Annotated in this window: 54 protein-coding genes, 4 tRNA genes and 6 pseudogenes (2 of these 64 only partly in view); 26 read left to right on the top strand and 38 right to left on the bottom strand. The window is 35.8% G+C overall.

Annotated elements, in window-relative coordinates; all coding sequences use genetic code 11:
* Both ACQH3L_RS06575 and ACQH3L_RS06570 read right to left on the bottom strand, forming a co-directional pair.
* Positions 1 to 438, bottom strand: partial view of a hypothetical protein gene (locus ACQH3L_RS06575; protein ID WP_010962975.1) — the 5' portion only. It extends 60 nt beyond the left edge of the window; 438 of the gene's 498 nt are visible here — the first part of the coding sequence; it begins with the start codon at positions 436 to 438; its stop codon lies off the left edge, out of view.
* 70 nt (positions 439 to 508) lie between these two features.
* Positions 509 to 593: transfer RNA gene (locus tag ACQH3L_RS06570), tRNA-Leu, on the bottom strand.
* Between the two features lie 62 nt (positions 594 to 655).
* On the opposite strand from ACQH3L_RS06570, the gene tldD reads away from it, so the two are divergent.
* From tldD to ACQH3L_RS06555, 3 genes are all read left to right on the top strand, one after another.
* Positions 656 to 2,074 carry a metalloprotease TldD gene (gene tldD / locus ACQH3L_RS06565; protein WP_425384801.1) on the top strand — a complete coding sequence of 473 codons (1,419 nt, stop codon included), beginning with the start codon at positions 656 to 658 and terminating at the stop codon, positions 2,072 to 2,074.
* 55 nt (positions 2,075 to 2,129) lie between these two features.
* Positions 2,130 to 2,270: a hypothetical protein gene (locus ACQH3L_RS06560; RefSeq protein ID WP_153296798.1), complete on the top strand. Its 141-nt coding sequence runs from the start codon at positions 2,130 to 2,132 to the stop codon at positions 2,268 to 2,270.
* A 90-nt stretch (positions 2,271 to 2,360) separates the two neighbouring features.
* Positions 2,361 to 3,608, top strand: a complete 1,248-nt coding sequence (locus tag ACQH3L_RS06555) for an IscS subfamily cysteine desulfurase (protein WP_425384800.1) — start codon at positions 2,361 to 2,363, stop codon at positions 3,606 to 3,608.
* A gap of 34 nt (positions 3,609 to 3,642) precedes the next feature.
* On the opposite strand, the gene ACQH3L_RS06550 is transcribed toward ACQH3L_RS06555, so the two are convergent.
* From ACQH3L_RS06550 to ACQH3L_RS06505, 10 genes and pseudogenes are all read right to left on the bottom strand, one after another.
* Positions 3,643 to 4,443, bottom strand: coding sequence for an Rpn family recombination-promoting nuclease/putative transposase (locus ACQH3L_RS06550; protein WP_182282699.1), 801 nt, complete (start codon positions 4,441 to 4,443; stop codon positions 3,643 to 3,645).
* A complete protein-coding gene (gene ltrA / locus ACQH3L_RS06545) occupies positions 4,440 to 5,987 on the bottom strand; it encodes a group II intron reverse transcriptase/maturase (protein ID WP_006280223.1) in 1,548 nt (515 codons plus the stop codon). The genes ACQH3L_RS06550 and ltrA overlap by 4 nt, the downstream gene beginning before the upstream one ends.
* A 37-nt stretch (positions 5,988 to 6,024) precedes the next feature.
* On the bottom strand, positions 6,025 to 6,168 hold the full coding sequence (locus ACQH3L_RS06540; RefSeq protein WP_173862902.1) for a hypothetical protein: 144 nt from the start codon (positions 6,166 to 6,168) through the stop codon (positions 6,025 to 6,027).
* A gap of 438 nt (positions 6,169 to 6,606) precedes the next feature.
* Positions 6,607 to 6,852 (bottom strand): annotated as a pseudogene (locus tag ACQH3L_RS06535) (PD-(D/E)XK nuclease family transposase); the annotation flags it as partial.
* An 87-nt stretch (positions 6,853 to 6,939) separates the two neighbouring features.
* Positions 6,940 to 8,604: a recombinase family protein gene (locus ACQH3L_RS06530; RefSeq protein WP_425384799.1), complete on the bottom strand. Its 1,665-nt coding sequence runs from the start codon at positions 8,602 to 8,604 to the stop codon at positions 6,940 to 6,942.
* Positions 8,598 to 8,774 carry a hypothetical protein gene (locus ACQH3L_RS06525; RefSeq protein ID WP_182319925.1) on the bottom strand — a complete coding sequence of 59 codons (177 nt, stop codon included), beginning with the start codon at positions 8,772 to 8,774 and terminating at the stop codon, positions 8,598 to 8,600. The genes ACQH3L_RS06530 and ACQH3L_RS06525 overlap by 7 nt, the downstream gene beginning before the upstream one ends.
* Positions 8,775 to 9,104: 330 nt before the next feature.
* Positions 9,105 to 10,268 (bottom strand): 1-deoxy-D-xylulose-5-phosphate reductoisomerase, encoded by a 1,164-nt coding sequence (gene dxr, locus ACQH3L_RS06520; RefSeq protein WP_070356952.1) that lies wholly within the window; start codon positions 10,266 to 10,268, stop codon positions 9,105 to 9,107.
* 72 nt (positions 10,269 to 10,340) lie between these two features.
* On the bottom strand, positions 10,341 to 10,838 hold the full coding sequence (locus ACQH3L_RS06515; RefSeq protein ID WP_010082318.1) for a hypothetical protein: 498 nt from the start codon (positions 10,836 to 10,838) through the stop codon (positions 10,341 to 10,343).
* Between the two features lie 320 nt (positions 10,839 to 11,158).
* Positions 11,159 to 11,860, bottom strand: a complete 702-nt coding sequence (locus ACQH3L_RS06510) for an ABC transporter ATP-binding protein (RefSeq protein ID WP_425384798.1) — start codon at positions 11,858 to 11,860, stop codon at positions 11,159 to 11,161.
* Positions 11,853 to 12,635 (bottom strand): MlaE family ABC transporter permease, encoded by a 783-nt coding sequence (locus ACQH3L_RS06505; protein WP_038199265.1) that lies wholly within the window; start codon positions 12,633 to 12,635, stop codon positions 11,853 to 11,855. The genes ACQH3L_RS06510 and ACQH3L_RS06505 overlap by 8 nt, the downstream gene beginning before the upstream one ends.
* A gap of 910 nt (positions 12,636 to 13,545) precedes the next feature.
* Between ACQH3L_RS06505 and rpmF the strand changes: the two genes are divergently transcribed.
* The 4 genes from rpmF (at position 13,546) to ACQH3L_RS06485 (ending at position 16,007) form a co-directional block, all read left to right on the top strand.
* Positions 13,546 to 13,728, top strand: a complete 183-nt coding sequence (gene rpmF, locus ACQH3L_RS06500) for a 50S ribosomal protein L32 (RefSeq protein WP_010962967.1) — start codon at positions 13,546 to 13,548, stop codon at positions 13,726 to 13,728.
* 10 nt (positions 13,729 to 13,738) lie between these two features.
* Entirely contained in the window at positions 13,739 to 14,776 is a 1,038-nt protein-coding gene (gene plsX, locus ACQH3L_RS06495) for a phosphate acyltransferase PlsX (protein WP_038199264.1), read from the top strand.
* A complete protein-coding gene (locus ACQH3L_RS06490; RefSeq protein ID WP_010962965.1) occupies positions 14,769 to 15,725 on the top strand; it encodes a beta-ketoacyl-ACP synthase III in 957 nt (318 codons plus the stop codon). The genes plsX and ACQH3L_RS06490 overlap by 8 nt, the downstream gene beginning before the upstream one ends.
* 111 nt (positions 15,726 to 15,836) lie before the next feature.
* A complete protein-coding gene (locus ACQH3L_RS06485; protein WP_010082311.1) occupies positions 15,837 to 16,007 on the top strand; it encodes a hypothetical protein in 171 nt (56 codons plus the stop codon).
* Positions 16,008 to 16,567: 560 nt separating this feature from the next.
* Here ACQH3L_RS06485 and ACQH3L_RS06480 read toward each other — a convergent pair.
* The 3 genes from ACQH3L_RS06480 to mnmE form a co-directional block, all read right to left on the bottom strand.
* Complete coding sequence (locus ACQH3L_RS06480) at positions 16,568 to 17,584, bottom strand: NAD(P)/FAD-dependent oxidoreductase (RefSeq protein ID WP_425384797.1); 1,017 nt, start codon at positions 17,582 to 17,584, stop codon at positions 16,568 to 16,570.
* Positions 17,585 to 17,752: 168 nt separating this feature from the next.
* Positions 17,753 to 17,840 (bottom strand) — tRNA-Ser (locus tag ACQH3L_RS06475).
* Between the two features lie 47 nt (positions 17,841 to 17,887).
* Complete coding sequence (mnmE, locus tag ACQH3L_RS06470) at positions 17,888 to 19,414, bottom strand: tRNA uridine-5-carboxymethylaminomethyl(34) synthesis GTPase MnmE (protein WP_425384796.1); 1,527 nt, start codon at positions 19,412 to 19,414, stop codon at positions 17,888 to 17,890.
* A gap of 131 nt (positions 19,415 to 19,545) precedes the next feature.
* Here mnmE and nuoI point away from each other — a divergent pair, with 131 nt between their 5' ends.
* The 4 genes from nuoI to infC all read left to right on the top strand — a co-directional run bounded on the left by nuoI (position 19,546) and on the right by infC (position 22,856).
* The gene (gene nuoI, locus ACQH3L_RS06465) at positions 19,546 to 20,028 is read left to right on the top strand and encodes an NADH-quinone oxidoreductase subunit NuoI (RefSeq protein ID WP_038199316.1); all 483 of its coding nucleotides are present in this window, start codon (positions 19,546 to 19,548) and stop codon (positions 20,026 to 20,028) included.
* Positions 20,029 to 20,143: 115 nt separating this feature from the next.
* Positions 20,144 to 20,431, top strand: a complete 288-nt coding sequence (locus ACQH3L_RS06460; protein ID WP_010962961.1) for a hypothetical protein — start codon at positions 20,144 to 20,146, stop codon at positions 20,429 to 20,431.
* A complete protein-coding gene (gene thrS / locus ACQH3L_RS06455; RefSeq protein ID WP_010962960.1) occupies positions 20,424 to 22,325 on the top strand; it encodes a threonine--tRNA ligase in 1,902 nt (633 codons plus the stop codon). The genes ACQH3L_RS06460 and thrS overlap by 8 nt, the downstream gene beginning before the upstream one ends.
* A gap of 12 nt (positions 22,326 to 22,337) precedes the next feature.
* Complete coding sequence (gene infC / locus ACQH3L_RS06450) at positions 22,338 to 22,856, top strand: translation initiation factor IF-3 (RefSeq protein ID WP_006279610.1); 519 nt, start codon at positions 22,338 to 22,340, stop codon at positions 22,854 to 22,856.
* A 28-nt stretch (positions 22,857 to 22,884) separates the two neighbouring features.
* Here infC and nuoF read toward each other — a convergent pair whose 3' ends face one another.
* A complete protein-coding gene (nuoF, locus tag ACQH3L_RS06445; RefSeq protein ID WP_010962959.1) occupies positions 22,885 to 24,138 on the bottom strand; it encodes an NADH-quinone oxidoreductase subunit NuoF in 1,254 nt (417 codons plus the stop codon).
* Between the two features lie 19 nt (positions 24,139 to 24,157).
* Positions 24,158 to 24,230, bottom strand: a tRNA-Lys gene (locus ACQH3L_RS06440).
* 341 nt (positions 24,231 to 24,571) lie between these two features.
* On the opposite strand from ACQH3L_RS06440, the gene ACQH3L_RS06435 reads away from it, so the two are divergent.
* The 4 genes from ACQH3L_RS06435 to ACQH3L_RS06420 all read left to right on the top strand — a co-directional run bounded on the left by ACQH3L_RS06435 (position 24,572) and on the right by ACQH3L_RS06420 (position 27,334).
* Positions 24,572 to 24,647 (top strand) — tRNA-Ala (locus ACQH3L_RS06435).
* Positions 24,648 to 24,859: 212 nt separating this feature from the next.
* Positions 24,860 to 26,335: a magnesium transporter MgtE N-terminal domain-containing protein gene (locus tag ACQH3L_RS06430; protein ID WP_038199255.1), complete on the top strand. Its 1,476-nt coding sequence runs from the start codon at positions 24,860 to 24,862 to the stop codon at positions 26,333 to 26,335.
* Positions 26,336 to 26,376: 41 nt separating this feature from the next.
* Positions 26,377 to 26,862: a hypothetical protein gene (locus ACQH3L_RS06425; RefSeq protein WP_425384795.1), complete on the top strand. Its 486-nt coding sequence runs from the start codon at positions 26,377 to 26,379 to the stop codon at positions 26,860 to 26,862.
* 97 nt (positions 26,863 to 26,959) lie between these two features.
* Positions 26,960 to 27,334: a hypothetical protein gene (locus tag ACQH3L_RS06420; protein ID WP_010082372.1), complete on the top strand. Its 375-nt coding sequence runs from the start codon at positions 26,960 to 26,962 to the stop codon at positions 27,332 to 27,334.
* Positions 27,335 to 27,406: 72 nt separating this feature from the next.
* On the opposite strand, the gene ccmE is transcribed toward ACQH3L_RS06420, so the two are convergent.
* Genes ccmE through ACQH3L_RS06380 form a run of 8 tightly spaced genes read right to left on the bottom strand, consistent with a single transcriptional unit; the run spans position 27,407 to position 34,523 of the window.
* Complete coding sequence (ccmE, locus tag ACQH3L_RS06415) at positions 27,407 to 27,799, bottom strand: cytochrome c maturation protein CcmE (protein WP_010082373.1); 393 nt, start codon at positions 27,797 to 27,799, stop codon at positions 27,407 to 27,409.
* Entirely contained in the window at positions 27,783 to 27,920 is a 138-nt protein-coding gene (locus ACQH3L_RS06410; protein WP_010962957.1) for a CcmD-like small membrane protein, read from the bottom strand. Before ACQH3L_RS06410 ends, ccmE begins: the two co-directional genes overlap by 17 nt.
* Positions 27,917 to 28,960: a biotin--[acetyl-CoA-carboxylase] ligase gene (locus ACQH3L_RS06405; protein WP_010082374.1), complete on the bottom strand. Its 1,044-nt coding sequence runs from the start codon at positions 28,958 to 28,960 to the stop codon at positions 27,917 to 27,919. Before ACQH3L_RS06405 ends, ACQH3L_RS06410 begins: the two co-directional genes overlap by 4 nt.
* A gap of 17 nt (positions 28,961 to 28,977) precedes the next feature.
* Positions 28,978 to 30,342 carry an NADH-quinone oxidoreductase subunit N gene (locus ACQH3L_RS06400; RefSeq protein WP_095742783.1) on the bottom strand — a complete coding sequence of 455 codons (1,365 nt, stop codon included), beginning with the start codon at positions 30,340 to 30,342 and terminating at the stop codon, positions 28,978 to 28,980.
* Positions 30,339 to 31,781, bottom strand: coding sequence for a complex I subunit 4 family protein (locus tag ACQH3L_RS06395; RefSeq protein ID WP_425384794.1), 1,443 nt, complete (start codon positions 31,779 to 31,781; stop codon positions 30,339 to 30,341). Before ACQH3L_RS06395 ends, ACQH3L_RS06400 begins: the two co-directional genes overlap by 4 nt.
* A gap of 3 nt (positions 31,782 to 31,784) precedes the next feature.
* Positions 31,785 to 33,632, bottom strand: coding sequence for an NADH-quinone oxidoreductase subunit L (gene nuoL, locus ACQH3L_RS06390; RefSeq protein WP_022626390.1), 1,848 nt, complete (start codon positions 33,630 to 33,632; stop codon positions 31,785 to 31,787).
* Positions 33,633 to 33,636: 4 nt separating this feature from the next.
* A complete protein-coding gene (gene nuoK, locus ACQH3L_RS06385) occupies positions 33,637 to 33,945 on the bottom strand; it encodes an NADH-quinone oxidoreductase subunit NuoK (RefSeq protein WP_425384793.1) in 309 nt (102 codons plus the stop codon).
* Positions 33,936 to 34,523, bottom strand: a complete 588-nt coding sequence (locus ACQH3L_RS06380; RefSeq protein ID WP_010962952.1) for an NADH-quinone oxidoreductase subunit J — start codon at positions 34,521 to 34,523, stop codon at positions 33,936 to 33,938. The genes nuoK and ACQH3L_RS06380 overlap by 10 nt, the downstream gene beginning before the upstream one ends.
* A gap of 212 nt (positions 34,524 to 34,735) precedes the next feature.
* Here ACQH3L_RS06380 and ACQH3L_RS06375 point away from each other — a divergent pair, with 212 nt between their 5' ends.
* The gene (locus tag ACQH3L_RS06375; RefSeq protein WP_010082321.1) at positions 34,736 to 35,164 is read left to right on the top strand and encodes a WD_0964 family protein; all 429 of its coding nucleotides are present in this window, start codon (positions 34,736 to 34,738) and stop codon (positions 35,162 to 35,164) included.
* Positions 35,165 to 35,291: 127 nt separating this feature from the next.
* Positions 35,292 to 37,208: an ATP-dependent helicase gene (locus ACQH3L_RS06370; RefSeq protein WP_425384792.1), complete on the top strand. Its 1,917-nt coding sequence runs from the start codon at positions 35,292 to 35,294 to the stop codon at positions 37,206 to 37,208.
* A gap of 223 nt (positions 37,209 to 37,431) precedes the next feature.
* On the opposite strand, the gene ACQH3L_RS06365 is transcribed toward ACQH3L_RS06370, so the two are convergent.
* From ACQH3L_RS06365 to ACQH3L_RS06340, 6 genes are all read right to left on the bottom strand, one after another.
* A complete protein-coding gene (locus ACQH3L_RS06365; protein WP_022626389.1) occupies positions 37,432 to 37,575 on the bottom strand; it encodes a Putative reverse transcriptase in 144 nt (47 codons plus the stop codon).
* 162 nt (positions 37,576 to 37,737) lie between these two features.
* The gene (locus tag ACQH3L_RS06360; protein WP_425384791.1) at positions 37,738 to 37,959 is read right to left on the bottom strand and encodes a hypothetical protein; all 222 of its coding nucleotides are present in this window, start codon (positions 37,957 to 37,959) and stop codon (positions 37,738 to 37,740) included.
* 25 nt (positions 37,960 to 37,984) lie between these two features.
* Complete coding sequence (locus ACQH3L_RS06355; RefSeq protein WP_255324781.1) at positions 37,985 to 38,119, bottom strand: hypothetical protein; 135 nt, start codon at positions 38,117 to 38,119, stop codon at positions 37,985 to 37,987.
* 33 nt (positions 38,120 to 38,152) lie between these two features.
* Positions 38,153 to 38,356, bottom strand: a complete 204-nt coding sequence (locus ACQH3L_RS06350; RefSeq protein ID WP_007549940.1) for an IS5 family transposase — start codon at positions 38,354 to 38,356, stop codon at positions 38,153 to 38,155.
* A 52-nt stretch (positions 38,357 to 38,408) separates the two neighbouring features.
* Positions 38,409 to 39,602, bottom strand: a complete 1,194-nt coding sequence (locus ACQH3L_RS06345; RefSeq protein WP_425384790.1) for an aspartate kinase — start codon at positions 39,600 to 39,602, stop codon at positions 38,409 to 38,411.
* 307 nt (positions 39,603 to 39,909) lie between these two features.
* Complete coding sequence (locus tag ACQH3L_RS06340; protein ID WP_425384789.1) at positions 39,910 to 41,376, bottom strand: hypothetical protein; 1,467 nt, start codon at positions 41,374 to 41,376, stop codon at positions 39,910 to 39,912.
* A 135-nt stretch (positions 41,377 to 41,511) separates the two neighbouring features.
* Here ACQH3L_RS06340 and ACQH3L_RS06335 point away from each other — a divergent pair, with 135 nt between their 5' ends.
* Positions 41,512 to 42,786 carry an APC family permease gene (locus tag ACQH3L_RS06335; RefSeq protein ID WP_425384788.1) on the top strand — a complete coding sequence of 425 codons (1,275 nt, stop codon included), beginning with the start codon at positions 41,512 to 41,514 and terminating at the stop codon, positions 42,784 to 42,786.
* Between the two features lie 409 nt (positions 42,787 to 43,195).
* Here the strand turns inward: ACQH3L_RS06335 and ACQH3L_RS06330 are convergent, their stop codons facing one another.
* From ACQH3L_RS06330 to ACQH3L_RS06320, 3 genes and pseudogenes are all read right to left on the bottom strand, one after another.
* A complete protein-coding gene (locus ACQH3L_RS06330; RefSeq protein WP_425384612.1) occupies positions 43,196 to 44,143 on the bottom strand; it encodes an IS110 family transposase in 948 nt (315 codons plus the stop codon).
* 239 nt (positions 44,144 to 44,382) lie between these two features.
* Positions 44,383 to 45,343, bottom strand: a pseudogene (locus ACQH3L_RS06325) (IS110 family transposase).
* A gap of 320 nt (positions 45,344 to 45,663) precedes the next feature.
* Complete coding sequence (locus ACQH3L_RS06320) at positions 45,664 to 46,116, bottom strand: hypothetical protein (protein WP_425384787.1); 453 nt, start codon at positions 46,114 to 46,116, stop codon at positions 45,664 to 45,666.
* 140 nt (positions 46,117 to 46,256) lie between these two features.
* Here ACQH3L_RS06320 and ACQH3L_RS06315 point away from each other — a divergent pair, with 140 nt between their 5' ends.
* A complete protein-coding gene (locus ACQH3L_RS06315) occupies positions 46,257 to 47,291 on the top strand; it encodes an aspartate-semialdehyde dehydrogenase (RefSeq protein ID WP_010962945.1) in 1,035 nt (344 codons plus the stop codon).
* A gap of 882 nt (positions 47,292 to 48,173) precedes the next feature.
* Here the strand turns inward: ACQH3L_RS06315 and ACQH3L_RS06310 are convergent.
* Positions 48,174 to 48,674, bottom strand: a complete 501-nt coding sequence (locus tag ACQH3L_RS06310) for a Smr/MutS family protein (RefSeq protein WP_010082340.1) — start codon at positions 48,672 to 48,674, stop codon at positions 48,174 to 48,176.
* 92 nt (positions 48,675 to 48,766) lie between these two features.
* On the opposite strand from ACQH3L_RS06310, the gene rlmB reads away from it, so the two are divergent.
* From rlmB to ACQH3L_RS06290, 4 genes are all read left to right on the top strand, one after another.
* The gene (gene rlmB, locus ACQH3L_RS06305) at positions 48,767 to 49,531 is read left to right on the top strand and encodes a 23S rRNA (guanosine(2251)-2'-O)-methyltransferase RlmB (protein ID WP_038199241.1); all 765 of its coding nucleotides are present in this window, start codon (positions 48,767 to 48,769) and stop codon (positions 49,529 to 49,531) included.
* 79 nt (positions 49,532 to 49,610) lie between these two features.
* A complete protein-coding gene (locus ACQH3L_RS06300; protein ID WP_010962942.1) occupies positions 49,611 to 50,333 on the top strand; it encodes a Bax inhibitor-1/YccA family protein in 723 nt (240 codons plus the stop codon).
* Complete coding sequence (locus ACQH3L_RS06295) at positions 50,334 to 50,870, top strand: cytochrome c oxidase assembly protein (protein WP_010082343.1); 537 nt, start codon at positions 50,334 to 50,336, stop codon at positions 50,868 to 50,870. It abuts the gene before it with no gap.
* A gap of 170 nt (positions 50,871 to 51,040) precedes the next feature.
* Complete coding sequence (locus ACQH3L_RS06290; protein ID WP_425384786.1) at positions 51,041 to 52,018, top strand: quinone oxidoreductase family protein; 978 nt, start codon at positions 51,041 to 51,043, stop codon at positions 52,016 to 52,018.
* Between the two features lie 349 nt (positions 52,019 to 52,367).
* On the opposite strand, the pseudogene ACQH3L_RS06285 reads toward ACQH3L_RS06290, so the two are convergent.
* Positions 52,368 to 53,284: pseudogene (locus ACQH3L_RS06285) on the bottom strand (IS5 family transposase).
* Positions 53,259 to 53,405 carry a hypothetical protein gene (locus ACQH3L_RS06280; protein WP_425384775.1) on the bottom strand — a complete coding sequence of 49 codons (147 nt, stop codon included), beginning with the start codon at positions 53,403 to 53,405 and terminating at the stop codon, positions 53,259 to 53,261. The pseudogene ACQH3L_RS06285 and the gene ACQH3L_RS06280 overlap by 26 nt, the downstream one beginning before the upstream one ends.
* 122 nt (positions 53,406 to 53,527) lie before the next feature.
* On the opposite strand from ACQH3L_RS06280, the pseudogene ACQH3L_RS06275 reads away from it, so the two are divergent.
* A pseudogene (locus ACQH3L_RS06275) lies at positions 53,528 to 54,510 on the top strand (IS4 family transposase); the annotation flags it as partial.
* A gap of 193 nt (positions 54,511 to 54,703) precedes the next feature.
* Here the strand turns inward: ACQH3L_RS06275 and ACQH3L_RS06270 are convergent.
* A pseudogene (locus tag ACQH3L_RS06270) lies at positions 54,704 to 55,635 on the bottom strand (IS110 family transposase).
* A gap of 216 nt (positions 55,636 to 55,851) precedes the next feature.
* Here ACQH3L_RS06270 and ACQH3L_RS06265 point away from each other — a divergent pair.
* Together ACQH3L_RS06265 and ACQH3L_RS06260 are read left to right on the top strand one after the other, a co-directional pair.
* Positions 55,852 to 56,259 (top strand): annotated as a pseudogene (locus tag ACQH3L_RS06265) (IS4 family transposase); the annotation flags it as partial.
* Between the two features lie 157 nt (positions 56,260 to 56,416).
* Positions 56,417 to 57,671 carry the 5' portion of a hypothetical protein gene (locus ACQH3L_RS06260; RefSeq protein WP_425384785.1) on the top strand. The gene runs 359 nt beyond the window's last position, so 1,255 of the gene's 1,614 nt are visible here — the first part of the coding sequence; the start codon lies at positions 56,417 to 56,419; its stop codon lies beyond the right edge, outside the window.

Raw genomic sequence — 57,671 nt, 5'->3', positions numbered from 1 at the left:
TTCACTAATCATAGTTTGAACGATATTAGCTGCCATAATAACACAGCCTAGAATAAAAAAAGGCGTAGAAACAAAATAAATAACAGAAGACTCAAAAAGCGACATAGATGCAATACCTCCTATTAGAAATGAAGCACTGGATGCTATATCAAGATAGATCTTTGTTAACTTTTTTTGTCCTGGAGTGTTTTTTATGCCAGATTTCTTATTAAGATTCTGTTGTCGGGAATGATCATTTAGTGACCATATATTTAAAGCAAACGAAAGTGCACTGAATATAGTGCCGGCAATACTAAAATACAGACTTAAGACAGGAATATTCAAGACCAATGCCGCTATGTATCCAATGAAAGAGATAGTAGATAGTGTAGTAACTAAGCGTTTCGAGTAAGTTCGTACCTTCTTTCTGTAGGCTAACTTATCTTTTTCACCATACATAGCATAAATATTACCTAATATGTTATATTATAACATTAATTAATTCAATAAGCAATATGGAAGCTAAGAGTGCCCGAGAGAAGACTTGAACTTCCACAACTTAAAAAGTTACTAGCACCTGAAGCTAGCGCGTCTACCAATTCCGCCACCCGGGCTTTTTATAGTTTACTATGTTAAAGTTAAATAATATACTTAAACAATTTTTAGTTCAAAGGTAATGCCAAATCTAGATCAAATATTTTTTGCTCAAAACAATGTTAATATTAATAACGTATATAAAATAGTCAATAACGCTTTGAGCAATAGCGATGGTGGTGAGCTGTTTCTAGAATTTTGCCAGTCGGAGTCCCTGGTTTTTGAGGATAACATATTAAAACACATGGACTTGAATACTAGAAGGGGATTTGGTTTTAGGTCTTTTTGTGAAGATAGTACATCTTTCGTTTGTTCTTCTGAGATCAGCGAAAAAGAAATTAGTAATGCTGCTTCTATGGTAAAAAGCTCAGTGTCTTTAAACAAGACAAATTCAATAAATTTAAACGAAGAGACAAAAAGCCTATATTCGAGGATTAACCCTATAAATGAAATGGATCTGAATTCAAAGATTAAGCTACTCAATGAGGTTAATGAGTATGTAAGGTCCAAAAATAACTGCGTGAAGCAAGTAAAAATAACTCTAAGTGGAGAATGGCAAGTTGTACAAATAATAAAGGGTGATCACAGATTAAGCGATATCAGGCCTCTGGTACGTTTTAATGTGCTAGTCATTGTAGAAAAAGATGGCCGTACCGAAAGAGGTTCTGCAGGGCATGGTGGAAGGGACTCTTATAGTAAGTTTATTTCTGAGAAAAAGTGGAAAGAAGTTGCAAACCAAGCGTTAGAACAAGCACTGGTAAATCTTGAAGCAATTCCAACTCCAGCCGGAGAAATGACAGTCGTTTTAGGTCCAGGCTGGCCAGGAATATTGTTACACGAAGCCGTGGGTCATGGACTTGAGAGCGACTTCAATCGCAAAAAAGTCTCAGCATTTTCAAATTCTGTGGGTAAACAAGTAGCAGCTAGTGACATCACAGTAGTTGATGACGGAACTCTGCCCAATTTGCGCGGCTCTATCAGCGTAGACGATGAAGGCACTCCACCCAGTTATAATATATTGATAGAGGATGGGATCCTAAAAGGATACATGCAGGATCATATGAACGCTAAACTCATGGGTGTAAGCCCAACTGGTAATGGTAGAAGAGAAAGTTATAAAGAAGTTATTATGCCGCGCATGACAAACACCTATATGTTGCCCGGAAAGTATACACCGAAGGAAATAATATCTAGCGTAAAGAAAGGTCTATATGCAGTAAATTTCGGTGGTGGGCAGGTTGATATAACGTCAGGAAAATTTGTTTTTTCATCTTCGGAAGCTTACCTAATAGAAAATGGCAAAATTACACAGCCAGTAAAAGGAGCAACACTAATTGGTGACGGTCCAACAGTGTTGAAAAAAGTATCTATGGTTGGTAATGACTTAAAGTTAGATCCTGGTGTTGGCACATGCTCGAAAGATGGACAAAATGTGCCCGTTGGAGTTGGTCAGCCGACACTCAAAGTCGACGCAATAACTGTTGGTGGAACTGAGATATAGATAAGGGCTAAAACGGATTCCAGCGCACGGCGCACAGCTGTACAAACATTATGATTTGGAAGCAATTGCCACCAATAGGGTGTCATCCCAGTGTCTGGGCACTGCCTTTGTGTTTGAGGCAAAACTGGCTATAACATTTAACACACTGCTTTCGCAAATAAATGTTCGTACAGTTATGTGTCAGCTACTTGGATGACACTTTTGTACTTGATGCAAGATTATATCTTGAAAAAATTAAGTTTTAATGCTATAAAATAATTGTAAATTTTGTCTCCGTGGTAGCTTTATGAATGTTGAAAGTAAAAAAATACACGATGCTAAAATAAAATTACCAATATTTCTTGATTATCAATCTACTACTAAAGTAGATCCCCGTGTTTTAGAGGTGATGATACCTTACTTTGGTGAGTTCAGCAATGCACACTCTCGCAGCCATTCATTTGGTTGGACTGCTGAAGAAGCAGTGGAAAAAGCAAGGAAACACATCGCTGATCTGGTGAACGCAGATAGCAAAGAAATTATCTTTACCTCAGGTGCAACTGAGTCAAATAATACGGCAATCAAGGGCGTTGCTCACTTTTATAAAAATAAAGGAAATCATATAATCACTGTCTGCACGGAGCATAAGTGTGTTCTGGATTCTTGTCGGCATCTGGAAAATGAAGGCTTTAAAGTTACATATTTGCCTGTTAAGCAAAACGGAATTATAGATTTATCAAAGCTTGAGGAAGCAATTACTGATAAAACAATTTTGATTTCAGTAATGATGGCAAATAATGAAATCGGAGTAATTCAGCCTGTAAAGGAGATTGGTAAAATATGCAGAAAGCATAATATATTTTTCCATACAGATGCAGCTCAAAGCTTTGGAAAAGTTCCAATTGATGTTAATGAGATGTGCATTGATCTTATGAGTCTCTCTAGCCACAAAATTTATGGACCTATGGGAATAGGCGCATTATATGTACGTAGAAAGAATCCTCGTGTTAGGCTGATACCACTAATTAGTGGTGGTGGACAGGAAAGAGGCATGCGTTCTGGAACAGTTCCAACACCTCTTGCAGTTGGTTTTGGTGAAGCGGCACGTATTGCTAGAGAAGAAATGAAAAAAGAAACAACTAGAGTGGAAGAATTAAGGGATATTTTGTATAACAAGATAAAAGAAGCGTTTCCTGATATCGTTTTAAATGGTGATTATGAAAATAGAATTCCTGGCAACCTAAACTTGAGCTTTCCCTATGTTGAGGGTGAGTCTCTCATCATGGCAATCAAGGATTTAGCAGTAAGTTCTGGTTCTGCGTGCACGTCTGCGTCTCTTGAGCCTTCCTATGTAGTACGGTCGCTAAATAATGGCCATGACCTTGAGCATTCATCAATTAGATTTGGCCTAGGCCGATTTACAACTAGAGAAGAAGTTTTGTATGCAGCAGATCTTGTTGCTAAAAATGTTGGCCGACTGAGAGAAATGAGCCCACTTTGGGAGATGGTACAAGAAGGAGTAGATTTGAACACCGTGAAATGGGACTCTCATTAAATGTATCCGTTCCAACTGCAAATGCACTTTGAAATTACTCTGTACCGTTCACACTTAATTCTTCAATCTCACTAATAGAAAGGCCAGTAAATTTGACAATAGTGTTGACATCAACATTGTTAGCCAGCATTGCTTTTGCGACTTCGATTTTTCCTTCAATTTTCCCTTCCTCTTTACCGATTTTGATGCCTCTTTCTTCGCCAATTTGGATGCCTTTTTCAGTAGCAAGATCAAGTCTGTATTCAAGAATGGCTTCTTCTTTGCGCAGATCCATTATTCTTTCTTCATAAGTTATTAGATCTTTTTCATTCCAGTGAAACTTATCTAATTCATCATATGCTAGCTTTATTATTGGTGATTTTTCCGCAATTTTTCTGAGATCTTCGTCCGTTGTTTCATCTGCATATTTGAAAAAAAATAGCCAACGGTCTACTACACTTTCTAGTTGTTCTTCTCTACTCTTAGGAAATTTTGGCAGCTCTATGAAGATAAATTGAAAATCTTTTAAGTCATGCTCATTGGTTTTTTCATCTCTTATGGTATGGCTAGATATATAGTCAAGCTTATCAGGGAATAAGGTACAATTTGAAATCGCGATAAAGAAAATCTTCTTTAAATCAACGTATTTACCAGATTTATCAGCTTGTCTTGAGTAAGCCTTAGCAGCATAAAGTTGTGCGCGTTTTTCAAAGCCTTTAGTTTTGGCAACTTGGTTAGGTAAGGAAGTAGTATTGCTACTACTCCCTCCCTTAGAAACGCAGCATGCAGGTTTCCCCACACTACGCTTGAGCCCCTTATCTAAGTCCTTCTTTTCTCGAACCGGCTTGTCCTTCATGATTCCTCAGAAAACATCATTCTTAATGGTGACACCAACAGTAGAGAACCTTCTCTTGAGAAAGAGCTTGCTAACATTTTTGTTTGTTTCACTCTTTCATCAAAATACTTTTTCCATTTTAAGTCAAGTGGATTTGCATCCGCCCTGATTTTAACATGTCGTCTGATAGGTATATCAATCAACCTAAGCAGTCTTAAATACCTTATCTCTTTCGGTTTGTTCTTGCATATGGGTGCAGCAAAGACCCATTGGCGTTGTTTCATTACCTTGAAGTAACGATTCTTTATCCAACGTAATCCTTTACGAGGATGTCTTTTCTTTGCCCATTTCCATAGAGCACACATAATTTCATGGTCTATTTTGTTAAAAGCTCTTTTCGCACACACATGGCTGTAGTAATTTCCCCATCCCCTTAATAGGGAATTGAGCAACTTGATTAGTACGGCCTGAGTGTTCGCTATGTTTGCCTTTATCAATGTACGTGCTTTATTAAGAAGTTTCTTAATACTTTCTTTTGAAGGTTTTATAATTAACTTCTTATTATACCTGCGTACATTACAACCAAGAAAGTCAAACCCTGTTGTAATAGATGTAATTTTTGTTTTCTCTTCGGAAAGGATAAGACCTCTCTCCTGAAGAAAGGACGATACTAGAGGTTTTACTTCATTTTCCAGTACTTCACGTGTGATTCCTGAAATGATAAAGTCATCTGCGTACCTGATTACATTTACTCCACTTCTGATTTTGCTTCTTCTTTTACTGCCAAGTTTACCAAATTGACTTTCCAATGATTTTTCAAGTCCATTTAGGGCTAGATTTGCTAGTATTGGAGAGATGATACTACCTTGTGGGGTACCTGCAGTTGTGGAATACAGAGTTTTTGATTCTAGGAAGCCAGCTTTTAACCAGCTATGAAGAATTTTCTTCTCCATAGGAATATGCTTCATGAGCCATTCATGGTTAATGTTATCAAAACACCCTTTAATATCACCTTCGAGTATCCATTGTAGTTGGTTACGGCTTGCCAGTAACAAGTGACAAGCCACAGTAGCGTCTGCGCAGGATCTTTTTGGTCTAAAACCATAAGAGTGACGATCACTGATCGTTTCAGCTATCGGTTCCAAAGCAAACAAGTATAATGCTTGCATGGCTCTATCTTTTATCGTAGGGATTCCAAGAGGTCTTCTTTTGCCATTAGACTTACTGATGTATATCCGTTTTAGCGGAGAAGGTTTGTATCCTCTTTGTTTTAATAGCTTTATTCCTTGAAATTTTGTGTTGCAAGTTGACCATATTTGACGATCTACACCTGCTGTGTTTTTTCCTTGGTTTTCAGTTACTCTCTTAACCGCCAAAGCTTTGCCGCTAAAAGAGCGTGTGAGAAGGTGTTGTAAAGTTTTCACCTTACCCCATCTGCCTTGTTGGACAGCCTTAACAATACGCCTCTGTAGCCTCATAACAACTTTTTGGCATTTCTTCCAGGGTAACTGGTTCCATGCTTCGGAGTTATTGGTAGGTGCACTTACAGTTGTACTTGTAATCATCTGCTTTCCTACCTTAAGTGGTTAACAAAGTTTCTTGTCATGAGGGACCAAATGGAAGTCTGCTCGTTTTCACGCGAATTAATGTTACAAATTCTATCCATTTCGTTACAAAATGGCATTCGCTTTCTCCATTATCCTTTACCTGCACATCCATCAGCATTCCTTGCGGGTTGCCTGCCATATAGGCGAAAATACAGGCTTATCCTGTTCCTTTTGTCATACAATAGTGGGTTAGGTGGCTTCTCTATACCGGTGATTTGCGTACATCCAGAAATGAAAAATGTCACATTACCTTTTGGTCGGAGCTTATCAGCATCTTTAGCTCTTTAATCGTTACGATACTTATGAAGCTTCACTTACGTTCACCATACCACTAAGCCTAGCCCTCCAACCACATGATGCTTGTAGTTTATGCTTTCTCTCACGATTGAGCATCTTCTTTATCAAGAGGAGGTTCATTGTCCGCGTCGCTCGGCACCAACTGGTTACCCAATTCGCACTGATGCGTAGACTCAGATGGCAAAACATCTGGTTCAATAAGCTTTAGAATCCTTTCAGTTTCTTTCTGAATGAATTCCTCTCCTTTTAAACAATATGACCGAAGGCTTTCAGGTCGCACCATCTCAATTATATACCTGTTCCCACTAGAGTCCCTGCAAAGAACATCAACTATACTTTGCTTATCAGAGGCAATTTCAGGATCCATTATAGTACTGAGGAATTCCACTTCTTGTATAGTATTTATCTCGGTAAACCCTAAAATATCATTCAAAAAATGTACGAGAATATTCTTATTTTTTTCAGTGCCAAATATTTTTTTGAAGGTTAAATCCAGCTTAGGGTCGAGAAACTTAGATAAAGCCATAGCCAAAGTGCTTAAAAATATTAATAATTATACACTATTATTAACAATTATTCAACCATATTTTTGAAGATAGCTATAGCTAACACGTCATAACCGCCACGAACCGTCATACCTACCCCTACAACAACATTGCAAGCATTGATTTTTCTCCATATGAAAAGAGTCTGGAAGCTCTTTTACTCTAAACACGATGTTTACATCCTCAAAATTAATCTCAATTCGCTTAACTAACGTTCTAATAATATCACGTTTAGTTAGCCAGTCTGCATTATTAAGACTTGAGTTAATACTAGAGGAAAACCCCTCTAAATTTGTTACTACTAGAGTTAACTCTTGTGTGAGTTTTTTCTGATCAAATATCTTTTTCTTTTGTTCTTCAACCATTTTTAAGTTTTGTTTCATTGCTTTAATTCTTGGCTCAAATTCTTCTTGATCAATATATTCTTGAGCATAACTATCAATTAACCTTGCAATACCTCGTTTTAATTTATCTTCTTGTGTTTCAAGCAAAGCACTTTTTTGATCTAGTGGTGATTTTTTAAGTTCTGAAAGTCTACGTTTATACTCCTCTAATATTCTATTTGGATTTTTTAATAGATGTTTTACCTCTTCCCACACAGCCATGTCTAATGTATCTGTACGAATTAATTTGTTGTTACACATTTTATTACCGCCAAAACGGTATGAATCCGTGCCAACACAACGATAATATACCTGATTATTAGTTTTTTCCCCCTCCTTATTCCTTGCAGTGCTAGTACCATAATATGCATAATTGCAAAGCTTACATACTACTAAACCTTGCAATAAATGTCTTGCTCCTCTTTGTCTTGTTCTTGCTATTTTTCTATTCTCAGCTAATTGTTCTTGAACGATTTCAAATAAATCTTCGCTTACTATACTAGGTACTTTAATATAAATCCAATCCTCTTTTGGAACAGGATAAGTAGAATAATTATCTTTTGGATGCTCGCAGGAGTTTTTTTTCGGTCTTATATGTTTTAGTTTGACACCAAACCTTGTTTTACCAAAAGCTGCTTGTCCTTTATAAGCAGAGTTTTTTAACATACTCAAAACTACAGCCCTATCCCAATACTCTTTTCCAGTTCTCGTCATAATGGACATAGCACTTAGCCTACGACATACTTCTCCTATACTGGCTCTTTCTCTTCCTACCCAAGAAAATACTTTACGAACAACTTCAGCTTCTTCTTCATAAATCTCAAATAAGGCCTGTCCTGTTTCTGTATTTTTGTTTATATAACGATAGCCATAAGGAGCAGCACTCATTACACTTATACAACCCTTATTTGCTGCATAAATCTTTCCTCGACGACTTCGTTCCATGATTTTTGCACGTTCGTATTCTGCTATCATACCTTGCATTTGTAATAGTAATTGAGATTCTGGATTATCGCTAATTTGATGATTTAAAAAAATGACTTCCACTCCTAATTTCTTAAACTCTTCAAGTAATATCATCTGATATGCATACTTACGAGATAAACGATCAGGAGAATGAATATAAACCTTATCAATGTTACCTTCTGCTATTTTATCACGTAATTTTTCCAAACCAGGACGGATTATGTTAGAACCACTATAACCATTATCAATAAATTTATATTCATTTAATAATTTATGTCCATCCATACTAATTTGATTCTCTATAGCAGCAATTTGGCTTGCTATTGTATCTTCTTGTGCTTGCTTCCCTGAAGAAACTCTTGCATATAAACTAACTGTTACCATTTTACCGTCCTCAAATCTACTTTCTTATATTCAGAGTTTTCTTCCTTTTTGCTCGCTTTTATTGGTTTACTTAACACTAATTTTTCATACGCATCTAATAGATACAACTCTGCTAATCGATTTACTTCATAACTACAACTAATACGAACTATTAATTTCTTGTTGCCCATGAGCTCTACCATATATTATCCATCGAGACATATGGTTATTTGATCATTAGCTCTATAAATAAATTCAACTCTCCGTTCTTTTTGTAGAAGCTTTCGGGAAATAGTCTTCTCAAGTTTCAGGTTTATTGCAATATTGTTGGCGGAGTCCCGCCGCGGTATCTTAGCATAGATCCCGCTAACAAGTAGCGGGATGACGAGCTTATCGTCATGCCGCCGCGAACCGTCATACCGCCGCGGTATCTTAGCATAGATCCCGCTAACAAGTAGCGGGATGACGATTGTGTATCGTGCTTTGCTAAAAATCACAGAATGCAGTCTGGTTACATTACTCTAGCTATACGCAACAACTTTACTTTCAACAATTTTGTGAGCAATAATACGACTTTCATAATCAATATTTATTATATCAGATAGTGAATTAATATCAGTATAACTACCAAAACTTTCCATTGTTGATTCCACTACCTCTACTATTTTTAAAAAGCCGATTCGTGACTTCAAAAATTCATTAACAGCTATTTCATTTGCAGCATTGAGCACAATACTGTTTGTTTGTGGAGCAGAAGAGTTTAACACTGCCATGCTAAGCTTTAGCGCAGGAAAACGCTTATGGTCTGGTTCTTGAAAGGTCAATTTTCCTTGCTTTGTTAAATCTAATTTACGATTTAAAGCTGATCTTTCCGGCCAAGATAGAGCATATGAAATAGGAATTGCCATGTCAGTTTCTGCAAGCACAGCAAAGTTGAACCCATCCTTATAAGTTACAATTCCATGTACTATTGACTCAGGATGCACTATTGCTTCAATTTTATCCGGGCTGATATTAAACAAGTTATGTGCTTCTATTATCTCTAGTGCCTTATTCATCATTGTTGCGCTATCAACCGAGATTTTCTTTCCCATATTCCAAGTGGGGTGACTAAGCGCCTTATCTACCATAACATTTCTTAATTGCTCAAGGCTATAATTTAAGAATGGTCCACCAGAAGCAGTAAGTATGATCTTTTCTACGCATTTGTCGTCATTTTGCAAAATTTGAAAAATTGCATTGTGCTCAGAGTCAATAGGGATTATTTGTACATTTTTTTCTTTAGCTTTTTTGAGTAATAACTTTCCACCGCAAACAATGCTTTCTTTGTTTGCCAATGCAATGACTTTGGTACCGCTTTCTATAACTTCCATAACTGGCCCAAGGCCTGCAATGCCAACTATTGCAACAACTGAGAGATCAACAGGTATGGTAGCAATATTTGTAGCACCAATTGCTATTTTTACATCTGTACCAAGTAAACTTTCTTTCAAATCTTTGTAAAGCCTTTCATCGGAGATAGCAACATATTTTGCATTTAGCAGTTTTGCTTGGTGTGCCAGTAGAGCAAAGTTCGAATGGGCACTTAGTGCTTCCACTTGGTATTCTTCTTTTCTCTTTGAGAGCAAATCTACAGTCTTTTTTCCAACACTTCCTGTTGATCCCAAAACTGAAACCTTTTTCACTAAGACAAACTCATAACAACAGCAACTTTTCTTATTAGGCCTTCTTCCAACTATTCAATAGTTTTTAAGTGTTTAACCAAGTTCATGTCCGTGGTCATCGCCAACAGATGGTGAAGGACCAGGTGAAAAAGATTGACCATGGTGATCACCTGCATCATGCATGTCTTGCAAACCATCAGCATTATGAGCTATTTCGTTATTGGCATGAGGGTAATCATCTGAGTGATGTCCATCATCACCATGAGCCATATCCATTTCTTCTGATGGCATATCTTCCCCACCTCCACCTGAAAAATATTCTGCAAGGCCTTCAAGAAGTTTTATGCCAAACATATTACCTGACTTTCCAAACAATGTTACTAGACTACTGCCACTCACCAAACCTTCAAACACGTTACTATAAGCAGCAATTGCTCCTTCATGAAAGTTGAACAACCATTTCATTCCATCGACAACTGTTGAAACAGAGTCACTATGACCAAGACCAAAACCACTTTTCTCACCAGCAGCCTCTTGGTGTTGCTGCTGCGCTTGCCATTCTGCAATGTTTGGACCTTGAGCTTCACTCATAAATTTTTACTCTCAACCTTAAGCTATTATTTTATCACAAATATTGCAAAATATCAATAGAGCTTTTGAATATAGCTAATACAAACAATTTCTGTCATCCTATATATAGCTAAACTGACTTACGACAATTTGAAAAACGACAAATTCGTCATTCCGCTACTAGTTAGCGGAATCTATGCCGAGATACCGCGAATGAATCGTGGTATGACGTGTTAGCTATAGGATCCAGTTTGAAAAAAATCTGAATTCCAATGTTCACTACCTTTTACAAAGTTAAAACTTAAAAATATGACTGTTAGCAATAGTGTATATATCTTTAGCTATATATAATGAATGAATTTTTTTATATATTCGTTATTAGTATTTTGTATTTCCTGAACAGTTCCATGGGAAATGATCTCCCCTTCATATAATACTGCTATTTTATCAGCTATTTTAAATGCGCTATGAATATCATGTGTAATCGTGATAATTGTAGGGTTAAGATCTCTAGATAATTTTATTATTATCTCGTTTACTATATCTGACATAATTGGGTCCAATCCTGAAGTTGGTTCATCCAAAATAATGATTTCTGGATTGTGTGCAATCGCCCTTGCAAGTGCCACTCTTTTTTTCATTCCACCTGATAGCTCTATTGGAAACATATCTGCTATGCTTTCCTCCAGTCCAACATCACTTAACTTCTCGATTGCTAGCTGTTTTGCCTCTTTTTTGCTGATATTAAAGCGCTTTTTATAATTAAAAGATATATTTTCCCACACTGTAACGTAGTCAAATAAAGCGGAATTTTGAAATAAACCCCCAAATTTATTTTTGCTTTTACTATTTATTTTAACAGACCCTGAGTCTGGAGCAAGCAAGCCGATAATTGTTTTTGTTAATACAGATTTGCCGCTTCCTGAGCCACCAAGTATGACTAATGATTCCCCTTTTAATATATCAAAATTTAGATCTTTTAGTACTGTCCTATCATCAAAAGATAAGCTTAAGTTCAATATTGATATTATGGGGTTACGCATGTATCAAAGTAATCATGTAGTTTGCTAAAATGATCAGTATGGACGATAAAACAACAGTTGATGTTGTAGCAACACCTACTCCTCGTGCACCTTCTTTGCAATGGTAACCGTAATAGCAGCTTGAGACAGAAATTATGGCGCCAAATGCAGTTGCTTTTATTAGCCCAGTTATAAAATCATACGTATTAAAGAACTGAGCTGTGTGTTTAATGTATATATTTAAATTGTGGTTAAATTCGAAGACTGCAGTGATGCATCCTCCAAATATTCCTATTAAATCTGCACATACTGTAAGTATGGGAAATACTATGATTGACGCTAAAATCCTTGGTGCAATTAAATATTTGAAAGGGTTGATGTTCAAAGTTGTAAGGGCATCTATTTGCTCGGTGATGCGCATCGTACCAATTTCTGCTGCAACTGATGATCCAACCTTTCCTACCATTATTAAGCTGATCAAAACTGGTCCTAACTCTTTAATGATAGTGATCGTAACAAGTTTGGGTATTATCTGTTCTTGGTTAATTAATGGGTCACTCAAGCTACTTTGTAAAACTATCGCCGCTCCTATAAAAACTCCAGTGAGCCCAACAATTGGCAGAGAGAAAAAGCCTATCTCTATAATTTGTCTTGCTATGTTGCTAAAATAATATGGTGGCACAAGGCAGTGGTATAGAGATTGAATAAAAAATATGAATGCACTACCAAGCCTTAACAAAAAATTGATAAAGTACCTACCAATTATTCTAACACTATTTATATCAAAAAAGCTCACTTTGTATTCATTTTAGCTAGAGGTTAGTCTTACTGATTTTATTAAAATTTTTATTAACTTTATCGCAAAGTATAGCTGAGATATGTTTTAAGTTCAATATACTTGATGTTTTAATTTAAAGCTTAACCCAAGAAAGGTTTCCCTACGTCATACCGCCACGGTATCCACAACTGTACGAACGTTGTAGTTTGGGAGCAATTCCCACCAGTGGGCCAGTGCCCAGACACTGGGATGGCTTTGTTGCATCGCTACTTATGAAAGGCTAACTATAATTAGGATTATAAGCAACTTATTGAAAATCTTGTTTTTTTGCAATCAATCTGATCAAATTTAAGAATAGTAATTTGTTATTTATATTAATAAATTTAATTCTATTAAAAATAGCTAAAGCATTGAAATTCTTGAATTTTAGCCAGATTAGTGAGTGGTAGTGAAATTTCTTTTACTCAAATTTAGGTATTCACTGATCGTTCTTGTTATAAATACCAGAATAATAAGCTACTGATATTCGCTATCTTTTTTATCTTTAATCCATCATAGCTAGCGATGCAACAAAGCCCACTGGGATCCAGCTTCTATGCAACTTAATTAAAAACGTTTGTTTTAGCATAAGACAACTACCTTTAGCTCATCAGCTCAGTTATAAGCAAAATTTCTGGATTCCAGACTGGAATGACATCATCTGTTGTGCAATTTACCTTCAAAAATGAATGTTCGTACAGCTATGGATTCATTCGCGGTATAGATTCCGCTAACGAGTAGCGGAATGACGGTTTTTCAAATTGTAGAGCCACTTTAGCTATAGAACTCAATTACATAAGCAAACCTTACTTATTTTACTATCCCTGTTTACTTCCTGTAAAAAACATGTTACTAATGAATTGAATTTTGTAGTAGAATGGAGGAAGTTTTGGCAGTTCCAAAAAGAAAAAAGTCAAAGTCAAGGCGTAATATGCATCGTTCTCATCATGCTATTGAGCCTAAGAATGTTGTGGTATGTTCAACAACTGGGGAATTCATGTTGCCTCATAACGTAGCAGTTGATGGCAGTTACAAAGGAAAACGGGTTTTCATCAAGCAACAGGCAGAGTGACTATTATGATATGTTATCTACGGTCAATAATAATATAGTTATTGCACTTGACGCTATGGGGGGCGATTTTGCGCCTCTTTCCGTAATTCATGGTGCTGGTTTTTTTTTAGACAACCTTGTTGACCCAGGCATTAAAGTTTTTTTTCATATTTATGGAGATAAGGAAGAAGTATCTCCTTTGCTTTTGAAATATAAAAAAGTAAGTAACAATTCTGAATTTACTCATTGTTCTGACAATGTCCTTGCAAATGATAAGCCATCTTTTGCGCTGAGACATCGTAAAGACTCAAGTATGAAAGCTGCAATTGTTGCAGTGAAAGAAGGTAAAGCTTTCGGAGTGGTATCTTCAGGCAACACCGGAGCGTTGATGGCAATTTCCAGATTTATTTTAGGAACATTACCAAACATTTATCGTCCTGCTATTGCCTCTATCTGTCCAACTAAGACAAAAAGCTTCGCTTTGCTTGACCTTGGTGCAAATGTTGATTGTAATGCCGACTCATTATTTCAATTTGCGTTAATGGGTAGTATATTTGCAAAAATAGCATTAAAAATTGACAATCCTGAAGTTGCTTTGCTAAATATCGGCACAGAAGAAGTTAAAGGTAATGACTCAGTGCGCGGCGCTTTTGAGTTGCTTAAAAACGCTCCAGGCATTAATTTCAAAGGGTATATAGAGGCAAGTGAATTTTTAGAGGGTAATATAGATGTGATTGTTGCTGATGGTTTTGTTGGCAATGTAATGCTCAAAACGGCTGAGGCAACCGCTAGTACCTTTATCAATCTAATAAAGCAGGAAGTATTCAATTCGTGGATAGCGAAAATGCTTGTTGGTATATTGTTAAAATCCAAACTAAATAAAGCTTTAACGCGTTTTAATCCCAAAATTAGAAGTGGAGCTATGTTTTTAGGGCTGAATGGTATCATCATTAAAAGTCATGGAAATTCTGATGCTATTTCTTTTGCCCATGCCATAAAATTTGCAGTAAATGCAATTAGTGAAAATTTAAATCAAAAGATAATTAACGGGGTAAGTCATATTGAATAAAAGTTTCATATTAAGCACTGGATCTTACCTACCAAGAAAAATGTTGAGTAACAACGAAATTGCATCGATAGTTGAGACGAGCGATGAATGGATAAGGCAGAGAACAGGAATAGTTCAAAGGCATATAGCAGATGAAGGAGAACTAACGTCAGATCTAGCTGTAAATGCAGCAAAAAGTGCTATAGAAAAAGCTAAAATTTCAGTAGATGAAATTGACTTGATTATAGTTGCTACAACAACTCCTGATAAAACTTTTCCTAGCTGTGCAACGATTGTACAAAGTAAGTTAAAATGTAAAAACGCATTTGCTTTTGATGTACAAGCAGCATGCTCTGGTTTTATATATGCAGTTACAGTTGCTGATTCGCTCATAAAATCTAACAATAGAATTAAATATGCATTGGTTATAGGTGCTGAAATAATGTCTAGGATTGTTGATTGGGAAGATAGGTCAACTTGTGTACTCTTTGGTGATGGTGCTGGTGCAGTGGTGATGAAATCAGAAATGGGTAGAAGCGGCATCATATCAACAAACTTATACTCTGACGGCAATGTGGACATACTATGTACGAACGGAGGGATATCCTCAACTGGTGATTCTGGAAAAATATGCATGAATGGAAGAGAAGTGTTTAAACATGCAGTGGATAAGTTAACAGCCTCAGTAGAGGAAACTCTGAAATGCAATAATTTGAAAATCACTGATATTGACTGGTTAATTCCCCATCAAGCAAACATTCGTATTATTGAAGCAGTAGTAAAGAAATTAGATTTTCCTATAGAGAAAGTGATTAATACCGTTGATAAGCATGCAAACACCTCAGCGGCATCAATTCCACTGGCCTTAGACTATGCAATACAAGAATCAAAAATAAAATCAGGAAATCTGGTACTGCTGATTTCAATAGGTGCAGGCCTGACCTGGGGTTCCGTGTTGCTGCACTATTAGACTTCCTGCATTACCTCCTGTCATCCAAGTACCCTCTTTGTCATTCCAGTGCCTCTTTCTCCTGTCATCCCAGTGCCCTGACTACTTGGATCCAGAAAAAAGAATGGTGTCATGAAAGTAGCTGATACTGGTTTTCATCCAAGAGGGTGTCATCTCAGTGCCCTGACTACTTGGATCCAGGAAAGTTTGCTTGTAAGCAAGCAAACTAGCACAGAAAGTGGTTACAACATTTTCGATGAGATTATATGGAAAACTAGATCCCAGTGTCAAGCACTGGGATGACAAAAAAAGGAGCACTGGGATGACAGCAGTCCTACGTCATACCGCGATTCATTCGCGGTATCTCTAGATCCCGCTAACAAGCAGCGGGATGACGGTTGTCGTTTAGCCATAAATATTTAAGAAATTTACCAAATGAAAAAAAAGGCAAAAGAAGCCCTGGGGTTATTATCCGCTTTAAAATATTGGCGTTTTTTATGTTTTAAACGCTTGACAAGCGAGATTAAGCTGCTTTTAATTGCAACTAACTTACGCTGCAAACGTTTAAGAAATTTACTAAGCAGAAAAAAAGACAAAGAATCCCCGAGTTAGCTAGTCTTTTACTATCTCTGTCGAGTATTGGCATTTTTTGATGTCTTGTAACGCTTTGTAAGCGCGTTCAGCTTATTTAGATAAAAATCTAGATGTAGATGAAGTTTTGTAAAGACATACAGTATCTATATACTGCAAAAAATTGAACATAAGACGCCGATACATTAAGTAATCCTTACCTTTTAATCTGCAGATTGGCGAAAGCAAATACAATAGCTTCAGTTTCATGATAAGGGAGCTGGCGAGGTTTGTCAAGGAAGTTTTTCTTTTCCGTGAATTACCTTTGAGGTTGAATATTGAAAATTAACCGGAGAGTTGTGGATTACTTTGTATATGTCATAACAAGCCATGGCGCTCTCAGCAAAACCATTTAGTATTAATTTTAGTTTGCCTGAATAAATAGCTATATCTCCGATTGCATATATCCTATCTCTACTGGTTTTAAGTGTAGCTGGGTCGACAACTATGCGGCTATGTTCTAACTGTATACCCCAATTGTTTATTGGACCAAGATTCATTGACAATCCAAAAAATGGCAGCAAAAAATCAGCGGATATTTCTTTTTCTTCCTTAGAGGCAATGTTTTTTACTATCACTGCGCTCAACTGCCCATTACCTCCTGCTAGTTCGTGTAATTGATATGGCACTACCAGTTCTATTTTTCCATCAATTTCAAGTGATTCTAATTTATTTCTAGTTTCAGGAGTGCAGCGAAATTCCTTTCTCCTATGTATCACATAAATTTTCTTCGCAACTTTAGAAAGTTCTACAGTCCAATCAGCCGCAGAATCACCCCCACCTGCAATGACTATAGTTTTGTCCTGAAAATCAGAAATTTTATTTACACTGTAAAATACAGATTTATTTTCATATTCTAATATACCACTTAAGGGTGGACGGTTAGGTTCAAACATTCCGTTACCTGCAGCAACAATAACGGCTTTGCATTTTACCTCTGTACCTATGTTCGTTATGACAGTAAAGCTTTCACCTTCGTTATTTGAAATCTTTTCCACTTTTTGACTTAAATGGTAAACAGGCTTAAATAGCGAAGATTGCTCCATTAGTTGCTCAATTAATTTTTGGGCAGTGATTACAGGATAACCAGGTATATCATATATTGGCTTTTCTGGGTAAAGAGCTGTGCATTGTCCTCCTGCTTGATCCAAAACATCTATTATATGACATCTCATATCAAGCATTCCCGCTTGAAAAGCAGTGAATATTCCAACAGGTCCTGCACCTATTATTACTATATCGGTTTTCATATTCAGATGGTGATCTATTTATAGATATTAGCTTTCTTTGCTAACAAGGTCAATTTACAAAGGGATGTATTTTTAAAAGATGTGGCTAGATTAGACAAGATTTCCAGCGTTATGAACCACATAGTCCAAATAAGCTCTAGAAATCAGCTAGCATAGCGAGATGCTGTGCGGACGGAATGGGATTCGAACCCATGGTACGCTCATCACGTACGTCAGTTTTCAAGACTGGTGCCTTAAACCGCTCGGCCATCCGTCCATTTCTTTTCTATCACAACATTTGATTTTAAGCAATCTATAAAAGCTTTACTTGCCCACGCAAAAGTTGCTAAACACACTACTCAATATTTCCTCAACATCAATAATTCCAATCACCGCACCAAGTTCAAATGCAGCAAGCCTCAAATCTTCAGATATCAACTCAATTGGATTATCGATATTAAAACGTTGTAAATGTTCCAGTGCTTTCTTCATGTGATTCCTATGTCTTTGCCGAGTGATTACAGGAGTGTCTCTATCATGCCCAAATTTTTCCTCTGCCTTCTCTTTTATGAGAGAGATCAATTTGTTTGTACCTATTTCCTTTAGAATAGAAATGGGTAAAAGATCTATGCCATTAATTTTTATATTGTGATTATTGATAACATCGTCAGCTTTGCTCAATACATAAATGGTGTCATTTTGGTCTGATGTCATGCAAGTAGCTGACACTGGAATCCAGCTATGAACATTGTTTTCAGCACATGTTTCTAGAATCCATTGTCTATTGCATAATTTGCAAGTATTTTTATATCTGGATCCCAGTGTCAAGCACTGGGATGACACCGTTTGTTGATTACAATATTTGCATAGTTGTGTGTCAACGACAGATGGTATATTGCCTGTGGCTTGATAATTGACATCGTGTCGTTGTTCAAAAGGAAATAGCTCTATTCTTAAATCAGCTTCAAAAGACCTCTTTTTCGCTCGACTTATACCTTCTAATTCTATTGGATCTGAACTTTCACGAATTCCAGCAGTATCAGAGAGAATGATTGGGTATCCGCCAATGTCAATATGAGCTTCAAGTATATCTCTTGTTGTGCCTGCATATTCAGAAACAATAGCAATATCACGCTTGGCTAAGAAATTAAACAGAGTTGATTTACCGACATTTGGTTCACCAGTTATTACAATATGTAAACCCTCACGCAACCTTTCGCCCCGTCTATTATCATTTAAATGCTCTTGTATCAACTGCACGAGAGATTGCACTTCATTATTAATTTTTTCCAATTCACTTTTTTCTGCCCAAATGTCCTCTGGAAAGTCTATATATGCTTCGATTTTGGATTGTATCGTTATTAATCTTTGCCTCCAATTGCTGTATAGTCTCTCCAATTCTCCTGATATCTGCTTAATCGCTTGTTTAGCTTGCATTCTCGTCTCAGCATCAATTAAGTCTGCAATCCCTTCTATTTGCGTTAAGTCAAATTTACCATTTAGAAAAGCCCTAAGTGAGAATTCTCCAGGCTTGGCCATAACGAAAACTTTTGATAATTCCTCCAAGATGATTTTTATAACTGCCTTGCTTCCATGCACTTGTAACTCTATAACGTCCTCGCCAGTGAAACTGTTTGGAGCAGGGAAATAGATGATTATTCCATTATCTATCAATTGACTGGAATCATCATATAGATCAACTAAAGTAGCAAATCTTGGTTTAATTTCTTTCTTAATATGAAAATGATTTAAAGCTTTAAGCGCGTAGTTGCCTGAAATTCTGATTACTGCAACTCCTGACTTACCAAATACGGTCGATAAAGCGAAAATAGTTTCATTTGTGTTTGTCATTATTTATATAAACTACTTAGCAATATTACACTTAAGAAACCAAAATACCTAAAAAGTCACCCAGGTGAAAATATTTATTTTGAAAACTGATAATATGATTTATAATGACTGACACAAGTTTTAAATATTTTATGCTCAAGAAATTAGCTTGGTACTGGTCTTTTGTAGAGTTAATTAAAGGGTTTGTTATTACATTAAAATATATGTTTAAGCCAAAGGTTACTTTGAGGTATCCTATGGAGAAGGGCCCTTTAAGTCCAAGGTTTCGTGGTGAGCATGCGTTGCGTAGGTATCCAAACGGTGAAGAACGATGCATAGCTTGTAAATTATGTGAAGTTATCTGCCCTGCTCAAGCAATAGTTATTGAAGCAGAGGAAAGAGAAGACGGTAGTCGCCGCACCACGCGCTATGATATTGATATGACAAAATGCATATACTGCGGACTTTGCCAAGAGGCATGTCCAGTTGATGCAATTGTTGAAGGTCCTAACTTTGAATTTGCTACTGAAACAAGAGAGGAGCTAATGTACAATAAAGAAAAGTTATTGCGTAATGGTGAAGTTTGGGAAGACGCAATTGCACTCAGGTTAAAAAAGAATAGGCCTTATTATTAATGTTCAGAGCTTATAACCCTGTTATCCATTATGATTTAGGGGCAGTGCCCACTAGGGGTGGTGTCATCCCAGTAGCTGATACACAACTGTACGAACATTTGTTTGCGAGGGCAGTATGTTAAATGTTATAGCCTGTTTTGCCTCAAACACAAAGGTGTCATCCCAGTGCTTGACACTGGGATCCAGTAAAATTGATTGTGAACAAGCACACTATGCAACATTTTCAATGAAATTACAAAAAAGCTGGATTCCAGTGTCAAGCACTGGGATGACACCATTTGCTGTGCAATTTACCTTCGAAAATGAATGTTCGTATGGCTATGTGCGTGACACTGGGATGACACCGTTGGAAGAAGCAAACCGCCTTCAAGCTACATGTCCGTATAGGTTTATTTATGGTTAGGGTTACTTTTTCAACCGAACAAAAAGTAAAAGAATACAGTGGTAAAGTCACTGGCTTTGATATATTACAACCGGATGCTTTGAAAGAAGTAGTTGCATTGAAAGTAAATGGTGAGCTATATGACCTCTCACGTGAAATTGAAGCTGATGCAGAGATAGAGGTGATACAACTGAGTGACGAAGTGGGTTTAGATATAATAAGGCATGATGCTGCTCATATAATGGCGCAGGCAGTGAAAGAGCTATTTCCTAATACTCAGATTACTATCGGCCCAACAATTCAGGACGGTTTTTACTATGATTTTGCTACAGATCGTACCTTCACTACGGACGATCTTACCGCAATAGAAAAGAAAATGAAAGAGATTGTAAAAAGTAACCACAGATTTGTTCGAGAAGTTTGGACTCGCAAGCAGTCAGTTGATTTCTTTAGTGGTATAGGCGAAAAATATAAGGTTGATATTATCTCATCCATACCAGAGGGTGAAAACCTAACTGTTTATAGGCAAGGTGATTTTGTTGACCTATGCCGTGGTCCGCACTCACCATCAACCGGTAGAGTTAAAGCGTTTAAACTTATGAAAGTAGCGGGTGCATACTGGCGTGGTGATTCTAAGGGCCCAATGTTGCAGCGAATATATGGCACAGCATGGGGAAATAAGGATGAATTAAACGCTTACCTTGAGTGCCTCAAAGAAGCAGAAAAACGTGATCACCGCAAAATTGCTAAGGATATGGATTTATTTCACATTCAAGAGGAAGCTGTTGGGCAGGTTTTTTGGCATGAACAAGGATATATTCTATATAATGTTCTTGAGTCTTACATCAGAAAGAAGCTAATAAATAATGGCTATTTTGAGGTAAAAACTCCTATTTTAGTAAGTAAAGAGCTGTGGGAAAGATCTGGACATTGGGATAAGTTTCGTGAAAATATGTTTATTGTTGACGAATCTGAGAATAAAAAGTTAGCAATAAAACCCATGAATTGTCCTTGTCATGTGCAGATTTTTAATTCTCACACCAGGAGCTACCGTGATTTACCAATACGTATGGCAGAGTTTGGCACATGCCATAGAAATGAAAGCTCAGGCTCATTGCACGGACTGATGCGAGTGCGTGGTTTTACGCAAGACGATGCACACATTTTTTGTATGGAAGAACAAGTGAATTCTGAGACTATAAAGTTTTGTGACCTTTTAAAAGAAGTATATTCAGAGCTTGGATTTAATGAAATTTCTGTGAAATTTTCAGACCGTCCAGATATTAGAGCAGGTAATGATGAAGTGTGGGATAGAGCTGAAAAAGCGCTGCTTGAAGCCGTTAAAGAAGCGGGCTTGAGTTATAAACTTAACCCTGGTGAAGGTGCATTTTATGGTCCAAAGTTAGAGTTCGTTTTGAAAGACGCAATAGGCAGAAATTGGCAATGTGGAACATTACAAGTTGATTTCATTTTACCAGAACGTCTGGGAGCTTTTTATATAGGGGCAGATGGGCACAAGCATCACCCTGTCATGTTACATAGGGCAATTCTTGGGACTTTTGAGCGTTTTATCGGAATTTTGATAGAAAATTATGCAGGAAAATTTCCAGTTTGGCTTGCTCCAACGCAACTTGCTATTCTGACCATTACAAATGAAGCTGACGGTTACGCCACAGAAATTAGCAATATTTTAAAAGAACAAGGTGTGAGAGTCAAGACTGATTTGACCAATGAAAAAATTAGTTATAAGATACGTTTGCATAGTTCAAACAAGGTTCCTATATTGTGGATTGTAGGCAAAAATGAAGTTACAAGTAAAACTGTGTCAGTAAGAAATTTAGGATCGGAAAGACAGGAGTCTTTTTCTTTGGAAAAGGCTAATGAATCGCTGTTAAAAAGTATTAATTTGAATTAAGGGAGTTAAAGTTTGCAAGTTAAAAAGAACAATAAAAACAGAATTAATGGATTTATCACAGCTAAGGAGGTACGCTTAGTTGATCATAGTGGTGAAATGGTCGGAATCGTGCCAATAGAACGAGCTTTGGAATTTGCACAGGGTGTTGGTTTAGACTTGGTGGAAATTGCACCTGATTCAACCCCTCCAGTATGTAAAATTCTGGATTATAGCAAGCAAAAGTATGATATAAAAAAGAAAGCAAGTGAAGCAAAAAAGAAACAAAAAACATTAACTATAAAAGAAATTAAACTGGGTCCCAATATTGGTGATCACGATTACGGAACAAAATTGCGTCAAGCAAGAGACTTACTTGCCCACGGACATAAAATTAAAGTCACAATGAGATTTAGAGGGAGAGAGCTTATAAACACTGAAGTTGGACTGGAAAAATTAGAACGGCTAATTCGAGACACTGAAGATATCGCAAAGGTAGAATTGGCACCTAAAAGAGAAGGGAATCAATATTTTTTAGCTCTGGTTGCTAAGTAGCAAAACGGCTTAAGAAGTATAAGTAAAGTTAAATTATCGCTCTCTCTTTGATAACATGGCGAAAATGTCTTATTAATCCTTGAATCGGCCAAGCTGCAGCATCGCCAAGTGCGCAAATTGTATGTCCTTCTATTTGAGTTGTAAGGTCAAGCAGCTTATCTATTTCATCAGGCTTAATATCTCCTGCCACCATCCTCTTCATAATCCTCCACATCCATCCAGTACCTTCACGGCATGGTGTGCATTGTCCACAGGACTCATGCATATAAAAGTGTGATAACCTCTCTATTGCAGCTATTATATCAGTTGATTTATTCATCACTATTACAGCAGCAGTACCAAGCCCTGATTGTGCAGTTCTTAATGAATCAAAATCCATTTCAATAGTATCACATATAGATTTTGGAATTAATGGCACTGAAGACCCACCAGGTATTACAGCAAGTAAATTATCCCAACCTCCTCGCACTCCACCTGCGTATTTTTCAATTAATTCACGTAATGGAATTCCGAGCTCTTCTTCAACATTACACGGGTTGTTTACGTGCCCTGAAATACAAAAGACCTTGGTACCAGTATTATTTGGTTTACCAAGAGATGCAAACCATTCTCCTCCGCGATTCAGAATATCTGGAACCATGGCTATAGTTTCAACGTTGTTTATTGTGGTTGGGCAGCCAAAAAGTCCAACACCTGCGGGAAATGGAGGCTTCATGCGAGGAAAGCCCTTTTTTCCTTCAATTGATTCGAGTTGAGCTGTTTCTTCCCCACATATGTAAGCTCCTGCGCCCCTATGGATAAACACATCAAGATCATAACCTGATTTGCAGGCATTTTTTCCAATTAAACCTTCTTTATAGGCTTCCTCAAGTGCTTTTTTTAGAACTAAATATTCATTATAAAATTCACCCCTGATATAAATATATGCAACTGATGCGCTGATCGCTTTGCCGGCCAGGAGAATTCCCTCAAGTAACTTATGTGGCTCATATCGCAATATATCTCTATCTTTACATGTACCAGGTTCTGACTCATCTGCATTGACTACTAAATATGCTTTTGGGAGATTTTTGGGCATAAAGCTCCACTTAAGGCCGGTGGAAAATCCTGCACCCCCTCGACCTCTCAAACCAGATTTCTTTACTTCATCAATGATCTTTTCTGATCCTAAATCCAGTAATTCCTTTGTTTTTTGCCAGCTACCACGTTTTTTTGCACCCTCAAGTAGTGGAGTTCCTTTACCATTTAGGTTGGTGAATATTTTGTCTTGTTCTTTTAGCATGTTTTTCAAAATTTGTGAGTGATCCCGACGCGATTCGAACGCGTGACCCACTGATTAAAAGTCAGTTGCTCTACCGGCTGAGCTACGGGATCATTTCATTTTTCAGCTATACTAAACATCAATACAGTTTTTATCCGTTTTAATCAAACTAAAATTTTCATGTGTGGTTAAATAAATTATATAATATACTGCGTTAGTGATAATTTAGTTAAAAAATCTATGAATAATTTAAAAAAATTTCCAAAGGAAAACTTCTTGTTAATTTTCAGTTCACAGATTTATTTGGATGGTGTGACGTATAACGCTAAGGAGACAAAAAAATAGAGAAGTGTGTACACCCTGCAGAATTTGTACACTATTTAGCAATAGCCTAATAGATAAATATTTCTTGCATTTCAGCCTGAGTGATTTATGCTTTAAGCAAGAATTACCTGGGGGTATAGCTCAGCTGGTAGAGCATCTGTTTTGCACGCAGAAGGTCAGCGGTTCGATCCCGCTTGCCTCCACCAGTCTATACAGCTCTAGCCGCCACAAAACCTGTCAAAGCAGCTTATTTTAATCTATGAGGATTTTATACTATTTCCCTGAAAATCTCTATTTCTTTTCGTAACTTTTCTCTACACAAGTAATGTTGGTTATTACAATTGTAATATATACTAACTTAACAATAAATTAATCAATAAATGTTAGAATACTAACAATTAATTTATTGGTAACGCCTATGAGTGGAAAAAAGCATGTTTTTAAGATGATACCTGGAAAAGAGGTGTTTAGAAAAACCCCGACTACAAGGATAAAGTGGCCTGAAGGTAATGATCCTACTATGCCTATTAAAAAAGTTGAGCTTGTATCGCTGGATGATAAAAACGATGTAGTACTAGGCTTATTGCCTATAAAACTTTGCAGCAGTTCTTGCCTAGACAGTTACATATGTCTGGAGGAAGAAAATGAAGGAAATCTGGTAGCCAAAGATTATAAAAGTGATTCTAACTTAGATTATGTAAAAAGTAACCATACATTTGTATATTACGGTAATGAGTTGGCTAAGTTATCATATACAAGAGAGCTTGTGCAGCCTTTCAAAACTATGTGTAGCAGTTCTATTAAATCAAAAAAATTGGAATACAAATATGTAACATGGGAAGATTCAGATACTGGCAACAATAAATATTATTTTTCAGACGAGGCAGGAAATATAATCGATTCACCTGACAATGAGGTATTACAAGACATTATGTTATACTACGGTGAGAGACATATAAGAGATGTGCTACTGTTGCTATCAAACGCGTTTACTAAAGTTTTTATTCAGGGCCTAACAGACGGCCAACTAAAAACTCTTGCCAATACTCTTAGTAACGAGCAACTGCAAAAAATAATTCCTGAACTGAGCTCAAGCCAGTTGCAGGCCTTAGCAGAGAACTTAACAGATGAACAACTCCAAGCTTTAGTGGATCATCTAACCAATCACCAGCTAAAAACCCTCGCTCAGGAACTAAATCCAGAAAAGTTACAAATAATTGTTCCTATTTTAAATGATACTCAGCTTGAAGCTCTAGTGAGAAAATTAAATTCAGAGCAAGTAAAAGAAATTTTACCTCACTTAAAAGTGGATCAGTTCAAAGCACTTATTAAAACTTTAAATGACGAGCAATTTACAGTGCTTGCAAAAGACTTGGCTGAGCACCACTTGACAATACTCTCCAAAGAATTAGAAGGTGATCAGTTGAAAGCTTTAGTAAATAGTCTGCAAGAAGAACAACTGAAAGACTTAGTTAATAAGCTTGATCCTGAGAAACTCGAAGCAATTGCTCAGGATTTAACTGATTCTAATAAGATTCAGATTATCATTAAGTCTTTAGTTGACAACCCAGACAAACTTCAAGCTTTTGCTCGCAATATGTCTAATGAGCAGTTTAAAGAACTTTTGGATAACGTAGGCGCAGAAGAGCTTAAAGACATCATTCACAAACTGCCTTATGAGAAAGTGACAGCTGTGATCGGTGATCTCAGCAATCAAGATCAGTCTAAAGCTATTATTGATGCATTAAAAGGGAAACTTGACGAGCAGAGTAAACAGAACAAGGAAATGATTGAGATGCTCAAGCAAATCAAGGACGATATGCCAGGCATTGCAGAAGCTCCAGATTTTACAATAGTAGAAAACAATAACGATTCAATGCTACTTGTATGGTAGCAATTTATGAAAATCAATTTTTTTATAGGAGGTAACTTATTATGAGTAAAAACAATGTAGAATTATATTTTGGTGACGAGCCTTCAGACCAAAGTAAATTACTAAAACTTGAGAGCCCGGTTTTTACAAAACCAGATTTTGTAAAACCAAGTATAGATTCAGTAAAAATTCAGAATAAAGAAAAAGGTGCTAAGGAGTTAGATTTTGATATAAATCAGCCACTGGAAAAAATACCTATAGCGGAAATGAAGCAAACAGCCGCAGCTATAACATACCTTAAAAAGGTTTATGATGGCTTGATAGACAGTATTAATGAGTATAACACAAGTTTAAGCATTAACATTACAACTGGCATAGTGGAGCCACTGTCAACAACTATATCAAATATAGGGAACAATACAACTGAAATAAAAAGTCAACTTCAAACTCTTCGAGATGAGCTTCAGGAATTTCGTGATGATCAGCCAGGCATTGCAGAAGCTTCCATATTCCCTCATGCTACTGGCGAAGAGAACGGGTTGCTTTAATAAAAAAGGTAATAGCTTGCTAGCTGTTACTCTTTCCACATACTACTTCAATGTAGCTGAATTGATTTTAAAATTATAATTTTTTATAGGAGTTAGCATGAATAATAGTAAACAAGAAAGCAAAAACGAACTTAAAGTAATAAGCAAAATAGAAGTTAACACCAAACCTAAAGGTTATGATGAAACAGTTGCGCGAAATCCAGCGCAGCTTGGTTATGTCCACAAAGCTTTAGATAAATTAATCGCAGAGCTGAACACGAAATTCGTTCCTGAATTGGATGATGTATTGCATAACAATAGCAACTCTATCAGTCAATTAAATGACATGCTAACAGAAGAAAGGAGTAAGCTTGACGAGCTAATTACAAAGGTTGGTAATGAAAATAGTGGTTTAGTACAGAGCCTGAATAACTTACAGACAAAAGTAGAGGAATTAGAAAACAATACCATTAATGAACCAGATTGGGGTTAAACTGGAAAGAGTAATAGTCTCTAGGCTGTGACTCTCTCTACATACCGTTTCAATACAGCCAGGTTAAGGAATCTATTTTAAAACTTTCGGCATATAGTTCTCATCATGTTTTGCAAACACTGTATCTGCAAGAAAAGTACTATTATCAAACATTTTACCTTGCACAACAACACCACTTTTTTCTGAAAACATTGGTGGAAGTATTCCCTGATATTTCACCATAACGCTCTTATTAAAATCTGTCATTTGAAAAATCACTTCACTTTCGTTGCGTATCACGCTATTTTCAACAACCATTCCACCAACACGGATTAGTTTTTGACCATTTGGTAAAACTATTGCCTCACTTACTGTATAGAAAAATGAGATATTTTCTTTGAGCGTTGTTAAAATAAAAAAAACTGCACAACTTAAAAAGCAGAAAATTCCTGAAGTTATAAGTAATCGCTTATGTTTCTTCTTCATGATTATCTTTCAGGCTTTCTAGAATTTTTTTACTTTTAGTATAACAAGAAATGGTAAAAATTAGCTCTCCAGCAATCAGCGTGAAACTAATAAGGTAAGCAAAAATTACATATGTATTCATAATGCATTATCAATAAATAACTCACCTGCATCAAAATAAATTAAGCTTCCATCCTTTTGCTGCAACACCAATTTACCACTTTTATCTATATCAGCAAAAATTCCTTCATACAATTTGTCAGCTAACTTTACACTGATTTGCTCATTCATTTTGAATGCTTTTTTTAACCACATTTCTCTTATAGCATAAAACCCATCAAGTAGCCATTGCTTTCTTAGCTTATTAAAATTTATTATTAATTTCTTTAACAGATCTATGTTAGACACAGACTCACCGTAATTGCTAATGCACGTTGTTCCTGGAAGTGGTGCATGACTGACATTAATTCCAATTCCTATAATGAGCCAATTCGAATTGGATCTTTTTTCAAGCAATATTCCACTTATTTTCTTGCCATCGATTAGAATGTCATTTGGCCATTTATACTGGAGATTTAGACCATTTATAAATGACAGTATAGCATTTCCAACAGCAAGAGCAGTAACAAAAGTCAATTCTGTTAATTTGCTAACTTGATTCATTAAACCTCTTTCTATCATCCCAGTATTTTCCCCAGTGCTTGACACATAACTATGCGAACATTGCAATTTGCAGGTGGTATGTGGTGTCATTCCAGTGCGTGACACTGGAATCCAGTTCTTATTACACAGTTGCCTGATGTGCCCATTTGTAATTAAGTTTTCTGGATCCCAGTGCCAGGCTACTCGGATGACATCATCCTTGGTGGGAATACCACAACGTTTGTACAGTTGTGTGCTTGACCATTCTTCTTGATTTCTAGATTCCAGCGTCACGCGCTGGAATGACACCGAAAGCTGGCTTTCATTCAGATAATCGTTAAAGAGGTTTATTACCAAACTTGCATAAAAATTACCCTCTGGAGAAATCCAGTTTTTTCCGGTGCGCCCCCTGCCTTCTGTTTGTTTATCAGCAACAATAATAGTTTCATTTGATATTCCTTTATCAATTAAATCCAACGCTTCTTTATTAGTGCTTGAAACTTTTTTGTAATGATGAATATGAAAACCCTCAGGGGTCACCTTGTCAGCCCTTTAGTTCAATGAGTGAGTAAAACGTACAAGAAAAGAACGAGGTTGATCAGCGAAGCCACCGAAGTGATAATGAATAGGCCCTTAGAATAAGCAACCTTATTACCACTAGCTTTATCGAAATACATAGCTTTTATAATATTTAGATAATAGTAACACGATACAACACTCGCCACCACAAGGGTCAAAGACAGGCTGATAAAGCCAGAATTTATTAAACTTTTGAATATAAAAAATTTAGCGATAAAACCTGCAAGTGGAGGTATTCCCGACATCGAGAGTAACAGTACAGAAAGATGAAATGCTACAATTGGGCGTTTCTTCCCTATACCAGATAAATTTGCAATATCACAATCTTCATCGTCAATTTGTACAAGATATGAGAATAGCCCTATGCTTGTGATGATATATATCACCAGATACATTAAGGCACTATCTGTTCCTGCTTGTGTAAAAATAGAAAGTGAAGCAAATATAAAACCAATGTGACCAATTGAACTGTAAGCAAGCAGCCTTTTTAAGTTTTGCTGACGTAAGGCCCCAAAAGCTGAGATAAGAACAGACAATGCTGAAACGTATAAGAAAATAGGCTGAACATAACTTTTTACATTTACTAACTCTTCATTCATCAATCGAATTAAAAATGTTACAAGTGCAGCTTTTGGGGCCGTAGAAAAAAACGCAGTTACTATGGTAGGTGCACCTTGATAGACATCTGGAGCCCACATATGAAAAGGAGCAATAGCAAGCTTGAAACACAAACCAATTAGGACAAAGACTAACCCAAAAACTATTCCATAAGTTATCTGATGGTTTTGCAAGAATGAACCGAGCTCAGAGAAATTGACTTGTCCTGTATATCCATAAAGCAGCGACATTCCATATAGCATAATGCAGGAAGATAATGCACTGAGTGTAAAATATTTCACTCCTGCTTCACATGAATAAATCGAATCTTTATTAAAGCTCGCAAGAACATACAAAGATATACTCATCAACTCAAAAGCTAAATAAAAAGAAATCAGACTATTTGCTGAAACCAAAGTTATCATGCCAAATAGCGCAAAAAGAATCAGCATTGAAAATTCATACTTATAGTCATATTTTGATAAATTCAGCATCAAAAGTATTAAAATTCCTGTGCTGAGAATTAACCCTTGGGCTGACCTGATGTATAAATTGAGTTTTAACAACGAATTAAAGAGAAAAATTTCATTGTTTTCTGCCGAAAGAATTAAAATAATCAAAGTTACCACTGTGCAGCCAAGTGCTAATAAGTTGATAGTTCTGCGGTTAAATATAATCCCAAGCAGCAGCAACACTAACGAGGAGATAATAGAGAACGTTTCCGGCAATATCTGTATATAATTCATAGCGCATTATATTTGACTAACAAATTTGCCATACATGGCTTCAAATAATTCAGTGCAAGGGTTGGGTAAAATCCAAGCAAAATAACAAACACTGCAAGCAGAATTAAGACAGAAAATTCTATGCTATCCAAACGGTTATTTAATAATTTAGAATAGCTAACCCCCCATATTATTTGCTTACATAAATTCAGCATATAAACTGCGCTTAAAATAGTGCCAAGTGCGATAAATCCTGTAAAAAACCCTATGCTCTTAAACATTCCAACCACAGCCAAAAACTCACCTGCGAACCCAGATGTTCCAGGTAGCCCTATTGAAGCCATTGAAAATAAAATGAACATAAAACCAAATTTTGGCATTGTGTTTACAATGCCAAAATATTTTGCAATCTCCAAAGTTCCAGTTCGAGTATATAGCATTCCAACACATAAAAATAAAGCAGCAGAAATAAGGCCATGACTAATCATTTGAAATATGCTACCCAGTACTCCTTCCTCACAAAATGAAAAGAGGCCAGCAGTAACGATCCCCATATGTGCTATTGAAGAATAAGCTATTAACTTCTTTATATCATCTTGAGCAAACGCAACTAGAGAAGCATATATCACCGCAATAATGCTCAGCACAACAACGAAATTTGAAAAATACAAACTTGCCTGAGGAAGCATTGGAATAGAAAACCTTAAAAATCCATATCCCCCCATTTTAATAAGCAAGCCAGCTAAAATCACAGATCCAGAAGTTGGTGATTGCACATGTGCATCAGGAAGCCAAGTGTGAAATGGAAACATCGGTACTTTTATTGCAAAAGAAATAAAAAATGCAATCCACAGCAATGACTGCACTTCAAGATCAAGGCTTGGCACTAATGTAGCTAATTTTTGTATATTAAACGTTCCAAAAATGTTATAGATGTAAACCAATCCAAGTAGAAATAATAATGAGCCAGTTAATGTATAAAGAAACAACTTAAACGTTGCATATACCCTGTGTTTTCCTCCCCAGATGCCAATAATAAAGAACATTGGTATTAAAACAGCTTCAAAAAACACATAAAAGCTTATAGCATTCAGTGAAACGAAAAAACCGACTACAAAACTCTCAAGCAGTAGAAACAATGCCATATAGGCTTTTAGGGTCGTATAACTCATTTTGCAGTTGTAGAGTATACAAATTACAAACAAGAAAGTTGTAAGCAGAAGGAAAAGCAACGATATACCATCTATCCCTATTCCAACATTTCTAATTGGGTAGCTGACAAACTGAAAGTCCGCATTGTTATAATCAAATTCTATACAAGCTACAATGCTAAGCAAAAATGGAAGTACAGCAAAAAATAGAGCAAGGAATCTTAAGTGTATAGATTGATGATTAATCCTGATTAAGGATAAAATCAACGCTCCTATCAGTGGAAGCAAGAATATACTAAGTAACAACACCTTCTATTTAATTCCAATAATATATAAAGCACCGATTATTAGAGTAACAAACATAATAAATGCATAATCAAATATATAACCAGTTTGTAACTTTATAGAACTTTTTGAACATTCATTAACCAACCTTACAACACCATTTGGTCCAAATGAATCAATAGCCTTAACATCAAACTTCCATAGAAGCCTAGATATAAACCTTATCGGTGCAATTATAACAAACTCATACACCTCATCAAAGTACCATTTATTCTGCAAAAACTTAAGTAAAAATTTACTCTTAATTTGCCTAATTACTTGATATTGGTAAATTAGGTACGCAAGTGCTATTCCACTTAGGCTTGCTAAGGTTGGCAGTAGTTTTATAAAGAAATTATGAACTCCATGCTCATCAATCATCACTAAACTTGATTTCCAAAACGCATTACTAGTTATGTTCAAAATATTTGCTCCCCATATTCCAGAAAATACTGATCCAAAAGCGAGTATCAGTAATGGTATAAGCATAATCTTTGGTGCCTCATGTATATTAATTTTACTTTGTTTTTGGCTGTGGAACACAAGAAGCAATAACCTCCAAGAGTAAAACGCTGTGAAGAATGCAACAACTAAGCTTATTACAAAAGCAAAGCTATCCGTGCTATAAGCATGTTCAATTATCAAATCCTTTGAATAAAAACCTGCAAATGGGAATATCCCAGAAAGCGCAAGAGATCCAATCCACATGAGAGCGTAAGTGCAAGGGATTTTCTTCCAGCAATTTCCCATTTTCTGAATGTTTTGCTCATGATGCATTGCATGAATCACATTGCCAGCACCAAGAAATAGTAGAGCTTTAAAAAAAGCGTGTGTCATTAAATGAAAAATAGCAACATTGTAAGCAGAAAGCCCACATGCCATGAACATATAACCAAGTTGACTGCAGGTTGAATAAGCAATTATTTTCTTTATATCGTTCTGAGTAATTGCAACGGTGGCTGCAAAAAAAGCAGTGAGTGCTCCAACGATAACTATTAATTCTCGTGCCACATTTGATAACTCAAACAATGGAGAACACTTTGCTACTAAAAATATACCTGCTGTTACCATCGTTGCTGCGTGAATAAGTGCAGAAACAGGAGTTGGCCCTTCCATTGCATCTGGCAACCAAACATGTAAACCAAGCTGTGCAGATTTACCCATACAGCCAATAAAAAGTAATATGCATATTATATGAGTTACTTTGAATTCACAGCAGAATGCCCTAATGTTCTGCGTGCCAAGAAGATCAGTTGTGTCAAAAACTTCAGTAAAATTCAAAGAGTGAAATGTATAATAAATAAGAAAGATTCCAATCAATAGTGCAAAGTCTCCTACCCTATTCACAACAAATGCTTTAATTGCTGCATTATTTGCAGAATATTTTTGGAACCAAAATCCTATGAGTAAATAAGAACATAGGCCAACCCCTTCCCAGCCAAAAAAAAGCTGCACGAAATTATCGCTTACAACCAGCACAATCATGCAAAACGTAAATAGCGATAGGTAAGAAAAAAACCTCGACTTCCCCTTATCATGCTCCATATAACCGATAGAGTAGAGATGTACTACCAGTGAAACGGTGGTAATAACAATAAGCATTAAGGATGAGAGAGCATCCACACTAATTGCCCAATTTACTTTTAAGATGCTCAATGAAAACAAAGGAAATAAACTCAAGTGATAATTTTCAGAGAAGGTGAGAAAAACATACCAAGATAAAACTGCAGATATTCCAATCCCTGCCGTTGTAACTAACTGACTTTTTCTAAAAAGTGCTGCAAATAGCGAACCAAAAAGTGGCAAAAATACTATTAATTTCAGTATATCCATCATACTTTCATTCTTTCATTAAATTTGCTTGTTCAACATCTATATTGCCACGGCTTCTATAATATACAACCAATATTGCAAGCCCAGCTCCTGACTCTGCTGCCGCAACAGTCAACACAAACATCACAAAAATTTGCCCAACTATATCATTCATAAAGGCAGAAAAAGCAACTAGATTGATGTTAATCGCCAACAATAATATTTCTATTGATAACAATATATTGATTATGCTCTTACGGTTGATGAAAATACCGCACACCCCAACAGTGAACAAAATAACAGCAACTATCAAAAAATGATTTAATCCTATTTCCATTCCACTCCTTTTCCAAATTTAGCCTTAACCAATTTTACAGATGAAGATTGCGTCAATTGCTTTAATACATTCTGTTTTTTAACTCCTTTTTTCTTGTCCTGCAAAGTAAGAGCAATTGCACCGACAATTGCAACAAGTAGCAAAATTCCAGAAAGATGAAAAGCGTACATGTAGTCAGTGTAGAGCAAATTACCGATAGCTTTCACGTTATTGGCATTATAGTTTATAACATTACTTATATTCAGCGTTGAGCTGCGGATTACAAAACTGATAATCAAAAAAAACACACCACACAATATAGCACCAAGAGTGAAATGCTTCGCAAAACCCTGGCGCAATCTTATGTAGTCAATATCGAGCATCATAACTACAAAGAGGAACAACACTGCAACTGCACCGATGTATACTATCAGTACCATCATAGCGATGAATTCAGCTCCAAGGAGAATGAAAAGCACTGCAGAGTTAACGAAGGTGAAAATTAAAAATAATACTGCATGCACAGGATTTCTTACACTAATTACGCATACAGCAGATAAAATGCTAAGAATTGCAAAAAAATAAAAGAAAAAAGGCATTGATACTTTAACTGCAACAATAGTTACTAATTTAAAGTGACTATCGTTGTAAAGTCAATATTATATTAAACGTTTGAAAACATTGTACTACAAAGCTCCAGCTCCATTTTAAATTATTATACAGAGCGCTTTCTAAGTGCTTAATCAATACACTAAGTCCTTAATTTATCAATATATAATATGTGTATGTTAGTAATTAATGGCGGCTCAAAATGTACAACATATTTGGTTATTTTAAAAGCAACAATAGTTCTAACGCACAAAGTAGCAGACTAGATGGAGAAAGTTATCAATACACCACAAGAGACTATATGACAATTTACTTTAATAACACACTAGCAAGTTTCAGTAGATCATTGAGAGAATTTAAAGAAAAAGCGTATGGATTTATGTATGATATCGGAACTTGGTTGAAAGAAACATATGAAAATCTCACTGAACGACCTGCAACGCATAATCGCTATACCCCAAAAGAAAAACCCCTTGTTGAAGTTGAAGAAATAGAAATGAAGGAACTAAACCGTACATATAAGCCATTCCAAACTCCACTTATCCACCCAACAAGCAGAAGTTCTGGTGCCAATACCTCAAATCAAGTTGTTGTTACTCGACATACACCTGAAACTACTAAAACAAAATAGATGTAAAACCTACGTTTAAATATGTAGTACTTGAGTGAAGCATTCTTTAACTGTTCTATTCAATAAAACCTTTACAATATTTCAATCATAGGTTTAACTTTACGAAGTTATAATCTATAGGGCTACGATGAACGATTATCTCTCACTGCTAAATCCAGAACAACAATCAGCTGTAACTAACATAGATGGACCAGTTTTGATACTGGCAGGAGCCGGGACGGGAAAAACAAGAACGATTACTTCAAGAATAGCACACATAATTAGAAACGGTCACGCTTATTCTGATGAGATATTAGCAGTTACATTTACAAATAAAGCAGCAAATGAGATGGTATCAAGGGTACTTGAGCTAACGGGCACAAACATACCATGGCTTGGCACTTTCCATGCAATTGCAGCAAAAATCTTGCGCCTGCACGCAGAAATTGTGGGCTTAAACCCCAATTTTACAATCATTGGTGTGGATGACCAATTACAGGTAATAAAAAATATTATCAATGAAATAAATCCTGATTACCTATCAGAAAAATGTAAGACCATTATGAATATTATTCAGCAATGGAAAGAGAAGTGCTTATTGCCATCTGAAGTGGAAGATATTCAATCATTTAGGCCAGTATATGTAACTGCACTCAAAGTCTATCACCAGTATCAGGAAAGGTTGAAATTCCTTAATTCTGTCGATTTTGGTGACTTATTGCTATATAACATACAGCTCTTTAATCAAAAGACCGAAGTTCTGTCCTACTACCAAAACAAGTTTAAATATGTTATGGTAGATGAATATCAAGATACAAATGCGATACAATATCTTTGGCTAAAATACCTTGCAAAAGAGCACTCAAATATTTGCTGTGTAGGAGATGATGACCAGTCGATATATAGTTGGCGTGGTGCAGAAGTTGAAAATATTTTGAAGTTTTCTGATGATTTTAAAAATGCAAAAACCGTTAAACTAGAGTGTAACTACAGGTCAACATCCCACATACTTGCAACTGCGTCATATGTTATCAATCACAATAAGACTCGCTTAGAAAAAAAATTGTGGACAACAAACATTGAAGGGGAAAAGGTAAATCTAATAAAATTATGGGATGGGAAAGCTGAAGCAAGGTTCATAAGCGAACAGATATTGAAACTCAATAAATACAGATTTAGTGACATTGCAGTGCTGGTAAGGGCCACTTTTCAAACTAGAGTTCTCGAAGAGTATTTTATAAAATATTCAATTCCCTACAAGATTATAAGTGGCGTAAAATTCTACGAACGTCAGGAAGTCAGGGATATAATTGCATATTTAAGACTTGTTACAAACAATAACGATGACTTAGCTTTCGAAAGGATAGTAAATCGGCCAAAAAGAAGCATAGGAGCTACAACTCTAAAGAAAATATACACGACTGCTCAGGATAACAAAATTTCTTTTTTTGAGGCAGCAAAAATATTAGTTAATAGTAATCAGGTAACCGAAAGAATTAAACTCTCACTCAACGATTTTTTAAATAAAATTAAAGCTTGGGAAGAAATAGTAAGCGTAAAACCACTGCATGAATTCGTTAAAATCGTAGCAAACCAATCAGGATATATTGAAATGCTTGAAAATGAGGAGGTAACAGGCTTAGCACGAATAGAAAATGTTAAAGAGCTCATCTCATCTTTAAAAAATTTCGATAATGCCACAACTTTCTTGGAGCATATAAGTCTGGTGATGGAAGTGGATAATATGAATAACGATGACACCGTATATGTTATGACTCTTCATGCAGCCAAAGGACTTGAATTCCCGTGCGTGTTTCTACCTAGTTGGGAAGAGGGATTATTTCCTCATCAAAGATCTTTTGATGACAAAAGTGGTAAAGCTTTAGAAGAAGAAAGGAGACTCGCATATGTTGGCATAACCAGAGCCAAAGAAAGGTTAATCATTTCATGTGCAGATAGGAGGGAAATTAACAACCAGTGGCAACCGATGCGCACTTCTCGGTTCATTAAAGAATTGCCAAGAGAAAATGTTGAGGTAATTAAAAGCAACATTGCCTACTGTTGAAGCTATAATTGCAGATAAACATATCTTACAAATCTGAGTTACTTTAACTATATGTTTCTCCTGGCAAAAATTCTGTAACCGTTCACACTTAATTCTTCAATCTCATACCAATTTCTATTACATAACAAACAAATAGACAATAGAAGTGAGAAGGTTATACTAAGGCAGTATAATGATGGAGTTTTGGAATGGCATTGGTATCAGGTTGCAATTTTAGCTTACATTATGCCAATCTTTCTTCAATTGCTGCTCGCATAAATTCTGCCTGTCTTTTAGTTCTGCAGTGCACTATCGCATCATCCACATATCTTTCAAATGGTACTGTTGGGTGATTTTGTTTCATCCATATATCAAATGCATGGTGCATAAATATGTTTGAAATGATTGGGCTTATTGAACCTCCTTGCGGAACTCCTTTTTTCCCTAACTACCTTACTGCCATCTGCTTGCTGAATAGGGGATTTCATCCACCTTTCAACATACAGTATGACCCATTTGCAGTCTGTGTGCTTCTTGATAGCCTGCAGTGCTAAATTGTGGTCCAGATTGTCGAAAAATCCTGTAACATCAACAGCTTTCTTGGTAATCGTATCCTGTCTCCAATAAACAGCGGTTTTGCTATGTATCCTTGATCAGCAAAAAACTTACGTAAAGTTGGAGTCTTGTATTTAGCTTGAGTGAAAAGATTTAGAGCACCATCACGATCTTGAACACTTGCACTATGAACATCATCCGCAATAATTAAGCCCACTGTATCTACAACAATATGACGTTTTCTACCCTTTATTTTTTTTCAGCATCATATCCTCTGGATCCCCTTTTTGAGTGGTTTTTACTGATTGACTGTCAATTATTCCTACTGAAGGTGTTTCATTTTTACCAAACATTTTTCTTACCTCTTTTACTAGCATATTATGTATTTTTTCCAATTTGCCATTACTACGTCACCTGAGAAAATAGTCATACACCGTCTTCCATGGAGGAAAATCTTTCGGCAGCATTCTCCATTGACAACCACCTCTCATTATATACCTTATTGCATTAATAATTGTTCTGATATTGTGCTTTCTTGGCCTCCCTATCTTTCCTTGTGCAACATGTGGCTCCAAAATTTCCCATTCCTTATCACTTATATCACTTGGATACAATTTTCCCTCCTATTTTTTACTTACACTATCATATTTTTTTCCTCATTCCTTTTTAAGACATACTCTTAGACAACTGGACGTAGTGCTGCATATCAAGCTCATACTCAGTATGTAAATCTTTGACTAAAGCTACAGCGCATTCTTTTTGAACAATTATACTGATTTTGATTTCAGATGTTGTGATAGCAAGTATTTCTATCTTTTTTTCGCTTAAAACCTTGAGTGTGCGGTGCATCACTTCAGTGTTAGACATAACACCAATACCAATTATTGAAATTTTAGCTACATTATCGTTTATAGCATAATTTTCATTCTTATTCAGTAACTTTTCCATTAAATCAATATCAAATTTGGAGATAACAAAACTTGACCCATGTATCATATCAATTTTAACGTTTGCTCCTGCTATATCTCTTAAAGTACGCAAGTTATTTGCAAGGTTAGTGAAAGTTACAAGAGCTTCATTAGTGCTATAAGTTATTCCAGTAATTAAGTATCTCTCTAGTACATCCCTTTTGTGTAGCACTGTGGTGCCTTCTACTTCCTTAAAAGTGGATAGCACTTGCACTTTAATGTTATGTTTCATTGCAAGTTGTACTGAACGATTATGCAGTATTTTAGCACCAGATGACGACATTTCCAACATTTCATCGTAAGAGATAAATTTGAGCTTGCGTGCCTTTGGAACAATTCTCGGGTCTGCTGTATATATTCCATCAATATCAGTAAAAATTTCGCAAGTTCTAACACCAAAGGCTACCGCGAAGGCAACTGCTGATATATCAGAGCCTCCTCTTCCAAAAGTAGTGATTCTATCATCATTTATACCCTGAAAACCAGCAATGATCGCAGCAGTATAACCCTCAGCAAAAGATCTTTTCACACGTTCAATCTTTATTGTTTTTATTTTAGACTCAGAATAAAAATCATCAGTTACAATTGGTAACTGCCAGGCAAGCCACGATTTAGCATTAACTCCGATCGATTGGAGAGTGATAGCTAATAGACCGCAAGAGATTTGTTCTCCTGCTGAAAGCATAACGTCATACTCTGATAACTCTTGTCTATAACTTAAATTTGAGATTTGCCTAGCCTGAAAAACCATTTGGTCAGTAAATCCTGCAACAGCAGATACAACAACGATTACATTACAACCTTTCTCAATATCGTTTTTTATCAAATTTGCAACTCGGTTTAAATCAGTTAGCGAAGTCCCACCAAATTTTTTTATGATTATTTTGTCCATAGTTACAATATAACTCTCTTCTGAAGAAAAATATAGTTTTTGTAGAGATAGCAGCTTGCAAGCCATTCAGAAAAGGGAAGACAAAGCTATAGCTAACGCGTCATACCACGATTCATTCCATAGCTGTACGAACATTCATTTTTGAAGGTAAATTGCACAGCAAATTGCTCTCAAATCACAATGTTCGTACAGCTATGGATTCATTCGCGGTATAGATTCCGCTAACTAGTAGCGGAATGACGAATTTGTTGTTTTAAAATTGTCAGTAAATCTAAGTCAGTTTAGCTATATAGCACGAACTAAACCACTAAGCAGCAGAAGACCTTGCATGACCTCCAAAAAATGTTTTTACTCTTTCAAGATAAGTAAGTGGTTCTGCAGGAATTTCTATCTCGTCTATCTTATAAGATATTGCTGCATCTATGACTTCATCTGTTATTAATTCTCTTAGCCTTTGTTTTATTTGCCCTCTCCGAATATGTTCTCCATAGTCGTTATAAAACTTTACATATAATTCCTTAAACACAAATTCTTTTATAGCATCTCTTGTATAAGAAGTGCCATCCTTTACTTCATCACTCACGCTGCTCAAATCCACCCCAGAACTTGGTGAATACAAATTATCAAAATTTTCTTTCAAAACTTTTATTTTATGGTAGTGCTTATCCACATATTTCTCAAGAAATCTTTTAGTAGCATCACTAGCCAACTTTCCTATTGGCTGAGGCTCTAGTTGAGCTGCAAAATTATTTTCCGCTTTAAGACCACTTAATGCATAAATGATACGGTTGAGCATTCCAGGACCACATTGGCGATTACTTTCCTCAAAGCGAACCAGTAATATAGACTTCAATAATTCTATATCTGCATTTTGCTTTCTTGCCGCAATTAAAACTAAATTTATAGCCTGTGTCAATGTCAATCTGGTTTGTGAATCTGCCCAATTTACCCACTCCCCAGTTTCATAACCATCCAATCTTAGATAAGGTTCTATCATTCGTTTTTGCTGACTTGTTAAACCGCTTATATAACTTTTAAACTCTTCATCCAACTCATTTAACGGCGTACCATGTTCTTCCTTTAATTTTTTGGCACATTCAATAACGCTTTGCTGAAAACTTCTAGTATGAACGCTCTGACTACTAGTACCCACATCACTTACATTAAACAAAAAGCTTAGCTGCTTTACATTCAAACCCAAAGGTGAAAAGAGTTTTACTGATGGATATTTTATTAACTCAAGAAGTGCTACTGGAATTAGCAGTGCATAATTTAACAATAATAAACCAAAATTAAATATAAGAAACCCACGTAGAGCTGATACCTTTGATGCAATATACAAAAATGGAAGCTGTAGGTAATATATCAAGTGTATACTGAAGAATAAGATTTTGTCCTTTAATTTTATTGTTGGATCTTTATAAACCTCAAACAACATGCTATTGCTATCAATATTGTTGTTTTTAAAGGAGGTATAGTTGTTTATGATCTTCTCTTGCAAGGGAAGAAGCATTTTATTCAGGCAAATAAACGCAGCAATAACAATAAAACCTGTAGCCAAAAATGCTAGTGCAGGGCTAGAAGTGCTTGTAGATAAATAGGCATAAAGACCATCAACAATTAAGTTTTTGTATAATCTTTCAAAGGGACGAACTAGAATCGGGTCAAGGATATAGTTAACAAGAAGATTTAAATAATACACGAGAAACAAAAGTGCAATCAAAAATGCAATAATACTACAAACAACCAAAAATGCTTTTAATCTCGGATTCATAACCCCCTCTTAATAATCTGTTAATATAATCTATTTTAGGAATAAATTGAAAAAAATGCAAGTTTTTATGTTAAAAGATCAATTGAAATTTCTGAGTTTAGGGTATATTGTTAATCTATTTAGATAAGAATTATTGTGTCAAATAAAATAGGTTTTTGGGATATTTTTGCCTTAGTGATTAGCAGCCAAATTGGCTCTGGAATTTTTATGCTTCCAATTAGCCTTGCTCCATATGGCATGTATAGCCTTATAAGCTGGATAATATCAGGGCTTGGTGCTATATCTCTTGCTTTAGTTTTTGCCTCACTCTGCGCAAAATTTCCGGAAACGGGTGGCCCTCACGTCTATGTAAAGCATGCTTTTGGCCCTGCTGCAGCTTTTTTTGTTGGTTGGACGTATTGGGTGATCTCATGGGTTAGCACAACAGCCGTAATAGTTGTGGGTGTTGGTTATCTTACACCATTTTTCCATGAAGATATTCAAAACGTACATCTGTTTTTAGAGATGTTATTACTTACAATTATTACACTAATAAATTTTAGAGGAGTAGCTACTGCTGGACGTGTTGAGTTTTTATTGACGGTGATAAAAATTTCTGTATTGCTTGTAATACCTATAGCAGCATTGTTTTTTTTTGATAGAAATAACTTCATCATAAGTGAAGAAATATCAAATCTTACAACATCGCAGATTCTTGCCCGTTCTACACTTATTACTCTATGGGGTTTTATTGGAGTTGAATTGGCAACAGCACCTGCAGGGTCAGTTGATAATCCAGCTAGAACAATACCAAGAGCTGTGGTACTTGGAACAATCTCTGTTGCTATTGTGTATTTTATCAACAATCTTGCAATTATGGGATTAATAAATGGCAATGATTTAGCAAGTTCAAGAGCACCATATGTTGACGCAATAAAAATTATGGCCTCTGGCAATTGGCACTTGATTATTTCTATAACTGCGTTCATTTTTTGTGTTGGTACTTTAAACGCTTGGGTACTAGCTAGTGGACAAGTGGCCCTTGGCCTTGCAAAAGATAAACTGATGCCACAGTTTTTTGCTCAAAGAAACAAGCACGGTTCTCCTTTCTGGGGCATAACAACTAGCTCAGTTGGAACTGCAACTTTACTAATCCTCACTTCAAGCAACAATTTTGCTAAGCAGATCACATCAATTATCGACTTTTCTGTAGTTTCATTTTTATTTGTTTACCTTGCATGCAGTCTTGCTTTTCTCAAAGTTATTGTGCAAGAAAAGAGTTGTTACAAATTTTTAATTGGCAGTATAGCAACAACCTTTTGCTGCTGGGTAATATTTGAAACTTCTGTGAATACCTTGCTGATCGCAAGCTTATTCACTGCAAGTGGCGTACCTCTTTATTTATTTTGGTATCGCAGAGTTTCTGTATAGCAAATGTTATGTATCTGTTCAGCAGAGTGGCAAAATAAGGTAGACGAGAAAAGACAACTATAGGAAGAAATGGGTGTCATGCCAGTGCGTGACACTGGCATCCAGTTCTTTCGCGCAGTTCCATCAAAAACGTTGTAAAGGATTAATCGCTTTCGTGTTTACCAACTTAGTGCCCAATCTGGATCCCAGGTATCAACTATGTTTTTAAAAAAATTTCTTATTTGTGTGATTTTGCGGTTTTACCCAATTATATGGGCAATAAAAACCCGTTTGCCATAGAAATAGAACTTTATATCAAACAGCTACTACAACAATTCCTGTTTAAGCCAATGAATATGTGAATAAGTACTTTAAGTCTGTATGGGCGTACTTATTCACGATATTCATTTCAGTTACTGTTGTGTAAATTTTAAATATTCGAATTAATTGCTTCTTTAAGTCTGGCATTGGCAATAACTATAATTTTACGCATAAGTGCAGTAAGCGCGACCATCTTTCTTTTACCACTATCAACAAGCTTGCAATAAAAAGTAGCAAGTTCGGACTTAGAGTTTCTAGCGGCCATAGCGGCTGTAAAAAGCTTTGAACGAACGTTGCTTCTACCACCTATAATTCTTCGGTAACCAATAGCTTTACCACTTTCCTTAGGATGAGGTGCAACACCTGCAAGACTTGCAACTTGCTTTTTGTTTAAAGAACCAAGCTCTGGTATAAGACATAATAAACATTGAGAGGTTTTTCTACCTATTCCAGGAACTGTTTCAAGAGTTTTTTGGCATTGTTGCAATTCAGGACTTTCATCGACTATTTTTTGTATAGCTTGGTCAAGCTTTTCTACCTGGCTATTAAGGAATTCAATAGTTTGTTGACAACTTTCCTTAATGTAATCATTTCCAGGAGTTTTTAGCCTATTCTTCTCTTGAACAAGCATTTTCGTAATATCGTCACGACGCTGACAAAATGCAAACAAGGTAGTTTGTTCTTTTGAGATAGGTGTAAATAGCTGCAGACGTCTGCAACGCTCAGAGCCATACCGGGCAAGTGCTTTTGCGTCCAGATTGTCAGTCTTTGCCAAAGTTCCATGAGATAAAATGAAGTTTTTAACTTGGCGAGTATTAGCACGATGCACAGCAATGTTTCTATCAATAAGAAAATACAATAAGCCAAGCTCATAACCTCCTGTAGCTTCTAAAATTACCATGGAGTTGGGCAAGATATTTGAAAATTTTTGGTAGAATTGCTTCCAACCAGCACAACTATTGTCAAATTTGATGACGCCTTTTTGTTCATTAACTGTAGTAACAAATTCAAGTTTTCCGATATCAATGCCGATAAAATTTTGATAAGATGTAATCATAAAGAACCTCGAGAGTTTAAGTTAAAATTTAAGATTGTAAACGGATGCATATATATGTCCCAAACAACTATTCAAACGTCTCGAAGGATAGGCTTGAGTACCTTGATATCTGCGTATGTTATAATACTACTGTCTTACGGTCGCTCAAGCCTGTGATAACTACTTTTTATAGAGTTATCTTCCTTCTTGTTTTTTTATATCACATTTCCGACTTACAACTGTCTCTGCTGTCAAACAAATTATCCAACAAAATTACAATTAAATGGTTGATTATTTTTGAGAATACCAAAAAAGACATGCATTAATTTTCGCATTAACGCAAGAACTATGACTTTTGGACATTTGCCTTTACTTGCTAGACGCTGACAAAACTTTTGAAAATGATTATTATGGTTTTTGACTACTATAGCTGGCATATAAAGAGCTTTTCGAATACGCTCAGATCCTATTTTGCATATGCAACTTCTCTTACTTACTGACGATCCCGATTGATAATGTCCTGGATTTAGACCAGCAAAAGCTGTAAATTGTTTAGCATTGTCAAAGTTATCAACTGATGGCATTTCTGCGACAACAGCAACAGCAGTAAGATATCCTATACCTTTTATAGTCTTAAGGTTTTCCACCATATTTTTTAGATGTGGATAGTTATTTATATGCTCATTAATTTCTTTTTCGAGAACAATAATTTGCTCCTCTATTGCCAAAATTACTTTAGATATAGCTTCTTTGCAACTGGAATGCATATTTTTGTTTTCCAAGCGATTTGTCTGTTGCACCTTATCATCTTTTAGCGATTGCATGCAACGGTAAAGCTCCCTCAAATGCCTCATTTCAGGTGCAATGGGCTTCCAAAGAGCAGGTTTGTTGGCGATACAAAATCTAGCTATCATAGCTGCATCTGATTTATCTGTCTTATTTCTGAGCAGCTCACTTTTGCCAAAAGCTTTCTGGGTTTACTATACTGACATTATGTCCTAAATCGTGCATAAAAGTAGCCAAATCTTCTCCATACCAACTAGTTGCTTCAAGACATAAATGAGTAAGATTTGCTCCATGGCCGTTGCACCAAACTACAAGTTTTGCAAAACCATCTTGATTATTTTGAAAGACTTTGTGTCGTTTTTTACTGTCCACTAACAAACAAACATCAAATTTCTTTTTTGAAATATCCACACCCAAAATAGCATTTACTTGCATAAAATTGCCTCCAAGACTATAAATAAACTGAGAGTTTAGACTAACCTTGTAATACGGGATATAATTCCAAAAGATACTGTTCAGTCTTTAACTCTATGGGAGGGAAGCAAAATCTGGCTTAATGGCATTAGTGTCGCATCAGCTTCATCCTCCCTGTGAGGTATTTTAGCTCTAATGCCTCACATCATAAAGATACAAGTGTCACGCACTGGGATGACGAGAAAGGAGCACTGGAATTTTTGTTTCAATATTTGTACATGAGCCATGCATCTGAACAGATACAATGTTATAACTAGAGATAATTTTTAAATGATTGATATTTATGAACTACGACTTTTCTTGTTGTCCACTTGTTCAACATTACCCTTCTCAAGTTTACTATCTACTTCTTTTGTGTGTTCATCATCTATACTAGTTTCATCTTTTATCTTACTAGGGTAATCTTCCTGCGATTTTTTATATGCTTCCATGTTGTCATATATAGGGTTACTGATGATTTCTATTTTTCCAGGTGTGAAAATCCTTGCTAAAAATCTCCTTATTATTGGTATTGACCTTAAGAGATCTCTTAGCTTTGAAGATTCTTGTCTTTTGTTTAGAGACTGTTGGTCTATTTTAGAGGTTTTTACACCATACTTTTTATCATCAAAATTTATTGTAGGCTTTCTTTTATTCGAAAGAACACTTTGGGCCTTTGATCCATTGGTTCCTTCAGGCCCTTGAGGTGTAGACATTGCAGGTTTAACCTTAGTTTCATCGTATTCCTTACTCATCTTTCATTTCATTATGTAATGTTACTAATATTGCATAATAATAGCTAAATTACAATTAATTGCAAGGTAAAAATATTAAAACAATTGTAAATTTTGTCAGTAAAAATATAATAGAACTTTAAAATTAGAGGTTCATCTATATGAGATACAAAATTGCTGTTATTGGAGCAACCGGAAGAGTAGGGCGTGAGGTATTAAGCACGCTTGCTGAATTTCAAGATGAGGCGATAGATTGCGTTATTGCACTTGCATCGAAAAAATCAGAAGGGAAGAAGGTGAGCTTTGGTGACAAAGAGTTAACAGTTTTATGCCTTGAGGATTATGACTTCGTTGGAACTAATGTAGCCATTTTCTGTGCTGGATCTCATGTTTCTGAAGAGTATGTACCAATTGCAACACAGGCTGGATGCATCGTGATAGATAACAGTTCCCATTTTAGAATGAAAGAGGGTGTGCCACTCATTATTCCAGAGATTAATAAAGAAAAAATTATGGAATATAAAAACCACAACATAATATCCAATCCAAACTGTACTACAATACAGATGCTGCTAGTACTACATCTATTACACCAAAAAGCAAAAATAAAGAGAATCGTTGCTTCAACTTATCAATCAACTTCTGGTGCAGGCAAAGCAGCAATGGATGAGCTCTATGACCAGACAAAAAAAATCTTTATGAACGAAGCTAAAAAACCCAAGATATTCTCTAAGCAAATAGCATTCAATTGCATTCCCCATGTAGGAGAATTCATGGAAAATGGCTCTACAGAAGAGGAATGGAAAATGCAAGAGGAGACAAAAAAAATTTTAGAGGAAGATATAAAAGTTACTGCAACTTGTGTAAGGGTACCCGTCTTTATCGGTCACGCTATGGCAGTAAATGTGGAATTTGATCAACATATCACTGAAGAACAAGCTCGTGAAGTGCTAAGTGAAGCCGAAGATAGTGGAGTTTTAGTGTACAACAGGCGTGAAGATAGTGAATACATAACTCAAATTGATGTTGTACAGGAGAATGCTGTATATGTATCGCGTATTAGAAGAGACAATACTGTTGAGCACGGATTAAATATGTGGATAGTGGCTGACAACCTGCGCAAAGGCGCAGCATTAAATATAGTGCAGATTCTTGAGATTTTGATAAGAGAGCATTTGTCAATCAAGTGCATATAGAGCGCACGTACGTTGTAATTCGAAGGAAATTGTATATCACATGGCAGCGCGTGACGCTGGAATGGCTTTGTTGCATCGCTACTTATGAAAGGCTAACTATAATTAGGATTATAAGCAACTTATTGAAAATCTTGTTTTTTTTGCAATCAATCTGATCAAATTTAAGAATAGTAACTTGTTATTTATATTAATAAATTTAATTCTATTGAAAATAGCTAAAGCATTGAAATTCTTGAATTTTAGCCGGATTAGTGAGTAGTAGTGAAATTTCTTTTACTCAAATTTAGGTATTCACTGACCGTTCTTGTTATAAATACCAGAATAATAAGCTACTGATATTCTCCACCTTTTTTATCTTTAATCCATCATAGCTAGCGATGCAACAAAGCCGGCTGGATTCCAGTGTCAAGCACTGGAATGACACCATTTGCTGTGCAGTTTACCTTCAAAAATGAATGTTCGTACAGCTATGGAATAAATCGCGGTATGACGGTTCGCAGCGGTATAGTAACTCGTCACCCCGCTATTTGTTAGCGGCTGAGATACCGCGGCGGTATGACGTAGAAGCTATACTTTTATACTCACCAACTCAGTATCCAATCTGGATCCAAGTAGTCAAGCTATTCGGATGACACCCTCATAAAGTGAAATGAGATCCCGCTAACACGTAGCGGGATGACGAGAAAGGGGCTACTCGGATGACACCCTCATAAAGTGAAATGAGATCCCGCTAACACGTAGCGGGATGACGGGAAAAGAGGTACTGGGAGACATCCTTCCTGGTAGACCCAAATCACAATGTTCGCACAGTTGTGCGTCACGCGCTGCCGAACACTGTATGGTTATACAAGAAAAATTAAGGCTTAAAAGGAATTTTAAGTATCAGGACTCAAGGTTTTTATTCCTTCTTAATAAAACATAAAAAGCCCCTTTACCACCATGTTTTTTCGTAGCTTGTTGGTAGTATAGAACCATATGCTGGATTTTAGTGTCATTTAACCATTTATTTAAGTTACTCTTTATAGTGTCTGTTTTGTTTGTTGCACTGCCGTATCCCGTAATTACCAATAAACATCTATTTCCTGCTCGATAATTTTTGATAATAAAATCTATCAATTTACAGTAAGCATCCTCTATATTATAGCCATGCAAATCGAGCTTATCGCTTATAAAATATTTACCCCTATCAACTTTTGATTTTGTGTTTTGGTCAAGACAAAATGATGAGTTACTATTATTGGTATTAAGAAAATTCCCTTGTAAGTCGGAGGTACCTTTATCAACCATAGACTTTATATTTACTTTATGATCAACTTTCAAAGTAACTTTTCCACATTTTATTGGCTTAACATTTTTTTGCCAATCCAACTCATCGTCCGACATAAACGCATTAATCGAATTGTATAATTTTACAACAATATTCAAACATAGTAAAATGTTGCTTATTCTATAAAAACCCGATTTTCAATAATACGATGAAATCGTCAAAAACTAATGAGAATTTTTGGCTGTATGGAAAGCACACCTGCATGTCAGCACTGAAGAATAAAAATAGGCGGTGTATAGAACTGTTAGTAACAGAAAATTTCTATAGAGAACACGAAAAAGAAATTAAGCAATATGCAAATAGTAAGGGCATTAAAGTTCGATTAGTAGAAAACAAAATACTTAATGACGTTTTACCCAAAGGTGCTAACCATCAAGGAATTGCTTTAAATGTTGCCCCTATTCTTTATAACTTAAGCATCGAAGAAGTAGCTGAAAGCTCAAACGACAGTTCTACTATAGTCATTTTAGATCAAGTCACTGACACGCACAATATTGGATCAATTTTAAGAACTTCAGCTTGTTTTAATGTCGACGCATTGGTTTTACCACATAACCATTCACCGAGTGAAAATGCATCTATTGCAAAAGCAGCAAGTGGGGCTTTAGATATTGTTCCGCTAATATACGTTACAAATATAGTAAAAACTATGCAGTATTTAAAAAAGGTCGGCTACTGGTGTTACGGGTTTGATTGCAATGCTAAAGAAAATATAGATGAAATAAAGAGTTTTGAGAAAAAAAGAGTAATTATTTTTGGTTCTGAAGAGAAAGGAATGCGGAGGTTAGTTAAAGAAAATTGTGATTATCTTTTAAAAATCCCAATGTCAAATGCAATTAACAGTTTAAATGTTTCAAACGCAGCAGCAATAGGCCTATATTCTATTTATATTAAAACAAATGCCAGCGCATAGCTGTTTATAATAAAAACACTTGATAAAAATATGGTTTTATATTATAATGTGTTAAGTAATGGATAAAAGGAGTTATATTATGTCTTATATGAGAAATGAACAGGATATTCGCTCTCAAGGCGTTTATTATAGTGCTGGGCTTAGAAGTTACCTAACTAAAGTATATAATTACATGGCTTTAGCTTTGGGCGTCACAGGCCTTGTTGCATTTTTAACAGTATTTTCTGGTCTTTTTCAAGTAATTTATTCTAATCCCGTTCTATCGCTTGTGGTAATGTTATCTCCGGTTGCATTGGTGTTCTACATGTCTTATAGAATTCAACACCTAAGTGCTCAGTCTGCCGTTACTATATTTTTCTCGTTCTCAGTGTTAATGGGGCTTTCCTTATCTTATGTTTTTATAGTTTATACTGCAGAAAATATAGCAAGGGCGTTTTTCATTACATCAATCATGTTTGGCTCTATGGCTTTATATGGCAATACTACAAAAAGAGATCTTACAAGTATGGGCTCTTTCTTGATTATGGGAGTTTGGGGGTTAATCATTGCGTCTATAGTAAATTTATTTCTTGGAAGTAGTCCTCTCCACTTTGCAATATCGTTCATATCAGTAATAGTCTTTACCTTAATGACTGCGTATGATGCTCAAAGAATCAAGGACGTTTATTATAAACATAATGACGGATCAGAAGTTGCTACTACTAAATTGGCAATACTCGGTGCAACTAATCTTTATTTTGACTTTATTAATATATTTCTCAATCTACTCAGGTTACTTAACTTGTTCAACAATAGGGATTAGATGTTTTCCTTTTTAAGGAAAGGCAGTAAGAATTCTATAGTTTTCTTTTTAGTATCTTTAGTTGTGTCGATGATATGTCTTGCATATGCATCGGTACCTCTATATAGCATTTTCTGTAAAGCTACTGGGTATGGTGGCACAATAAGAAAAGTAACTAACACAACAACAAATATAACTAACCAAAAGATCAGGGTCCATTTCAATGCTGATATAATGTCCGATCTACCTTGGGAGTTTAAATCAGAAACTAACTACGTTGACGTAAACATAGGAGAACAAAGTTTAGCGTTTTATTACGCAAAAAATCTATCTGATCAGCCTTCATTTGGTATGGCGGTGTATAATGTTACGCCTTTCAAAGCAGGTAAGTATTTCAATAAAGTTGCATGCTTTTGTTTTGAAGAGCAAATGTTGCTACCAAAACAAAAAGCAGCTATGCCCGTATCTTTCTATATAGATCCTGAGATAATGCTTGATAGTAATACAAAAGATTTGGGCGAAATAACACTATCATACACGTTCTTTAAGCTTAAGTAACAGAATGTTTGCAAACCGTGTCATTTCAGTAATCAATAGGGTGTCATCCAAGTAGCTGACACTGGAATGACAGGAGGTAACGCAAGAAGTCTATTGATTGTGAAAACAATAACTTTGCAAAATATTGATTGTTAGATAACATAATCAAAGTTTTTATCTTAATATTCATCATGGTTAGAGCTATACAAATTAAAAAAACTGGGGGACCAGAAGTATTAGAATTTGTAGATAAGAGTATAGGTGAGCCAAAAGGCGAGGAAGTTTTAGTACGTCACACAACTATCGGCTTAAATCGTTATGATTTAGAGCACAGAAAAGGTACGCGCAAAATTAAAAATTTACCATCAGTGCTTGGGGTAGAAGCAGTGGGAGTTATTGAAAAGCTTGGTAAAAAAATCAGTGATGGATTGAAGGTTGGATACAGAGTTGGATATTGCACAGCTCCTCCAGGGGCATATTGTGAAAAGCGCATTATACACCAGAAATATCTGATAAAAATTCCAGATGACATATCTGATGAAGGTGCTGCTGCAGTGCTGTTTAAAGGTATGACAGCTCACTATTTAGTTAATCAATCTTATAAAGTTAGGCCTGGTGCTTTCGTGCTAGTTCATGGGGCTAATGGTGGTTTAGGACAAATAATATGCCAATGGGCAAAGGATAAAAAAGGTGTAGTGATAGGTTCTGTAAGCTCTGATGAAAAAATGAAGATAGCTTTACAAAGTGGCTGCACATACGCAATAAACTACAATGATAAAGACTTCGTTTCTAAAGTTATGGAGATTACGCAAAACAGAGGAGTAGGTGCAGTGTATGACCCTATAGGTTACGCTACAAGCAAGCTTTCTTTTGAATCTTTAGGCAGGTTCGGCATATACGTTTCCTATGGGCAGATATCAGGTAACGCTCCTATTAGTTTTTCTTTACTTAGTTCACGTTCGTTATTTGCAACTGGAACCTCAATATACCATTATAAGCATGATAGATTCACATTAGTGCTTACCACAATGGAAATCTTCGAGATGATAAGAAAAAAACTTTTAACTGTACGGATCAATAAAAAATATAAATTTGATGAAATAATTCAAGCACATCGTGATATGGAAAATAGAAAAGCGAGTGGGTTAAATATTATCAAAATCTCTTAAATAAATTAGTAATTTAAACTAACCATTCATTAAGTCATATCAACTAGAACTTCACATATTTAATTCTCCTTTTGGGGGAATTAAAAGCATATAGCTAAACTGACTTAGATTTACCGACAACCGTCATCCCGCTACGTGTTAGCGGAATCTATACCGCGAATAGACTTCTTGCATAACCCAAATTAAGTAGAAAAAGGTATCATCCGAGTAACTGACACTGGTTCCTTTATGACGGTAGTAGCCCCCCTTCTCCTGTCATTCCAGTGCTCCCTTTCTTGTCATCCAAGTAGCTGACACTGGGATGGCTTTGTTGCATCGCTCTTCGGATAGTAGGTAACGCACAATAAATTTATGAAGCTATCTCAAATTTAGCCATACCAATATCAGTGAACTTATTGAGCAAATAGCATTTAACAAGTAGTTCCTTCTCTCTATTTGTCTCAGATTTATTCCTAAAACTAAACCCGAATGTTTGTTTCAGTTGCGAGAAAAAACTTTCTATATAAGATCTTTTCCCATAATTTACTTCTTTTTTCCATTCTTTCATGCCATCTTCACCGTATAATTTTATTAACCTAATAGCAGCATTCCTGTCAGACATATAATCTATTTCTGGATGTTCTGCCGCATTGTTTATTGGTGGAATTTTTGTCTTTATATCATATTCGTTACACAACTTATAAAACTTGTGCCTATCACATGCTCTATCTGCATATAGTGCTTTTATGGCATGCTGAAAATCAACTTCTTTTAGCAAATCACAAGCTCCATAGTGATCAGCCGTTACTGTATTTTACAGCTATGGCTTTTTTGTTGTTTATATTCAACATTACGTGCAATTTTCTCGTTTGCTCATAGCCACGATATTTTCTGTCAGTGCTATTTTCCTTGCTGTGTGTTGTTGTATATACTAATTCCTGTACTGTCTATAGCAATTTCGATATCTTCCATATTATTTTCTGCAATCATTTATCTTAATATTAAGTTTCTTTTGATGCTTGTGAATAGCTGCAAATCTCTTCCTATTTGTTGCAAATACCCTTTTATAAACCCGACTGTTTGTCTTAAACCAATTCTAAAGAAACTGACGATTATATGCACCAAAATCACAACTTTATCACTATAAATATAGTTGCCGCCCTGCATTTTTGGACAATTCTCGTACCAATTTTCTATGGCGTCATTGATATAACAAAAAATGCTTCCTCTTTCTTGGAGAAATTTGTTATATTCATGGCAGTTACTGACTCTCATTTTTTGTGGCATATTTTTTCTTCAAGGTTAAATGGCTATTTATAATGAATTTTGTCAGTAACTGCCAGTTCTTTTCGCTTGAGCGATGCAACAAAGCCCACTGGGATCCAGTTTCACCTTGTGATGGTGTCATGAAAGTAGCTGACACTGGTTTCCATCCAAGACGGTGTCATTCCTTACTATTACCCACAAATATAAATGGACTAAAAAGTAAAATATTACAATATTAAAGTTTGCAAATATTGAGGGTGTAAAATGGCAAGTAAAAGTAGTGAATGGGCTAAAAATGAATTTGGAGATAAAAGGTTAACTGAGCGATTAGTAAAGATTGCTGATATGTTTGACAAAATTACCTGAAAGTTAGATTAATCAAGCATGTGAAAGTTGGTCAGAAGCAAAAACAGCATAACGTTTTTTTCAAAATGAGAATGTAAAAGAAAGTGATATTTTAGCTACACATATTAATAAGACGGTTGAGAGAACAAAAGCTCACAAGAGGGTTCTTGTCATTCAAGATACCAGTTACATTGTATATAATAACCATAAAAAAACAAGCGGATTAGCAAATTTGTCCAGTTATGATACTGCAAAAGGTATTATAATGCATACAGCTCTTGCCGTTAGTATAGAAGGTTTGGTACTAGGGATACTAGATCAAAAAGTTTATTCAAGACCTGAAGAAACTGAGAACCTTAAAAAAAAGAGCGATCGCATTGAAGATAAAGAAAGCGTAAAGTGGTTGGAAACTTTAAGAAAAACAAATAATATTATTGATCCAACTCAAACTGAGACTATAACTGTATGCGATAGAGAAGCAGATATATATGACTTTTTTGAGCTTGCACATAATCTTAATTCGGCAGTGCTAGTTAGAGCATGCAGAGATAGAGCAGTAAATAGAAAATCTCGATATCCTGAAAAAGGTGAGCAGAAGTTATGGGCATTTATTAAATCCTCTCATTGTGCAGGTACGGTAGAAGTTGAAGTTCCTGTAAAAGATAATAAGCCAAAAAGAACAGCACGTTTGGAAGTTAGATTTGGAAAGTTTATGATGAATCCATCTAAGAATAATATTAGGCATAAGACGGAAGAACTACCTAAATTACCACTTTATGCAGTTTATGTTGTTGAGAAAACTCCCCTTCCCTTAAAAAAAACCGCTAGAATGGATGCTATTAACGAATCTTTCAGTTAATACTTTCGATGAAGCTGTTGAAAAAATTAGTTGGTATCAACTATGTTTTTTAAAAATTTTTTTATTTGTGTAATTTTGCAAATTATATGGGCAATAAAAACCCGTTTGTCATAGAAATAGAATTTTATATCAAACAGCTACCACAGCAATTTCTGCTTAAGCTAATGAATATGTGCTTTAAGTCTGTGTGGACGCACATATTCATTAGCCAATTTCAGTTACCGTTGTGAAGATTTTTAAGTATGCAAATTAATTGCTTCTTTAAGTCTTGTATTAGCAATTACTATAATTTTACGCATTAGGGCTGTTATAGCCACCATCTTCTTCTTACCACTTTCAACAAGCTTAGAATAAAAGGCGCCAAGTATAGATTTTGACCTTGTAGCAGCCATAGCGGCTGTAAAGAGCTTTGAACGAACGTTACTTCTACCACCTGTAATCCTTCGGTAACCAACAGCTTTACCACTTTCTTTTGGATGCGGTGCAACTCCGGCAAGACTTGCTACTTCTTTTCTATTTAAGTAACCAAGCTCTGGCATTAAACACAAAAAATCTTGTGATAACTTTTCCAGGAACTGTTTTAAGAATTTTTTGGCGTTGTTGTAATTCGCGGCTTTCATCAATAATCTTTTGTATAGTATCATTGAGTTCGTTTATTTGACTATCGAAAAACTCAATGGTCTTTTGACAGCTTTCTTTTATATGATCATTTTCCGGTGCTTCAAGTCTGCATTTTTCTTGAGTTCTCATTTGCGTAATATCATCACGACGTTGACAAAGTGCAGCCAAAGTTGATTGTTCTGTAGAGGTAGGTACAAATAGAGAGATAGTTCTATGGCGTTCAAATCCATATTGAGCAAGAGCTCTTGCATCTAGACTTTGCTAAAGTTCCGTGAGATAAAATAAAGCTTTTTACTTTACGAGTATTAGCTCGATGCACGGCAATATTTTTGTCGGTAAGAAAATGTGATAAGCCAAGCTCATATTTCCCTGTATTTTCTAAAGTCACTAAAGCATTAGGTAGAATATCTGAAAACTCTTGAAATAATTGTTGCCAACCAGAAGCATTATTATCAAATTCGACAGCATTCTTCTGTTTGTGAATTGCAACGATATTTTTAAATTTTCCGATGTCAATGCCAATAAAATTTTGATAAGATGTAACCATAATAAACCTCGATAGTTTTAGTTAATTTAAGATTGTAAACGGGTGCATATATATGTCCCAAGCAACTATTCAAACGTATCGAGAGATAGGGCTAGCGTACCTTGATACCAACGGTTGTAATACCAATTTCCTTTCGGTCGCGCACGCCCGCTATTCCTAGTGAGCAGGGTTATCTTTCTCTCTTATCTCTTTTATATCACGTTTTTAACTTACAATTGCCTTAGATGGAAAATAGAGATATTACATAAAATTTTAAATCCGGTCTCAAAGTTGAAGAATGTAGGCTTGGAATAGCAGAAAGACTAATGAGATATCTAACAGTTATGAGTATTATTGCTTGGAGGATCTTCTTTATTACATCAATTGCAAGAGCTAACCCAACATTACCATGTACTACCTTATTAGCTGAAGAAGAATGGAAAGTTTTATACGTTAAAATACACAGAAAACCATGTCCAAGTGTAGTTCCCAACATAAAAGAAGCTGTTTCATGAACTTGGAGGCCATTTAGCAAGAAAAAATGACCCAAAACCAGGACCAATTACTCTTTGGAAAGGATATAAACGTCTCTTTGATTTAGCAGAAGGATGGCGACTTGCTCACGAACTTTATATTTGTGGGTAATAGTAAGTTGTTAGGGGGACCTGGAGATACCGCGGCGGTATGACGTAGGGAAATCTTACTTATTATAGCTATAGTTCTACATGAATTACAAAAGTAATATTTACTAGATCTTAATATTTTAGATCTATATTTTAATAAATAATGAGCTGTAATTAGTATGAATAATCCATTTAAAAGTGAGAACTATAAAAAAAATCTCGATTCTCTGATCAAAGCTGTAAAGCTAGGAAATGCAGAGAAACAATATAACAAAACGTTAAGGGATTTATCTCATGAATTAGAAGGTTTTACAGGTGAGGCAAAAGGTATAGCTGAGTTTGTTATATATACTGACTTGAACAATTATGTAGAACAGCCATTAGGTCTTTTTAAAACATTAATGAATAGAATTTTGGGAAAAAATTTTCCAACCAAGAACAGTAGTATAAGTAATTTTGTAAATGATGAGTTGTCAAGTTTCACTTTAGAAACAGCAGCTAAGTATACAAGAATTTTAAAAAAAATTGATCTCTTGGAACAATTAGAAAAAGATTTCAGAAAAAATAATATTTTAAAAGATTCTTTAAATTTAGAACAAAGTGAAAAGAGTCAAGGAAAAGATAGATCACACGAAGTGAGTTTGGAAGGTAGAAAGCAAAAGGAAGGTACTTTTGAGCTGCGAAAAGAAGAACAGCCGAAAGAAAAATTAGGTGGTAATCGCATGAGGCAAATAAAGCGACCAACAACAGCACCTCCGGCTGCTCCAGATTCGAGGAAGGTACGCTTTAAATCAGAAATATCCTCAGATGGAGAAAGCAAGGCAAAGTCTACATCTTCTTTACTAAAAGGAGCTAATAGTTTTAGTATGCCTGATGCTAAGGAAAATCCTTCTGAGGATTCAGGCTATGAAAGTTCATTAGATCAGGGGTCTGAATATGAAGACATATCAAATTATCAAGAGAAAAAGCAAAAGGAAAATCCTTTATATGAGCAGAGAGAAGATTCAGGCTATGGAAGTTCATTAAATGAAGAGTCTGTATACAAAGAGATATCAAATTATCAAGAGAAGAAGAGTAAAATTTTAATAGAAAATTCGCAGAGTTCAAAATCGCCCAAAGAAGAGCCAATTTATGCAACAGTTCCTAAAGAACATATAGAAGCAAAAAGAGAACGTAAGCAGAAACAACAACCTCAATCCCTCGTACCACCAAAACCACCGCAAGTGCCAAAAAAAATGTTTACTACTGGTCAAGAAGTTAGACAAGAATCGAAAGTGGTAATCAAAGATAAACCTGCAGTACCGCCAAAGCCTAAAAATCTAAGCCGTGCTAATCAAAAAGTAAGCACAGAGCCAAAAGTAGTAGGAGTAATTCTTAAAAAATCAGCTGAAAGAGTACCACTAAAATCTGAAAATCAAGACAATAGGAAATCAG

Source organism: Wolbachia endosymbiont (group A) of Sturmia bella, assembly GCF_964030905.1.
Taxonomy (GTDB): Bacteria; Pseudomonadota; Alphaproteobacteria; order Rickettsiales; family Anaplasmataceae; genus Wolbachia; species Wolbachia pipientis.
The sequence above is the reverse complement of the archived record's forward strand: the minus strand, read 5'-3'. Positions and strand labels throughout refer to the sequence as shown.

What these genes read in the sequence shown, in the direction of transcription:
- nuoL (WP_022626390.1), bottom strand. Translation starts at nt 33,632, where the DNA reads ATGATGGATATACTGAAATTAATAGTATTTTTGCCACTTTTTGGTTCG.
- ACQH3L_RS06340 (WP_425384789.1), bottom strand. Translation starts at nt 41,376, where the DNA reads ATGAATCCGAGATTAAAAGCATTTTTGGTTGTTTGTAGTATTATTGCA.
- ACQH3L_RS06290 (WP_425384786.1), top strand. Translation starts at nt 51,041, where the DNA reads ATGGTTAGAGCTATACAAATTAAAAAAACTGGGGGACCAGAAGTATTA.
- ACQH3L_RS06320 (WP_425384787.1), bottom strand. Translation starts at nt 46,116, where the DNA reads ATGAGTAAGGAATACGATGAAACTAAGGTTAAACCTGCAATGTCTACA.
- nuoI (WP_038199316.1), top strand. Translation starts at nt 19,546, where the DNA reads ATGCTCAAGAAATTAGCTTGGTACTGGTCTTTTGTAGAGTTAATTAAA.
- ACQH3L_RS06365 (WP_022626389.1), bottom strand. Translation starts at nt 37,575, where the DNA reads ATGCACCATGCATTTGATATATGGATGAAACAAAATCACCCAACAGTA.
- ACQH3L_RS06380 (WP_010962952.1), bottom strand. Translation starts at nt 34,523, where the DNA reads ATGCCTTTTTTCTTTTATTTTTTTGCAATTCTTAGCATTTTATCTGCT.
- ACQH3L_RS06330 (WP_425384612.1), bottom strand. Translation starts at nt 44,143, where the DNA reads ATGATTACATCTTATCAAAATTTTATCGGCATTGATATCGGAAAACTT.
- rlmB (WP_038199241.1), top strand. Translation starts at nt 48,767, where the DNA reads ATGAAATCGTCAAAAACTAATGAGAATTTTTGGCTGTATGGAAAGCAC.
- ACQH3L_RS06400 (WP_095742783.1), bottom strand. Translation starts at nt 30,342, where the DNA reads ATGAATTATATACAGATATTGCCGGAAACGTTCTCTATTATCTCCTCG.
- ACQH3L_RS06530 (WP_425384799.1), bottom strand. Translation starts at nt 8,604, where the DNA reads ATGGTAACAGTTAGTTTATATGCAAGAGTTTCTTCAGGGAAGCAAGCA.
- ACQH3L_RS06375 (WP_010082321.1), top strand. Translation starts at nt 34,736, where the DNA reads ATGTACAACATATTTGGTTATTTTAAAAGCAACAATAGTTCTAACGCA.
- ACQH3L_RS06425 (WP_425384795.1), top strand. Translation starts at nt 26,377, where the DNA reads ATGAGTAAAAACAATGTAGAATTATATTTTGGTGACGAGCCTTCAGAC.
- plsX (WP_038199264.1), top strand. Translation starts at nt 13,739, where the DNA reads ATGTTATCTACGGTCAATAATAATATAGTTATTGCACTTGACGCTATG.
- ACQH3L_RS06310 (WP_010082340.1), bottom strand. Translation starts at nt 48,674, where the DNA reads ATGTCGGACGATGAGTTGGATTGGCAAAAAAATGTTAAGCCAATAAAA.
- ACQH3L_RS06315 (WP_010962945.1), top strand. Translation starts at nt 46,257, where the DNA reads ATGAGATACAAAATTGCTGTTATTGGAGCAACCGGAAGAGTAGGGCGT.
- ACQH3L_RS06410 (WP_010962957.1), bottom strand. Translation starts at nt 27,920, where the DNA reads ATGAATACATATGTAATTTTTGCTTACCTTATTAGTTTCACGCTGATT.
- ACQH3L_RS06515 (WP_010082318.1), bottom strand. Translation starts at nt 10,838, where the DNA reads ATGAGTGAAGCTCAAGGTCCAAACATTGCAGAATGGCAAGCGCAGCAG.
- ACQH3L_RS06370 (WP_425384792.1), top strand. Translation starts at nt 35,292, where the DNA reads ATGAACGATTATCTCTCACTGCTAAATCCAGAACAACAATCAGCTGTA.
- thrS (WP_010962960.1), top strand. Translation starts at nt 20,424, where the DNA reads ATGGTTAGGGTTACTTTTTCAACCGAACAAAAAGTAAAAGAATACAGT.
- ACQH3L_RS06480 (WP_425384797.1), bottom strand. Translation starts at nt 17,584, where the DNA reads ATGAAAACCGATATAGTAATAATAGGTGCAGGACCTGTTGGAATATTC.
- mnmE (WP_425384796.1), bottom strand. Translation starts at nt 19,414, where the DNA reads ATGACAAACACAAATGAAACTATTTTCGCTTTATCGACCGTATTTGGT.
- ACQH3L_RS06555 (WP_425384800.1), top strand. Translation starts at nt 2,361, where the DNA reads ATGAATGTTGAAAGTAAAAAAATACACGATGCTAAAATAAAATTACCA.
- ACQH3L_RS06525 (WP_182319925.1), bottom strand. Translation starts at nt 8,774, where the DNA reads ATGGGCAACAAGAAATTAATAGTTCGTATTAGTTGTAGTTATGAAGTA.
- ACQH3L_RS06300 (WP_010962942.1), top strand. Translation starts at nt 49,611, where the DNA reads ATGTCTTATATGAGAAATGAACAGGATATTCGCTCTCAAGGCGTTTAT.
- ACQH3L_RS06510 (WP_425384798.1), bottom strand. Translation starts at nt 11,860, where the DNA reads ATGCGTAACCCCATAATATCAATATTGAACTTAAGCTTATCTTTTGAT.
- ltrA (WP_006280223.1), bottom strand. Translation starts at nt 5,987, where the DNA reads ATGATTACAAGTACAACTGTAAGTGCACCTACCAATAACTCCGAAGCA.
- ACQH3L_RS06345 (WP_425384790.1), bottom strand. Translation starts at nt 39,602, where the DNA reads ATGGACAAAATAATCATAAAAAAATTTGGTGGGACTTCGCTAACTGAT.
- ACQH3L_RS06485 (WP_010082311.1), top strand. Translation starts at nt 15,837, where the DNA reads ATGAAAGTAGCTGATACTGGTTTTCATCCAAGAGGGTGTCATCTCAGT.
- ACQH3L_RS06540 (WP_173862902.1), bottom strand. Translation starts at nt 6,168, where the DNA reads ATGGCAGGCAACCCGCAAGGAATGCTGATGGATGTGCAGGTAAAGGAT.
- nuoF (WP_010962959.1), bottom strand. Translation starts at nt 24,138, where the DNA reads ATGCTAAAAGAACAAGACAAAATATTCACCAACCTAAATGGTAAAGGA.
- ACQH3L_RS06295 (WP_010082343.1), top strand. Translation starts at nt 50,334, where the DNA reads ATGTTTTCCTTTTTAAGGAAAGGCAGTAAGAATTCTATAGTTTTCTTT.
- ACQH3L_RS06420 (WP_010082372.1), top strand. Translation starts at nt 26,960, where the DNA reads ATGAATAATAGTAAACAAGAAAGCAAAAACGAACTTAAAGTAATAAGC.
- nuoK (WP_425384793.1), bottom strand. Translation starts at nt 33,945, where the DNA reads ATGGAAATAGGATTAAATCATTTTTTGATAGTTGCTGTTATTTTGTTC.
- ACQH3L_RS06430 (WP_038199255.1), top strand. Translation starts at nt 24,860, where the DNA reads ATGAGTGGAAAAAAGCATGTTTTTAAGATGATACCTGGAAAAGAGGTG.
- ACQH3L_RS06460 (WP_010962961.1), top strand. Translation starts at nt 20,144, where the DNA reads ATGTTAAATGTTATAGCCTGTTTTGCCTCAAACACAAAGGTGTCATCC.
- tldD (WP_425384801.1), top strand. Translation starts at nt 656, where the DNA reads ATGCCAAATCTAGATCAAATATTTTTTGCTCAAAACAATGTTAATATT.
- ACQH3L_RS06280 (WP_425384775.1), bottom strand. Translation starts at nt 53,405, where the DNA reads ATGACACCATCACAAGGTGAAACTGGATCCCAGTGGGCTTTGTTGCAT.
- ACQH3L_RS06550 (WP_182282699.1), bottom strand. Translation starts at nt 4,443, where the DNA reads ATGAAGGACAAGCCGGTTCGAGAAAAGAAGGACTTAGATAAGGGGCTC.
- ACQH3L_RS06355 (WP_255324781.1), bottom strand. Translation starts at nt 38,119, where the DNA reads ATGCTAGTAAAAGAGGTAAGAAAAATGTTTGGTAAAAATGAAACACCT.
- ccmE (WP_010082373.1), bottom strand. Translation starts at nt 27,799, where the DNA reads ATGAAGAAGAAACATAAGCGATTACTTATAACTTCAGGAATTTTCTGC.